Annotated in this window: 48 protein-coding genes, 1 other RNA gene and 1 pseudogene (2 of these 50 cut by a window edge); 27 read left to right on the top strand and 23 right to left on the bottom strand. The window is 61.2% G+C overall.

Features of this window, described 5'->3' with window-relative positions; genetic code table 11:
- Nucleotides 1-1,123 carry the 5' portion of an ATP-binding cassette domain-containing protein gene (locus GV818_RS15675; protein ID WP_161753157.1) on the bottom strand. The gene continues 797 nt to the left of window position 1, outside the view, so 1,123 of the gene's 1,920 nt are visible here — the first part of the coding sequence; the start codon lies at nucleotides 1,121-1,123; the stop codon falls past the left edge of the window.
- A 213-nt stretch (nucleotides 1,124-1,336) separates the two neighbouring features.
- Here GV818_RS15675 and GV818_RS15670 point away from each other — a divergent pair, with 213 nt between their 5' ends.
- Nucleotides 1,337-3,265, top strand: a complete 1,929-nt coding sequence (locus GV818_RS15670) for a transglycosylase SLT domain-containing protein (RefSeq protein ID WP_161776958.1) — start codon at nucleotides 1,337-1,339, stop codon at nucleotides 3,263-3,265.
- A gap of 251 nt (nucleotides 3,266-3,516) precedes the next feature.
- Here GV818_RS15670 and GV818_RS15665 read toward each other — a convergent pair whose 3' ends face one another.
- A complete protein-coding gene (locus tag GV818_RS15665; protein WP_178124931.1) occupies nucleotides 3,517-5,292 on the bottom strand; it encodes an ABC transporter transmembrane domain-containing protein in 1,776 nt (591 codons plus the stop codon).
- 259 nt (nucleotides 5,293-5,551) lie between these two features.
- Here GV818_RS15665 and GV818_RS15660 point away from each other — a divergent pair, with 259 nt between their 5' ends.
- On the top strand, nucleotides 5,552-5,731 hold the full coding sequence (locus GV818_RS15660; RefSeq protein WP_011060254.1) for a PA1571 family protein: 180 nt from the start codon (nucleotides 5,552-5,554) through the stop codon (nucleotides 5,729-5,731).
- 75 nt (nucleotides 5,732-5,806) lie between these two features.
- Here GV818_RS15660 and pdxB read toward each other — a convergent pair whose 3' ends face one another.
- Nucleotides 5,807-6,949 carry a 4-phosphoerythronate dehydrogenase PdxB gene (gene pdxB, locus GV818_RS15655; protein WP_161776956.1) on the bottom strand — a complete coding sequence of 381 codons (1,143 nt, stop codon included), beginning with the start codon at nucleotides 6,947-6,949 and terminating at the stop codon, nucleotides 5,807-5,809.
- Nucleotides 6,950-7,138: 189 nt separating this feature from the next.
- Between pdxB and GV818_RS15650 the strand changes: the two genes are divergently transcribed.
- A complete protein-coding gene (locus GV818_RS15650; protein WP_161776955.1) occupies nucleotides 7,139-8,548 on the top strand; it encodes an MATE family efflux transporter in 1,410 nt (469 codons plus the stop codon).
- On the opposite strand, the gene tusA is transcribed toward GV818_RS15650, so the two are convergent.
- Nucleotides 8,545-8,796 (bottom strand): sulfurtransferase TusA, encoded by a 252-nt coding sequence (gene tusA, locus GV818_RS15645; RefSeq protein ID WP_161753167.1) that lies wholly within the window; start codon nucleotides 8,794-8,796, stop codon nucleotides 8,545-8,547. The genes GV818_RS15650 and tusA overlap by 4 nt on opposite strands.
- Before the next feature lie 194 nt (nucleotides 8,797-8,990).
- Nucleotides 8,991-10,058, bottom strand: a complete 1,068-nt coding sequence (rlmM, locus tag GV818_RS15640) for a 23S rRNA (cytidine(2498)-2'-O)-methyltransferase RlmM (RefSeq protein WP_161776954.1) — start codon at nucleotides 10,056-10,058, stop codon at nucleotides 8,991-8,993.
- A 208-nt stretch (nucleotides 10,059-10,266) separates the two neighbouring features.
- Between rlmM and acnA the strand changes: the two genes are divergently transcribed.
- From acnA to GV818_RS15625, 3 genes are all read left to right on the top strand, one after another.
- The gene (gene acnA, locus GV818_RS15635; protein ID WP_161776953.1) at nucleotides 10,267-13,008 is read left to right on the top strand and encodes an aconitate hydratase AcnA; all 2,742 of its coding nucleotides are present in this window, start codon (nucleotides 10,267-10,269) and stop codon (nucleotides 13,006-13,008) included.
- A gap of 180 nt (nucleotides 13,009-13,188) precedes the next feature.
- Nucleotides 13,189-13,980, top strand: coding sequence for a CPBP family intramembrane glutamic endopeptidase (locus GV818_RS15630; protein ID WP_161776952.1), 792 nt, complete (start codon nucleotides 13,189-13,191; stop codon nucleotides 13,978-13,980).
- 218 nt (nucleotides 13,981-14,198) lie between these two features.
- Nucleotides 14,199-15,764, top strand: coding sequence for a methyl-accepting chemotaxis protein (locus GV818_RS15625; protein ID WP_161753176.1), 1,566 nt, complete (start codon nucleotides 14,199-14,201; stop codon nucleotides 15,762-15,764).
- Between the two features lie 174 nt (nucleotides 15,765-15,938).
- Here GV818_RS15625 and GV818_RS15620 read toward each other — a convergent pair whose 3' ends face one another.
- Nucleotides 15,939-16,634 (bottom strand): alpha/beta family hydrolase, encoded by a 696-nt coding sequence (locus tag GV818_RS15620; protein WP_161776951.1) that lies wholly within the window; start codon nucleotides 16,632-16,634, stop codon nucleotides 15,939-15,941.
- Between the two features lie 99 nt (nucleotides 16,635-16,733).
- Here GV818_RS15620 and ccoN (GV818_RS15615) point away from each other — a divergent pair, with 99 nt between their 5' ends.
- From ccoN (GV818_RS15615) to hemN, 14 genes are all read left to right on the top strand, one after another.
- Nucleotides 16,734-18,158, top strand: a complete 1,425-nt coding sequence (gene ccoN, locus GV818_RS15615) for a cytochrome-c oxidase, cbb3-type subunit I (protein WP_161753181.1) — start codon at nucleotides 16,734-16,736, stop codon at nucleotides 18,156-18,158.
- 10 nt (nucleotides 18,159-18,168) lie between these two features.
- A complete protein-coding gene (ccoO, locus tag GV818_RS15610) occupies nucleotides 18,169-18,777 on the top strand; it encodes a cytochrome-c oxidase, cbb3-type subunit II (protein ID WP_161753183.1) in 609 nt (202 codons plus the stop codon).
- Nucleotides 18,778-18,780: 3 nt separating this feature from the next.
- Complete coding sequence (locus GV818_RS15605; RefSeq protein ID WP_161753185.1) at nucleotides 18,781-19,011, top strand: cbb3-type cytochrome oxidase subunit 3; 231 nt, start codon at nucleotides 18,781-18,783, stop codon at nucleotides 19,009-19,011.
- Nucleotides 19,008-19,955: a cytochrome-c oxidase, cbb3-type subunit III gene (gene ccoP, locus GV818_RS15600; RefSeq protein WP_161776950.1), complete on the top strand. Its 948-nt coding sequence runs from the start codon at nucleotides 19,008-19,010 to the stop codon at nucleotides 19,953-19,955. The genes GV818_RS15605 and ccoP (GV818_RS15600) overlap by 4 nt, the downstream gene beginning before the upstream one ends.
- 499 nt (nucleotides 19,956-20,454) lie before the next feature.
- A complete protein-coding gene (ccoN, locus tag GV818_RS15595) occupies nucleotides 20,455-21,897 on the top strand; it encodes a cytochrome-c oxidase, cbb3-type subunit I (RefSeq protein ID WP_161753189.1) in 1,443 nt (480 codons plus the stop codon).
- Nucleotides 21,897-22,505: a cytochrome-c oxidase, cbb3-type subunit II gene (gene ccoO, locus GV818_RS15590; RefSeq protein WP_161753191.1), complete on the top strand. Its 609-nt coding sequence runs from the start codon at nucleotides 21,897-21,899 to the stop codon at nucleotides 22,503-22,505. The genes ccoN (GV818_RS15595) and ccoO (GV818_RS15590) overlap by 1 nt, the downstream gene beginning before the upstream one ends.
- A gap of 5 nt (nucleotides 22,506-22,510) precedes the next feature.
- Entirely contained in the window at nucleotides 22,511-22,696 is a 186-nt protein-coding gene (locus GV818_RS15585) for a CcoQ/FixQ family Cbb3-type cytochrome c oxidase assembly chaperone (RefSeq protein ID WP_011060239.1), read from the top strand.
- On the top strand, nucleotides 22,693-23,670 hold the full coding sequence (gene ccoP, locus GV818_RS15580) for a cytochrome-c oxidase, cbb3-type subunit III (RefSeq protein ID WP_161753193.1): 978 nt from the start codon (nucleotides 22,693-22,695) through the stop codon (nucleotides 23,668-23,670). Before GV818_RS15585 ends, ccoP (GV818_RS15580) begins: the two co-directional genes overlap by 4 nt.
- 424 nt (nucleotides 23,671-24,094) lie before the next feature.
- Entirely contained in the window at nucleotides 24,095-25,510 is a 1,416-nt protein-coding gene (ccoG, locus tag GV818_RS15575; RefSeq protein WP_161753195.1) for a cytochrome c oxidase accessory protein CcoG, read from the top strand.
- 13 nt (nucleotides 25,511-25,523) lie between these two features.
- On the top strand, nucleotides 25,524-26,060 hold the full coding sequence (locus GV818_RS15570; protein ID WP_161753197.1) for a FixH family protein: 537 nt from the start codon (nucleotides 25,524-25,526) through the stop codon (nucleotides 26,058-26,060).
- A gap of 97 nt (nucleotides 26,061-26,157) precedes the next feature.
- Nucleotides 26,158-28,608, top strand: a complete 2,451-nt coding sequence (locus GV818_RS15565; RefSeq protein ID WP_161753199.1) for a heavy metal translocating P-type ATPase — start codon at nucleotides 26,158-26,160, stop codon at nucleotides 28,606-28,608.
- A 21-nt stretch (nucleotides 28,609-28,629) separates the two neighbouring features.
- Nucleotides 28,630-28,860 (top strand): cbb3-type cytochrome oxidase assembly protein CcoS, encoded by a 231-nt coding sequence (ccoS, locus tag GV818_RS15560; RefSeq protein ID WP_161753201.1) that lies wholly within the window; start codon nucleotides 28,630-28,632, stop codon nucleotides 28,858-28,860.
- Nucleotides 28,853-29,536: a sulfite exporter TauE/SafE family protein gene (locus GV818_RS15555; protein WP_161776949.1), complete on the top strand. Its 684-nt coding sequence runs from the start codon at nucleotides 28,853-28,855 to the stop codon at nucleotides 29,534-29,536. The genes ccoS and GV818_RS15555 overlap by 8 nt, the downstream gene beginning before the upstream one ends.
- A 148-nt stretch (nucleotides 29,537-29,684) precedes the next feature.
- Complete coding sequence (hemN, locus tag GV818_RS15550; RefSeq protein WP_161753205.1) at nucleotides 29,685-31,067, top strand: oxygen-independent coproporphyrinogen III oxidase; 1,383 nt, start codon at nucleotides 29,685-29,687, stop codon at nucleotides 31,065-31,067.
- On the opposite strand, the gene GV818_RS34485 is transcribed toward hemN, so the two are convergent.
- The gene (locus tag GV818_RS34485) at nucleotides 31,064-31,246 is read right to left on the bottom strand and encodes a hypothetical protein (RefSeq protein WP_256679475.1); all 183 of its coding nucleotides are present in this window, start codon (nucleotides 31,244-31,246) and stop codon (nucleotides 31,064-31,066) included. The genes hemN and GV818_RS34485 overlap by 4 nt on opposite strands.
- A gap of 449 nt (nucleotides 31,247-31,695) precedes the next feature.
- Between GV818_RS34485 and fnr the strand changes: the two genes are divergently transcribed.
- Entirely contained in the window at nucleotides 31,696-32,430 is a 735-nt protein-coding gene (fnr, locus tag GV818_RS15540) for a fumarate/nitrate reduction transcriptional regulator Fnr (RefSeq protein WP_161753207.1), read from the top strand.
- 82 nt (nucleotides 32,431-32,512) lie between these two features.
- Nucleotides 32,513-33,061, top strand: a complete 549-nt coding sequence (locus tag GV818_RS15535) for an adenine phosphoribosyltransferase (protein ID WP_161753209.1) — start codon at nucleotides 32,513-32,515, stop codon at nucleotides 33,059-33,061.
- A 417-nt stretch (nucleotides 33,062-33,478) separates the two neighbouring features.
- Here the strand turns inward: GV818_RS15535 and GV818_RS15530 are convergent, their stop codons facing one another.
- The 5 genes from GV818_RS15530 to dnaX form a co-directional block, all read right to left on the bottom strand.
- Nucleotides 33,479-34,627 (bottom strand): acyl-CoA dehydrogenase family protein, encoded by a 1,149-nt coding sequence (locus GV818_RS15530; RefSeq protein ID WP_161753211.1) that lies wholly within the window; start codon nucleotides 34,625-34,627, stop codon nucleotides 33,479-33,481.
- Between the two features lie 105 nt (nucleotides 34,628-34,732).
- A complete protein-coding gene (recR, locus tag GV818_RS15525; RefSeq protein WP_161753213.1) occupies nucleotides 34,733-35,335 on the bottom strand; it encodes a recombination mediator RecR in 603 nt (200 codons plus the stop codon).
- A gap of 57 nt (nucleotides 35,336-35,392) precedes the next feature.
- Complete coding sequence (locus tag GV818_RS15520) at nucleotides 35,393-36,436, bottom strand: NADP-dependent oxidoreductase (protein WP_161753215.1); 1,044 nt, start codon at nucleotides 36,434-36,436, stop codon at nucleotides 35,393-35,395.
- Nucleotides 36,437-36,676: 240 nt separating this feature from the next.
- Nucleotides 36,677-37,015: a YbaB/EbfC family nucleoid-associated protein gene (locus GV818_RS15515; protein WP_161753217.1), complete on the bottom strand. Its 339-nt coding sequence runs from the start codon at nucleotides 37,013-37,015 to the stop codon at nucleotides 36,677-36,679.
- A gap of 67 nt (nucleotides 37,016-37,082) precedes the next feature.
- The gene (gene dnaX, locus GV818_RS15510; protein WP_161776948.1) at nucleotides 37,083-39,161 is read right to left on the bottom strand and encodes a DNA polymerase III subunit gamma/tau; all 2,079 of its coding nucleotides are present in this window, start codon (nucleotides 39,159-39,161) and stop codon (nucleotides 37,083-37,085) included.
- Nucleotides 39,162-39,298: 137 nt separating this feature from the next.
- Between dnaX and GV818_RS15505 the strand changes: the two genes are divergently transcribed.
- Nucleotides 39,299-40,069: a substrate-binding periplasmic protein gene (locus tag GV818_RS15505; protein WP_161753221.1), complete on the top strand. Its 771-nt coding sequence runs from the start codon at nucleotides 39,299-39,301 to the stop codon at nucleotides 40,067-40,069.
- Here GV818_RS15505 and GV818_RS15500 read toward each other — a convergent pair.
- The 3 genes and pseudogenes from GV818_RS15500 to GV818_RS35040 all read right to left on the bottom strand — a co-directional run.
- Nucleotides 40,042-41,760: a putative bifunctional diguanylate cyclase/phosphodiesterase gene (locus tag GV818_RS15500; protein ID WP_161776947.1), complete on the bottom strand. Its 1,719-nt coding sequence runs from the start codon at nucleotides 41,758-41,760 to the stop codon at nucleotides 40,042-40,044. The genes GV818_RS15505 and GV818_RS15500 overlap by 28 nt on opposite strands.
- 18 nt (nucleotides 41,761-41,778) lie before the next feature.
- Nucleotides 41,779-42,888 (bottom strand): methyl-accepting chemotaxis protein, encoded by a 1,110-nt coding sequence (locus GV818_RS15495; RefSeq protein WP_434738395.1) that lies wholly within the window; start codon nucleotides 42,886-42,888, stop codon nucleotides 41,779-41,781.
- Nucleotides 42,889-43,062: 174 nt separating this feature from the next.
- Nucleotides 43,063-43,344, bottom strand: a pseudogene (locus tag GV818_RS35040) (PAS domain-containing protein); the annotation flags it as partial.
- Nucleotides 43,345-43,788: 444 nt separating this feature from the next.
- Between GV818_RS35040 and GV818_RS15490 the strand changes: the two are divergent.
- The 3 genes from GV818_RS15490 to GV818_RS15480 all read left to right on the top strand — a co-directional run bounded on the left by GV818_RS15490 (nucleotide 43,789) and on the right by GV818_RS15480 (nucleotide 45,667).
- Entirely contained in the window at nucleotides 43,789-44,103 is a 315-nt protein-coding gene (locus GV818_RS15490) for a helix-turn-helix domain-containing protein (protein WP_161753227.1), read from the top strand.
- Nucleotides 44,104-44,248: 145 nt separating this feature from the next.
- Nucleotides 44,249-44,620, top strand: coding sequence for a VOC family protein (locus GV818_RS15485; protein WP_161776945.1), 372 nt, complete (start codon nucleotides 44,249-44,251; stop codon nucleotides 44,618-44,620).
- 153 nt (nucleotides 44,621-44,773) lie between these two features.
- Nucleotides 44,774-45,667 (top strand): DUF2167 domain-containing protein, encoded by an 894-nt coding sequence (locus tag GV818_RS15480; protein WP_161753230.1) that lies wholly within the window; start codon nucleotides 44,774-44,776, stop codon nucleotides 45,665-45,667.
- Nucleotides 45,668-45,700: 33 nt separating this feature from the next.
- Here the strand turns inward: GV818_RS15480 and GV818_RS15475 are convergent, their stop codons facing one another.
- Nucleotides 45,701-46,633, bottom strand: a complete 933-nt coding sequence (locus GV818_RS15475) for a DMT family transporter (protein WP_178124936.1) — start codon at nucleotides 46,631-46,633, stop codon at nucleotides 45,701-45,703.
- 112 nt (nucleotides 46,634-46,745) lie between these two features.
- On the opposite strand from GV818_RS15475, the gene GV818_RS15470 reads away from it, so the two are divergent.
- On the top strand, nucleotides 46,746-47,612 hold the full coding sequence (locus tag GV818_RS15470; RefSeq protein WP_161776943.1) for a LysR family transcriptional regulator: 867 nt from the start codon (nucleotides 46,746-46,748) through the stop codon (nucleotides 47,610-47,612).
- 129 nt (nucleotides 47,613-47,741) lie between these two features.
- On the opposite strand, the gene GV818_RS15465 is transcribed toward GV818_RS15470, so the two are convergent.
- The 7 genes from GV818_RS15465 to GV818_RS15435 form a co-directional block, all read right to left on the bottom strand.
- Nucleotides 47,742-48,245 carry a GrpB family protein gene (locus tag GV818_RS15465; RefSeq protein WP_161776942.1) on the bottom strand — a complete coding sequence of 168 codons (504 nt, stop codon included), beginning with the start codon at nucleotides 48,243-48,245 and terminating at the stop codon, nucleotides 47,742-47,744.
- Nucleotides 48,246-48,477: 232 nt separating this feature from the next.
- An RNA gene (gene ffs, locus GV818_RS15460) (signal recognition particle sRNA small type) lies at nucleotides 48,478-48,574 on the bottom strand.
- A 275-nt stretch (nucleotides 48,575-48,849) separates the two neighbouring features.
- On the bottom strand, nucleotides 48,850-50,016 hold the full coding sequence (locus tag GV818_RS15455) for a zinc-binding metallopeptidase family protein (RefSeq protein ID WP_161776941.1): 1,167 nt from the start codon (nucleotides 50,014-50,016) through the stop codon (nucleotides 48,850-48,852).
- Nucleotides 50,017-50,134: 118 nt separating this feature from the next.
- A complete protein-coding gene (gene ligA / locus GV818_RS15450) occupies nucleotides 50,135-52,507 on the bottom strand; it encodes an NAD-dependent DNA ligase LigA (protein WP_161753240.1) in 2,373 nt (790 codons plus the stop codon).
- Nucleotides 52,508-52,617: 110 nt separating this feature from the next.
- Nucleotides 52,618-53,475 carry a cell division protein ZipA gene (zipA, locus tag GV818_RS15445; RefSeq protein WP_161753242.1) on the bottom strand — a complete coding sequence of 286 codons (858 nt, stop codon included), beginning with the start codon at nucleotides 53,473-53,475 and terminating at the stop codon, nucleotides 52,618-52,620.
- A gap of 257 nt (nucleotides 53,476-53,732) precedes the next feature.
- Complete coding sequence (gene smc, locus GV818_RS15440; RefSeq protein WP_161753244.1) at nucleotides 53,733-57,221, bottom strand: chromosome segregation protein SMC; 3,489 nt, start codon at nucleotides 57,219-57,221, stop codon at nucleotides 53,733-53,735.
- Nucleotides 57,222-57,223: 2 nt separating this feature from the next.
- Nucleotides 57,224-57,671, bottom strand: the 3' portion of a protein-coding gene (locus GV818_RS15435; protein WP_161753246.1) for a GntR family transcriptional regulator. Its footprint extends 212 nt past the window's final position; 448 of the gene's 660 nt are visible here — the last part of the coding sequence; its start codon lies off the right edge, out of view; it ends in the stop codon at nucleotides 57,224-57,226.

The following is a 57,671-nucleotide window of genomic DNA, read 5'->3' as shown; positions in this document are numbered from 1 at the left end:
CTACCTTGCCGCTGCTAGGCACCAGGCCACCGAGCATCAACTTGAGCAGGGTGGTCTTGCCGGTGCCGTTGGCGCCCAGCAGGCCAATGCGATCACCGCGCTGCAGGACCATGGAGAAGTCCTTGACCAGGAACGGGCCACCCGGATGAGCGAAGCTGACGTTCTCCAGCACCATCACCTGCTTGCCGGACTTGTCTGCGGTTTCCAGCAGGATATTGGCCTTGCCGGTGCGCTCGCGACGCTCGCTGCGTTCAACCCGCAGTGCCTTGAGGGCACGCACACGGCCTTCGTTACGAGTCCGTCGGGCCTTGATGCCCTGGCGAATCCAGACTTCTTCTTGGGCCAGACGCTTATCGAACAGCGCGTTGGCGGTTTCTTCCGCCGCCAGCATGGCTTCTTTATGCACCAGGAAACTGGCGTAGTCGCCATTCCAGTCGATCAGCCCGCCGCGATCCAGTTCGAGGATGCGAGTGGCCAGGTTCTGCAGGAAGGAACGGTCGTGGGTAATAAAAAGCACCGCACCCTGGAAATCCTTCAGCGCCTCTTCCAGCCAGGCAATCGCGCCGATGTCCAGGTGGTTGGTCGGTTCGTCGAGCAGCAACAGGTCCGGCTCGGAGACCAAGGCCTGGGCCAGCAGTACGCGGCGGCGCCAGCCGCCGGACAGCTCGGCGAGAGTCTTGTCAGCGGGCAGTTGCAGGCGGCTCAGGGTGCTGTCAACCAGTTGCTGCAGACGCCAGCCGTCACGGGCTTCGAGGTCGTGCTGGACATGCATCAGCTTTTCCAGATCAGCGTCAGTGACGATGTTCTGGCTCAAATGGTGGTACTGGGCAAGCAGCTCGCCGACACCGTCCAGGCCCTGGGCGACCACGTCGAACACGGTCCGCTCGTCGGCCACTGGCAATTCCTGGGGCAACTCGCCGATCTTCAGACCGGGTGCACGCCATACGGAGCCGTCATCGGGCTTCTGATCGCCCTTGACCAGCTTCATCATGCTGGATTTGCCAGTACCGTTACGGCCGATGATGCACACCCGCTCACCACGGGCGATCTGCCAGGACACCTTGTCCAACAACGGCATGGCGCCGAAAGCAAGGGACACATCGCTGAATTTGAGCAGGGTCATGTTCTTCTCCAAAAACCGGGCGCGCATTCTACCTGACTTGCGCCCTCAGAAGGCCGGCTATTTCATGCCCGAAGGCCCCGACCACACTTTTGTTGCCAACTGATGCCAGCGGGCCGGCAAAGCTTTCACCGGTTGCTGGCAAAAGGCTAAGCTAGTGAACAATCAGTGCCGGCCCTGTCGGCACTAGTCATGATTTCTCTGCCCGGATGTCTCATGCGCAGTCGCCTTTTCAGCCTTTTATCTTGCCTGCTTCTTTCTGCCACTGCCGTCCAATCCGCCCAGGCGGCGGACCTGCCCCTGCAACGTCAGTACTACGATGAAGCCAAGCGCGCCCTGGCCAAGGGTGATTCCGGGCCCTATTTCCGTTATGCCGATGCGCTGCACGATTACCCCTTAGAGCCGTACCTGGCGTACGACGAACTCACCGCTCGCCTGAAGAGTGCCAGCAATCCCGAGATCGAGAAGTTCCTCGCTGAACATGGCGACCTGCCCCAGGCGAACTGGATGAAGCTGCGCTGGTTGCGCTGGCTGGCGGAGCGTGGCGACTGGGCCACCTTCACCAAGTACTACGATCCGAAACTCAACTTCACCGAACTGGACTGCCTCAACGGCCAGTACCAACTGGGCCACAACCTCAAGGCCGAAGGTTACGCAGCCACTGAGAAACTCTGGTTGACCGGCAAATCCCAGCCGGCTGCCTGCGACGCGCTGTTCGCCCAGTGGGCTGCCGAAGGCCAGCTGACCGAACAGAAGCGCTGGCAACGGGCCAAGCTGGCAGCCGAAGCCCGCAACTACCCCCTGGCCAACAGCCTGGTAAAAAGCATGACCAGTCTGGCGCCTCAAGGCCGCCTGCTGGTGGACGTGGCGCAAAAACCCGAACTGCTGGGCCAGCCCTCACGTTTCCAGCCGGCCGATGAAGCCATGTCCGACGTGGTCGGCCTCGGCTTGCGGCGCCTGGCCCGCCAGGACCCGGACAAGGCCATGGCCCTGCTCGACGGCTATGCCAGCAGCATGCACTTCTCTCGTGACGAAAAAGTGGCCATCGCTCGCGAAATCGGCCTGACCCTGGCTCGCCGCTTCGACAGTCGCGCCTTGGACGTGATGACCAAGTACGACCCTGAACTGCGTGACAATACGGTCTCCGAATGGCGCCTGCGCCTGCTGCTGCGCCTTGCACGCTGGGAAGATGCCTATCAGTTGACCCGCAAATTGCCTCAGGACCTGGCCACCACTAACCGCTGGCGCTACTGGCAGGCTCGCAGCCTGGAACTGGCCGAGCCGAAGAACCCGCAGGCCCTGGTACTGTTCAAGAGCCTGGCCCGAGAGCGGGACTTCTATGGCTTCCTGGCCGCCGATCACGCCAAGGCCCCCTACCAGCTGAACAACCAGCCGCTGGTGCTCAGCCAGACCCTCATCAACAAAGTGCGCAACACCCCAGGCGTACGGCGCGCCCTGGAACTCCATGCTCGCGGGCAGATCGTCGACGGGCGCCGTGAGTGGTACCACGTCAGCCGGCATTTCAACCGTGACGAGATGGTCGCCCAGGCCAAGCTGGCCTACGACCTGAAGTGGTACTTCCCGGCCATTCGCACCATCAGCCAGGCCCAGTACTGGGACGACCTGGATATCCGCTTCCCCATGGCCCACCGCGACACCCTGGTGCGTGAAGCCAAGGTTCGCGGCCTGCATTCCAGCTGGGTATTTGCCATCACCCGCCAGGAAAGCGCCTTCATGGACGACGCCCGCTCCGGCGTGGGCGCCAGCGGCCTGATGCAACTGATGCCCGGCACTGCCAAGGAAACCGCACGCAAATTCAGCATTCCCCTGTCCTCTCCACAGCAAGTGCTGGACCCGGACAAGAATATTCAGCTGGGAGCCGCCTACCTGAGCCAGGTCCACAGCCAGTTCAATGGCAACCGGGTACTGGCCTCTGCCGCCTACAACGCCGGCCCCGGGCGAGTACGTCAGTGGCTCAAGGGCGCAGACCACCTGAGCTTCGACGTGTGGGTGGAAAGCATTCCTTTCGACGAAACCCGCCAGTATGTGCAGAACGTCCTGTCCTACTCGGTAATCTATGGCCAAAAGCTCAATTCGCCACAGCCGCTGGTGGATTGGCATGAGCGTTATTTCGACGATCAGTAATCATTGGCAACCGACAACAATGCCCGCAGCGATGCGGGCATTATTGTTTATGGGCTTGGGCAGAAGCCGATCCGCGCCAACAGACGCACAACCAGCTGCAGTCACTACCGAGTCCGAGGGGCTGTAGCTGTAACCAGGCGCGACGTGACCGCAAACCCAGCAATGGTGCTCCACCAACCCTCACGCATGCGCAGCTTTGGCGGGGACCGCACCCTCGCAAGTTCGGCGCAGCTACAAGGGCTCGAAAAAAGTCATTCAGCCCGAGCGCCGTCACTGAATTGCAGCGCTGCCAGGCGCGCATACAGCGGGTTGCTGGCAATCAGTTGCTGGTGAGTGCCCACCGCCACCAGCGCGCCTTGATCCATGACCGCGATCCGGTCGGCGTTCTTCACCGTGGCCAGGCGATGGGCAATCACTAGGGTGGTGCGGTTTTTCATCAGGCTGGGCAAAGCTTGCTGGATCAGGTGCTCACTCTGCGCATCCAGGGCGCTGGTGGCCTCATCCAGCAGCAGGATCGGTGCATCCACCAACAACGCTCGGGCAATCGCCAGGCGTTGTCGCTGACCGCCGGAAAGCCCCAGCCCCGCATCCCCCAGGTGAGTCTGGTAACCCTCTGGCATCTGCTCGATGAACTCATGGGCATAGGCGATCTTCGCCGCTTCCTGAACCTGCGCCAGGGTCGCATCCGGATTGCCGTAGCGAATGTTCTCTTCGATGCTGCCGTAGAACAGTGCCGGACTCTGCGACACCAGGGCAAAGCAACGCCGCAGGTCCAACGGATCGAGCTGGGTCAGAGGAACGCCATCCAGAAGTATCTGGCCCTGTTGCGGATCATAGAAGCGCAACAGCAGGTCATACAGGGTGGATTTCCCCGCCCCGGACGGCCCAACCAATGCCAGGGTTTCCCCTGCATGGATACTCAGGCTCAGCCCATCGACGGCATAGCGATCCGGACGTGACGGGTAGGAAAAGCGCAGGTTGTCCAGTTCCAGATCGCCGCGCACCCGCGCTGGCAAGCTCACTCGCCCGCTACTGGGTGGCTGGATGATGTTGTCCGCCCGCAGCAGTTCGGCGATCCGTTCCGCCGCCCCGGCAGCACGCTGCAACTCGCCGATCACTTCACTCAAGGTGCCAAAGGCGCTGCCAACGATCAGGCTGTAGAAAACGAATGCCGCCAACTCGCCTCCGGAAATCCTCCCGGCGATCACATCCATGCCACCGACCCAGAGCATCACGCCCACCGCGCCCAGCACCAGAACAATCACTAGCGTAATCAGCCAGGCACGCTGGACAATCCGCTTGCGCGCAGTATCGAAGGCCTCCTCCACCGTCACCGCAAAACGTCGCTCGTCCTGAGCCTGGTGGTTGTAGGCCTGCACCGTCTTGATCTGGCCGAGGGTTTCCGACACGTAGCTACCAACATCGGCGATCCGGTCCTGGCTCAGGCGCGACAGGCTGCGCACCCGACGACCGAAAAACAGGATCGGTACCAGCACCAGCGGCAAGGCGATCACCACAATGCTGGTGAGTTTGGGATTGGTGACGAACAGCAGGACGATGCCCCCCAGCACCATCAGCGTGTTACGCAGGAACAACGACAGCGAAGAACCGATCACCGATTGCAGCAAGGTGGTGTCCGCCGTCAGCCGCGACTGGATTTCCGAACTTCGATTGTTCTCGTAGAACCCGGGATGCAGATAAATCAGGTGATTGAACACCTGGCGCCGGATATCCGCCACGCAACGCTCGCCAATCCACGACACCAGGTAGAAACGCACGAAAGTGCCCACCGCCAGCGCCACGACCAGCAGCAGAAACAAGCCGATGGACTGATTGAGCAAATGAGGAGACTGGGTCATGAATCCCTGGTCCACCAACAAGCGAATGCCCTGCCCCATGGACAGGGTAATCCCCGCAGTGACGATCAGCGCCAGCAAGGCACCCAGCGCCTGCCAACGGTAGGGAGCGATAAAGCGGCTGGCCAGGTGCAGCGCCCGACGGTGACGAGAAGAAAGCATGCAGTTCATCCATTGACGCGCCGACGAGTGCCCCGTTGCAGCGACGGCAACGAGATGAATTCGCAGGAACTTTGGTAAATCACAATGAGTCAGGTTGATTATGACCGCTAACACTAGAGCCTAGAGATTATCGGTCTAATCTGTGGCTGGCACTCCCCGGATATTTCTGTTGGAGTGAAGTCACCGGGCCTGCCCTGGCGGCGATCTGTAACAGCTTGGTCACCCGGCCATTCTAAAGTAAGCACACAACCTGATGAGGAGACAGGCCATGTCCTTGCAACACAGCAGCAATGACAAGATTCAAGTGATCCGTACCCAGCCGAACCAGTCTCTGGGGTGTGCCATCATCGACGCCCAGGGTCGCGAAGTACCGATTACTGAAGACATGATCCAGAACGCCTGCCGCGAACTGGAAAAGCGACTGGTCAAGCCTGCTCGGCAAGATTGACACTCAGCCTCACGTCCTCTTGACCCGGCCTTATGGCCGGGTTTTTTATGCGCGATTTCCAGCCGGCGAACGGATTCAGACGGAGCTGGCGCCCAGGGCGTGGACAATCTGACTCAAGGCCGGCGACGCGCCCTGAATCCGCACTTCCAGGCCATCAATCTCGCGACGCTCCGGGTAATGCTTGCGCAGGCCATCGAACGCACTGCGCTGCTGGGCGACATCGTCGACCAGGCTGCGACGAAAGTCCGCATCGTCACGCCGCGGGTCGTACACCGCCCGACAGATCATCGCCAGCGCCCAGGCCGGATCTGCGTTGGCATTCAGGCTGACCTGCGGCACCCAGGGTGCCGGCAACAAGGTGGCCAGGCTGACTTGCTCGGCCTGGCCGAGGAAACGGCAATACGCCTGGTAGATCTGCGCAGTCCCGCGCTGCTTGCCGTCCAGGCTGTAGCCGGCAATGTGCGGCGTGGCCAACACACACAGATCCGCCAGGGCGCGGTCCACTGCCGGCTCTTCTTCCCAGACATCCAGCACCGCCTGCAGGTCCTCGCGCTGTAGCAGGACTTCACGCAGCGCCTGGTTATCCACCACCGGACCACGGGCCGCGTTGATCAGCCAGGCGCCGTGCTTGAGCCGGTTCAGCCGCTGCCGGTCCAGCAGGTGCCAGGTTGAATGCTCCCCGTGCTTGATCAGTGGCGTATGCAGGCTGATGACGTCGCAACGCTCGAGCAACTGCTCCAGGCTGACATAGTCGCCGCCTTCAGCCGCCTGCCGCTGCGGGTCACAGACCAGGACCTGCCAACCCAGGCCACGCAGCACCTTGATCAACCGCCCTCCAACTTCACCCGCACCAACCACGCCATAACAACGACGGGCCAGGTCCACGCCTTCGATTTCGGCCAGGGTCAGCAAGCTGCCCAGTACATAGTCCACCACGCCGCGGGCATTGCAGCCCGGCGCGCTGGACCAAGTGATACCGGCCTGCTGGAAGTAGTCCAGGTCCAGGTGATCGGTGCCAATGGTGCAGGTGCCGACAAAACGCACCGGGCTGCCTTCCAGCAACTGGCGATCAACCTGGGTTACCGAGCGCACCAGCAACACATCTGCCTGCTCGACACTGGCCCGGTCGATAGCGCGGCCGGGGAAGCGCCGAATCTCGCCGAAGCCGGCAAAAAACTCTTCGATCAGGGGGATATTTTCGTCGGCAACAATCAACATGGCAGGCTCCTCTTGCGGAGCCGCAGTGTAGGCGCAGAAGACTGGGCGGGCCAGCACGGCTTGTGCTTGAGCGGCCATTTCCTCCAGGCCCGAGAATTACAAATCCACAACACTGGAGTTTTTCCTGACCACTGTGTCAACGCGTAGACTGTCGCGTCCCGCGCAACACGCCTATGGACGCTACGCCCCGTGAACTCCGTAACCGCTTCCCCCTCCACCCCATCCATCAGCCGCCCTGCCCGAGTTGGCCGCGAACTGCGCGACCTGCTGGTACTGGCCCTGCCCATCATGATTGCCCAGGTGGCCACCACCGCCATGGGTTTTGTCGACGCCGTGATGGCCGGCCGAGTCAGCCCGAGAGATCTGGCGGCTGTGGCCCTGGGCAACTCGATATGGATTCCGGTGTTCCTGCTGATGACCGGTACCCTGCTGGCCACCACGCCCAAAGTGGCCCAGCGCTTTGGTGCCGGCAACTCGCACGAGATCGGCCCCTTGGTGCGCCAGGCCTTGTGGCTGGCCCTGGTGGTCGGTTTGCTGGCAACCCTGATCCTGATCAGTGCCGAGCCAGTACTGCACCTGATGAAGGTCGATCCGGAGCTGATCGAACCCTGCATGGGTTACCTGCGCGGCATTGCCAGCGGCCTGCCGGCGGTGGCGCTGTACTACGTGCTGCGTTGCTCCAGCGACGGCCTGGGGCGCACGGTGCCGAGCATGATCATTGGCCTGTGCGGCCTGGCCCTGAACATCCCTATCAACTACATCTTCATCTATGGCCACTTCGGTGTGCCGGCCATGGGCGGCGTTGGCTGCGGCTGGGCCACGGCCATCGTGATGTGGGCAATGATGTTCGGCATCGCCGGCTGGACCCACTGGGCACCGGCGTATCGGAAGATTGATCTATTCGGCCGTTTTGATTGGCCGCAATGGGCCGTGATCAAGCGCCTGTTGAGCATCGGCCTGCCCATCGGCATCGCGGTGTTCGCCGAGTCGAGCATCTTTGCGGTGATTGCCCTGTTGATCGGTAGCCTGGGCGCCACGGTGGTCGCCGGGCATCAGATCGCCCTCAACGTCAGCTCCCTGATGTTCATGATCCCCTACTCCCTGGCCATGGCGGTGACCGTGCGCGTCGGCCAGGCCCTGGGGCGCGAGCAACCGCGCAATGCGCGCTTCAGTGCCGGGGTCGGCATGGGCACTGCACTGGCTTACGCCTGCCTCTCCGCAAGCCTGATGTTCTTGCTGCGCGAGCCCATCGCGTCGATCTATACCACCGACCCGATGGTGGTCCAGGTGGCATCGATGCTCCTCGTGTATGCGGCGCTGTTCCAGTTCTCCGACGGCATCCAGGTGACTGCAGCGGGCGCACTGCGAGGCTATCAGGACACTCGCGTAACCATGATCCTGACCCTGTTCGCTTATTGGGGGATCGGTTTGCCAGTGGGTTACGCCTTGGGCCTGACCGACTGGTTCGGTCCCGCGCGGGGCCCGAGTGGCCTGTGGGAAGGCCTGATCGTCGGTTTGAGTTGCGCGGCGCTGATGCTGTCGATCCGCCTGACCCGCAGTGCGCGCAGGCAGATCCGGATCAGCCGCTCGGCAGACTAATCGAGCTTCTTGCGAATCCAGTAGAGGTAGGTACCGGCCTCTTCCTGCTGCGCCACCAGTTCATGCTCGAGAAATACGCAGAACTTGGGAATGTCGCGGCGGGTAGAAGGGTCGGTGGCGATCACTTTCAACAGCCCGCCTGCTGGCAGGTCACGGATATGCTGATGCAGCATCATCACTGGCTCAGGGCAATTGAGGCCGGTGGCGTCGAGGGTGCCGTCAACCGGCGTATCAATGATTTGACTCATGGTTCACTCCTGAAACTGGCCGGCATTGTCGCGCAATGGCGTCATCCGGTCATCTGTTGCCACTCACCTATCGGCTGGCGCGAGTGTTGGCGCACGCCGCTCCCGCCCTGCAGGAGCTGGCTTGCCAGCGAAAGCCCCCCTCAAGACCAACACCAGGCTCAAGGAACGCTTCGCCAGCAAGCCGGCGCCTACCACTATTTGGACTTTTTCAGGTCCAGGCGTCGCAGGTGGCAGGTCACCTCTTCACGATCGTGATACAGCTGCTTGCAGCCAACAGCGACACGAATCCCCCTAGCCTTGAAGCCCTCCTCGATCCGCTCCAGCAAGCGCTTCACTTCGGCATAGCGCTGCTTCATCGGCAACTTCAGGTTGACCACCGCTTCACGGCAATGGCCCTCGCCGATCCAGGTTTCCAGTAACGCCGCATTGCGCGCCGGCTTCTCGACGATGTCGCAGACCATCCAGTCCACTGGCTGCCGTGGCTTGTAGGTAAAGCCGTCCGCCATCAGGTGCTGCACCAGGCCGGTGTCCATCAGGCTCTCGGCCATCGGCCCATTGTCGATGGCGGTCACCAGCATCCCACGGTTGACCAGTTGCCAGGTCCAGCCACCCGGCGCAGCGCCCAGGTCAACCCCGGTCATGTCGCTATGCAGGCGCTCGTCCCACTGATCCCGGGGGATGAAGTGGTGCCAGGCCTCTTCCAGTTTCAGGGTCGAGCGGCTTGGCGCTTCTCGGGGGAACTTCAGCCGTGGAATACCCATCGGCCACATCGCCGAGTTACCGGCATCAGCCAGTCCGACGAAGACCTCCCGCCCACTCTTGAAGGTCAGCAGCAAGCGCGGCTTGGCAGCGTCCTCCACCAGCTTGCCGGCAGCGGTCAGGGCCTTGCGCAGCGGTCCCTCGAACTTCTTGCAGAAGTTCGACAGTTCCTTGCCATCGTTGGTATCCACCACCTCCAGCCACAGGCTGCCGCACTGGGGGAAACTCGCCAGGTAGGCCAGGATCACGCTGATGCGATCGGTTTCCGGCAGGTCGATGAAACCGCCTCGCGCCCACTGCCGGGGAAAGATCAGGTCGGCAAAACGCAGCCCTTGCATCAGGCGTTGGGCGCCGTCGTCCTCGGTGCAGATGAACTCGGCGCAGGCGGTGCTGGGCTTGGCCTTGGCGTAGCCGGCGACATTCAGTCGGGCCGCGTGGTCGGCGATCTCGGAGCAGACTTCGCCCTCGAAACCGGGCCGGCAATGGGTAAACAGGGTGTTCATGGAATCTCCTGGGCAACTGGCGATGAATCGATGCGCAAACTTGCCCTGTAGCAAAGCCTGTCACGAAAACCGGCGCATGATAACCGAGTTCGGAACCTTGGACTGAGCCCAGGAGTCCAGTGATTAGCTATAAGCCCCAAACAGAGCTAGGTTAACTCTCTGTCCGTATCACAGGCCCGTAGCCGTGCGGGCCAAAAGGAGTCATTCAATGCCATCCCTTGATAGCCTGAAAACCCTTAAAACCCTAAAAGTCGACGACAAGACTTATCACTACTTCAGCCTGCCGGATGCCGCCAAGAGCCTGGGAGATATCGACGCCCTGCCCATGTCGCTGAAGGTCCTGCTGGAAAACCTGCTGCGCTGGGAAGACGGCAAGACTGTCACCGGCGCCGACCTCAAGGCCCTCGCGGCCTGGCTCAAGGAGCGCCGCTCCGATCGCGAAATCCAGTACCGCCCGGCAAGAGTCCTGATGCAGGATTTTACCGGCGTGCCCGCCGTGGTCGACCTGGCGGCCATGCGCGCAGCCATGGCCAAGGCCGGTGGTGACCCGCAGCGGATCAACCCACTGTCGCCGGTGGACCTGGTGATCGACCACTCGGTGATGGTGGACAAGTTCGCCAGCAGCAGCGCCTTCGAACAAAACGTCGACATCGAGATGCAGCGCAACGGCGAACGCTACGCCTTCCTGCGCTGGGGCCAGAGTGCCTTCGATAACTTTAGCGTGGTACCGCCGGGCACCGGCATCTGCCATCAGGTCAACCTGGAATACCTGGGGCGCACCGTCTGGACCAAGGAGGAGGATGGCCGCACCTATGCCTTCCCCGACACCCTGGTGGGCACCGACTCCCACACCACCATGATCAACGGCCTTGGCGTTCTGGGCTGGGGCGTGGGCGGGATCGAGGCCGAGGCGGCGATGCTTGGCCAACCGGTGTCGATGCTGATTCCGGAAGTCATCGGCTTCAAGCTCACCGGCAAGCTGAGAGAAGGCATCACCGCCACCGACCTGGTGCTGACGGTGACCCAGATGCTGCGCAAGAAAGGCGTGGTGGGCAAGTTCGTCGAGTTCTATGGCGACGGCCTGGCCGACCTGCCACTGGCGGACCGCGCCACCATCGCCAACATGGCCCCGGAGTACGGCGCCACCTGCGGCTTCTTCCCGGTGGATGACATCACCCTCGACTACCTGCGCCTGTCCGGACGCCCGAGCGAGTTGGTGAAACTGGTGGAGGCCTACAGCAAGACCCAGGGCCTGTGGCGCAAGCCTGGCAAGGAGCCGTTGTTCACCGACAGCCTGGCACTGGACATGAGCACCGTGGAGGCCAGCCTCGCCGGCCCCAAACGGCCACAGGATCGAGTTGCACTGCCCAATGTGGCCCAGGCTTTCACTGACTTTATCGACCTGCAGTTCAAGCCCACCAGCAAGGAAGAAGGCCGCCTGGAAAGCGAGGGCGGTGGCGGTGTCGCCGTGGGCAATGCGGACCTGGTAGGCGAAACCGACTACCAGTACGACAACCAGACCTACCGCCTGAAAAACGGCGCGGTGGTGATTGCCGCCATCACCTCTTGCACCAACACCTCCAACCCCAGCGTGATGATGGCAGCCGGACTGGTAGCAAAAAAAGCGGTGGAAAAAGGCCTGCAACGCAAACCCTGGGTCAAGAGTTCACTGGCGCCCGGCTCCAAGGTAGTGACCGACTACTACAAGGCGGCAGGCCTGACACCCTATCTGGACCAGCTGGGTTTCGACCTGGTGGGCTACGGCTGCACCACCTGCATCGGCAACTCCGGCCCGTTGCTGGAGCCGATCGAGAAAGCCATCCAGCAAGCCGACCTGACGGTAGCGTCGGTCCTGTCCGGCAACCGCAACTTCGAAGGCCGGGTGCATCCACTGGTGAAAACCAACTGGCTGGCCTCACCGCCCCTGGTGGTGGCCTATGCCCTGGCCGGCACGGTGCGTATCGACATCAGCAGCGAACCCCTCGGTGAAGGCAAGGATGGCAAGCCGGTGTACCTGCGAGACATCTGGCCCAGCAGCAAGGAAATCGCTGACGCCGTGGCCCAGGTCAACACCCGGATGTTCCACAAGGAATACGCCGAGGTATTTGCCGGTGACGCCCAGTGGCAAGCCATCGAAGTACCGCAAGCCGCCACTTATGTCTGGCAGGACGATTCCACCTACATCCAGCATCCACCGTTCTTCGACGACATCGCCGGCCCCCTGCCGCAAATCAAGGATGTCAGCGGTGCACGGATATTGGCACTGCTAGGGGACTCGGTGACCACCGACCACATTTCCCCCGCCGGCAACATCAAGACCGACAGTCCCGCCGGACGGTATCTGCGTGACAAAGGCGTGGAACCACGGGATTTCAACTCCTATGGCTCACGGCGTGGCAACCACGAAGTAATGATGCGCGGCACTTTCGCCAACATCCGCATTCGCAACGAAATGCTCGGCGGCGAGGAAGGCGGCAACACCCTGTACATTCCCACCGGCGAGAAACTGGCGATCTATGACGCCGCCATGCGGTACCAGGCAGCAGGCACACCATTGGTGGTGATCGCCGGCCAGGAATACGGCACCGGGTCCAGCCGCGACTGGGCCGCCAAAGGCACCAACCTGCTAGGGGTCAAGGCAGTAATCGCCGAGAGCTTCGAGCGCATCCACCGCTCCAACCTGGTGGGCATGGGCGTCCTGCCCTTGCAGTTCAAACTCGACCAGAACCGCAAGAGCCTGAAGCTCACCGGCAGGGAAACCCTGGACATCCTCGGCCTCAGCGACGCGCAATTGACGCCGCGGATGAACCTGACCCTGGTGATCACCCGGGAGGACGGCAGCCAGGAGCGGATCGAAGTGCTGTGCCGCATCGACACCTTGAACGAAGTCGAATACTTCAAGTCCGGAGGGATACTGCATTACGTATTGCGGCAACTGATCGCGTCCTGATCCCGCGCAAAACCAGACACCGCCTTCGGGCGGTGTTTTTGTTGGGCTGTCGTGTGCAACTCAGCTGGTTATACTTGCCGCCGCTCAGAACCTGACTCATCGGTCGCAATAACGACTACAGATTCGGCGCTGAACAACGTTTCAGTAATACCTCTCTTTTTTCCGCAACAAGGATTCCACATGACTGCTCTGCCATGGATGTATCTGGCACTCCTCTCCATTGGCTACGCACTGGCCCTGAGCTACGGGCAACTGGGCCTACTGGCCGCCCTCTCGATCTTCCTGCTGCTGTGTGCCGGGTTCGCCGTGCGCCAGCAACGCAGCCGTATCGGCCAGTACCTGGGCCACGGCCTGTTTGTGGTTGTTGCCCTGGCGCTGGCCATGCACTGGCTGCCCGGCTTCTACAATGGCCGGGGCATTGACCCGCAACGCTTCACGGATGACGCAGTGCCCTTCTCCATGTACCTCAACCAGGACAAGCCGCTGATTGGCTTCTGGCTGCTGCTGGTCTGCCCGTGGATCGTCGGACGCCGCTCGCTGCGTCTGTCGGTATACGCAACGGTCCTGGCCCTGACCCTGTGCGCTGTCGCGGCATTGGGTGGTGCACTGCTGCTGGGGATCATCAGTTGGGCGCCGAAGTGGCCGGATCAGGCCTGGCTATGGGTACTGAACAACCTGCTGCTGGTGACCCTGGTGGAAGAGGCCCTGTTCCGTGGCTATATCCAGGGCGGCCTGAGTCGACGCTTCAAGGCCCTGCCCTACGGCGAGAATCTGGCCCTGCTGTGTGCAGCCCTGTTGTTTGGCCTGGTGCACCTGGGGGCCGGTTGGCAATGGACGCTGCTGGCGGCCATCGCCGGAGTCGGCTACGGTCTGGCCTATCGATTTGGCGGCCTGGGCGCTGCGGTGGCCACTCACTTCGGCCTCAACCTTTTGCACTTTGGCCTGTTCACCTACCCGATGCTCGCCGGATAGGCCCCCGGAAATTTGCCCAAACCAGTACTTCAGAACTATTGACTGCCAAGGAAGAAAGTCAATGATTAGCCTCTCGCCAACGCCGGCAAAATCCTGGCGCCGCATTTTGCAAGCGGCCCCTTCCGCTAATGGGATCCAGTGCCGATTATTGAAAAATAATTTCAATAATCGGCTGAAGCGGCCGACAAACCCTCAAAGCCTTGCGGATTGAAAAAGTCATGCGTAATAACCAGCCTGTCACTCAGCGCGAACGTACCTTCCCGGCTCAACAGCGGTTGATTTCCACCACCGACGCCAAAGGCGTGATCACCTACTGCAACGACGCCTTTGTCGAAATCAGTGGGTTTTCCCGTGAAGAACTGGTTCGCGCACCGCACAACCTGGTCCGCCATCCTGATGTGCCAGCGGCCGTGTTCGCGCACATGTGGGGCACGTTGAAACAAGGCTTGCCATGGATGGGCATCGTCAAGAACCGCTGCAAGACCGGTGACCATTACTGGGTCAATGCCTACGTGACACCCGTGTTCGAAGGCAGCCAGGTGGTGGGTTACGAATCGGTTCGGGTCAAACCCACGGCCGAACAGGTGCGTCGCGCAGAAGCCCTCTACCAGCGCATCAACCAGGGCAAGTCGGCCATTCCGAAACGCGACAAGTGGCTGCCGGTGCTGCAGGACTGGCTGCCATTCATTCTGGTCAGCCAACTGAGCTTCATGATCGGTGCCTGGCTCAACTCCCATTGGGGCTTCGCCCTGGCTGCAGCGCTCTCGGTACCGCTGGGCCTGATGGGGCTGAGCTGGCAACAGCGGGGCCTGAAACGCCTGCTGCGCCTGGCCGAACAGACCACCTCCGATCCGCTGATCGCACAAATGTACACCGACAGCCGTGGTGCCCAGGCACGCCTGGAAATGTCGATCCTGAGCCAGGAAGCCCGTCTGAAAACCTGCCTGACCCGCTTGCAGGACACCGCCGAGCACCTCAACGAACAGGCTCGACAGTCCGACGTCCTGGCCCACAACAGCTCCAGCGGCCTGGAGCGTCAGCGGGTCGAGACTGAACAAGTGGCCACTGCGGTCAACCAGATGGCCGCCACCACCCAGGAAGTGGCCAGCCACGTACAACGCACCGCCGATGCCACCCAGGAAGCCAATCGCCTGACCGGTCGTGGCCGGGACATTGCCGGGGAAACCCGCGAAGCCATCCAGCGTCTGTCGGTGGTGGTCGGTGAAACCGGCGTGACCGTGACCCAACTGGCCAAGGACAGCGACGAAATCGGTGGCGTGGTGGATGTGATCAAAGGCATCGCCGACCAGACCAACCTGCTGGCCCTGAACGCTGCCATCGAAGCGGCCCGTGCCGGGGAAATGGGCCGCGGCTTTGCCGTGGTAGCCGATGAAGTTCGCCAACTGGCACAGCGCACCAGTGAATCCACCGGACAGATCCACACCCTGATCGCCAAGCTGCAGCAGACCGCTGCCAGCGCCGTGCAGACCATGGACGCCGGCCATCGCCAAGCGGAGGAAGGTGTAGCTCGGGTGCTGGAAGCCGACCAGGCACTGGTAGGCATCAGCGAAGCGGTGGCCAACATCACCGACATGACCACCCAGATCGCCGCCGCGACCGAAGAGCAAAGCTCGGTGGCCGAAGAGATCAGCCGCAACATCAGCACCATCGCGCAACTGGCGGACCAGACTTCGGAGCAGGCCCAGCACTCGGCCGAACTCAGCGAAGCCCTGACCCGCACCGCGCACACCCAGTACTCGCTGGTGGAGCGTTTCAATCGCTGAGCCATTGGCCCGGCGACAAAAAACCGCAAGCAGTTGCTTGCGGTTTTTTTATGCCTGGGCCTGAACCCCAGCCATCACTGCAGGAGCGAGCTTGCCGGGCAAGAATCTCGACGCCCGCCCCTGCACTTCAAGCCTGAGCACAGCGATATCGAGCCAGCTCGCGCCTCCAGCGTCTTAGCGCAATGCTTGCAGGAACCCGACAACCTTGCCCACAGCGGAGTCAAGATGCTGCTCGTGGGTGAACCCGGAGGCCTTCAGCGGCTTGAGGTCGTGATCAGCAGCCGTCAGCCAATACAGCTCGATACTCGGTGCCAGTGAATAGGCCTCGACCGCCTGGCGATTACCCAAGGCGTCACGCTCACCCTGCACGATCAGCGTCGGGGTAGCCAGTTCTGCCAAGTGCACCACCCGCGGCTTCTCCGGCTTGCCCGCGGCATAGAAGGGATAACCCAGACACACCAGCGCATCGGCCTGCAGCTCATCCGCCAGCAGACTGGCCATGCGCCCGCCCATGGACTTGCCCCCCACCGCCAACACCCCAGTGACATAAGGTCGCACCCTGGCATACACCTCGCGCCAGCATTCCAGCAGCCTGGGCGTCGGATTGGGGGGGCGCTTGCCACCCTCCAGACGCCGCTGCGCCATGTACGGAAACTCGAAGCGCAAAACGTTCACGCCCTGCCCGGCAAGGCGTACAGCCATGTCACTCATAAACCCACTGTCCATTGGCGCGCCAGCACCGTGAGCCAGGATCAAGGTCGGTGCCTGCAGTGGATCGGCAACCCGGGCGACCTCCCACAACCAGCCCTGTTCCTGCACGCACTGCGCCCATTGATCCCCGTCAATACTGGCCTTGTGCTCATTGCTCATGCTTGCCTCGCTTTTAGTCTGCCTATAACTCCAGACGAAGTGAGCGCGCCTTGCCGTGCGCAGTCGCTTTCACTTCAGCTGAACCGTGGATGGGGAACCATGAACACTTCTATTAGTACCGCCTACAACTACAAGGTGGTCCGCCAATTCGCCATTATGACGGTGGTGTGGGGCATCGTCGGCATGGGGCTCGGGGTTTTTCTCGCTGCCCAGTTGGTCTGGCCCGAACTCAACTTCGATTTACCGTGGACCAGCTTCGGCCGTCTGCGTCCGTTGCATACCAACGCAGTGATCTTCGCCTTTGGCGGTTGCGCACTGTTTGCCAGCTCGTTCTACTCGGTGCAACGCACCTGTCAGACCCAATTGTTCGCGCCGAAAATCGCCGCGTTCTGCTTCTGGGGCTGGCAGTTGGTGATTGTGCTGGCCGCGATCAGTTTGCCGTTGGGCTACACCACTTCCAAGGAATACGCCGAGCTGGAATGGCCAATCGCGATTCTTATCGCCATTGTCTGGGTGGCCTACGGCATCGTGTTCTTCGGCACGCTGATGAAGCGCAAGACCAAGCACATCTACGTCGGTAACTGGTTCTTTGGTGCGTTCATCATCACCGTGGCCATCCTGCACATCGTCAACCACGCGTCCCTGCCGGTGAGCCTGGTCAAGTCCTACTCGGCGTACGCTGGTGCGACAGATGCCATGGTGCAGTGGTGGTATGGCCATAACGCGGTAGGTTTTTTCCTCACCGCAGGCTTCCTCGGGATGATGTACTACTTCGTGCCGAAACAGGCCGAGCGTCCGGTGTACTCCTATCGCTTGTCCATCGTGCACTTCTGGGCGCTGATCACCCTGTACATCTGGGCCGGCCCGCACCACCTGCACTACACCGCGCTGCCGGACTGGGCTCAGTCCCTGGGCATGGTGATGTCGCTGGTACTGCTGGCTCCGAGCTGGGGCGGCATGATCAACGGCATGATGACCCTCTCGGGCGCCTGGCATAAGCTGCGCAGCGATCCGATCCTGCGCTTCCTGGTGGTGTCCCTGGCGTTCTACGGCATGTCGACCTTCGAAGGTCCGATGATGGCGATCAAGACTGTCAACGCCCTGTCTCACTACACCGACTGGACCATCGGCCACGTACACGCCGGCGCTCTGGGCTGGGTAGCGATGATCTCTATCGGTGCGCTGTATCACCTGATTCCAAAAGTCTTCGGCCGCGAGCAGATGTACAGCGTCGGCTTGATCAACACGCACTTCTGGCTCGCCACCATCGGCACCGTGCTCTACATCGCTTCGATGTGGGTCAACGGCATCGCCCAGGGCCTGATGTGGCGCGCAATCAACGATGACGGCACCCTCACCTACTCCTTCGTCGAAACCCTGGTGGCCAGCCACCCAGGCTTCATCGTGCGACTGGTCGGTGGTGCGATCTTCCTCAGCGGCATGTTCCTGATGGCTTACAACACCTGGCGCACCGTGCGTGCCGCGGTGCCAGCCGAAGTCACCGCCGCTGCGCAGATGGCCTGAGGAGTCCGCCATGAAACACGAAACGATTGAAAAAAACGTCGGCCTGCTGATGCTGCTGATGGTCTTCGCGGTGAGCATCGGCGGTCTGACTCAGATCGTCCCGCTGTTCTTCCAAGACGTCACCAACAAGCCGGTGGAAGGCATGAAGCCCTACACCGCCCTGCAGCTGGAAGGTCGCGACATCTACATCCGCGAAGGCTGCGTACAGTGCCACTCGCAGATGATCCGTCCGTTCCGCGCGGAAACCGAACGCTATGGCCACTACTCGGTAGCCGGTGAAAGCGTCTGGGATCACCCGTTCCTGTGGGGTTCCAAGCGTACCGGTCCGGATCTGGCCCGAGTCGGCGCCCGCTACTCCGATGACTGGCATCGTGCGCACTTGTACAACCCGCGCAACGTCGTGCCTGAATCGAAAATGCCGGCCTACCCATGGCTGGTGACCGCACCGGTGGACAGCAGCCATACCGAAACCAAGCTCAAGGTCATGCGCACTCTTGGTGTGCCTTACACCGACGACGACATTGCCGGTGCTACCGCCTCACTCAAGGGCAAGACCGAGATGGACGCCCTGGTGGCCTACCTGCAAGTGCTCGGCACTTCGATCAAGAGCAAGAGGTGAACCATGGGTTTTGAACTCGATAGCGGCATGATCCGCGGCCTCGGGACCCTGGTGGTGATGATCGCCTTCATCGGCTTGTCGATCTGGGTGTTCAACTCAAAACGCAATCCCGAGTTTGCTCAGGCACGCCTGCTGCCCTTCGCCGATGACCCGCAAGCGGGCTCGGCACCGGCCGGCAACACAACAGATGACGCTCAACCTCAAGAGCCTGCAACAAGGAGCATTCGGCCATGACCACCTTCTGGAGTACGTGGATCTGCGTACTGACCATTGGCAGCCTGATCGGCCTGACCTGGCTATTGGTCGGCACCCGCAAGGGTGAAACCAAGGGCAGTGTCGACCAGACCATGGGCCACGCCTTCGATGGTATCGAGGAGTACGACAACCCCCTGCCGCAATGGTGGTTCCTGCTGTTCGCCGGGACCCTGGTGTTCTCGGTGGGTTACCTGATCCTTTATCCGGGCCTGGGTAACTGGAAAGGCATCCTGCCGGGCTATGAAGACGGCTGGACCCAGAACAAGGAATGGGAAAAGGAAATGGCCAAGGCCGACGTCAAATTTGGGCCGATCTTCGCCAAATTTGCAGCCATGCCCGTGGAAGAAGTGGCCAAGGACCCACAAGCGCTGAAGATGGGTGGACGCCTGTTCGCCTCCAACTGTTCGGTCTGCCACGGTTCCGACGCCAAGGGTGCCTATGGCTTCCCTAACCTGGCCGATAACATCTGGCGCTGGGGTGGCAGTGCCGAAACCATCAAGGCCAGCATCATGGGTGGTCGTCACGCAGCCATGCCAGCCTGGGGCGAAGTGCTCAAGGAAGACGGGGTGAAAAACGTAGCCGCTTATGTACGTCACGAACTGGCCGGCCTGCCCCTGCCTGCGGACAGCGATGCTGACCTGCAAGCAGGACAGCAAGCCTTCAGCACCACCTGTGTCGCCTGCCACGGCGCCAACGGCAAGGGCACCGAGATCATGGGGGCACCTGACCTGACCCAACCGGCCGGCTTCATCTACGGCACCAGCCTGGCCCAACTGCAACAGACTATTCGCCATGGTCGCCAGGGCCAGATGCCAGCGCAGAGCGAATTGCTCGGCAACGACAAAGTGCAACTGCTGGCCGCCTACGTGTACAGCCTGTCGCACAACAACAGCGATAAGCCGCAAGCAGCAAGCGAGAAGTAAAAAGAGTAACGGCAAGCTGTGAGTTTGAAACTTGCAGCTTGCCGCTTTGAAGCATCCCCCTCCGCTCCTTTGCGACCAAGTGTCGCACCCTCTCTGCTCCTTCGTTTGCACTGATCTGAATCAGGTCTAAGCTTGCCCGGAAGTGGGCTGGCAACAGTCAGTCACAGGCCAACGGTATCCGTAACGCTCGAAGCTTCTGCTCGATGACAGGCCGCAAGAGCTGGTTTCTACCGGCTGTCGACTCGCTTACCGCCTGTCAGCTGATCCATCAGCTTCCACACGCCCGGTTACAACTAACCTGAAACCCTGACTTTCTTGTCCACTGCGACAGTTTGTCCGAGGGCATTTTTTTGTCCCTACTCGGCATAGGGAAAGGCCGCAGAATCAGGCATGGAACGCATTGACCCAGGTCATAGCGCGTTGCAATGACCCCCTGCTTTCTCCATACTTGCGGCCGATTTTCATCCCTAATAAAACACCCAAACCGTGGAACCTTAGAATGAGCACAGCAATCAGTCCGACTGCTTATAACTATAAGGTAGTCCGCCAGTTCGCCATCATGACGGTGGTCTGGGGGATCCTTGGCATGGGGCTCGGTGTCTTCATCGCCTCACAATTGGTCTGGCCGGAGTTGAACTTCGGTCTGCCGTGGACGACGTTTGGACGCTTGCGCCCGCTGCACACTAACCTGGTGATCTTCGCCTTCGGTGGATGTGCATTGTTTGCCACTTCTTACTATGTCGTGCAGCGAACCTGCCAGACGCGACTGATTTCCGACAGCCTTGCGGCCTTCACCTTCTGGGGTTGGCAAGCAGTGATCGTCGGCGCAATCGTGACCCTGCCCCTGGGTTACACCACTACCAAGGAATACGCCGAACTGGAATGGCCACTAGCCATCCTCCTGGCGATCGTCTGGGTCGTCTACGGCCTGGTGTTCTTTGGCACCATCACCAAGCGCAAGACCAAGCACATCTACGTGGGCAACTGGTTCTACGGTGCCTTCATCGTGGTTACCGCGATGCTGCACATCGTCAACCACGCCTCCCTGCCGGTCAGCCTCTTCAAGTCCTATTCGGCCTACGCCGGTGCGACTGACGCGATGATCCAGTGGTGGTACGGTCACAACGCTGTGGGCTTCTTCCTGACCACCGGCTTCCTCGGGATGATGTACTACTTCGTACCCAAGCAGGCCGAGCGCCCGATCTACTCCTATCGCCTGTCCATCGTGCACTTTTGGGCGCTGATCACCCTGTACATCTGGGCCGGCCCGCACCACCTGCACTACACCGCGCTGCCGGACTGGGCCCAGTCCCTGGGCATGGCCATGTCGATTATCCTGCTGGCTCCAAGCTGGGGCGGCATGATCAACGGCATGATGACCCTGTCGGGCGCCTGGCATAAGCTGCGCACCGACCCGATCCTGCGCTTCCTGGTGGTATCCCTGGCGTTCTACGGCATGTCGACCTTCGAAGGTCCGATGATGGCGATCAAGACCGTCAACTCGCTCTCGCACTACACCGACTGGACCATCGGCCACGTACACGCCGGCGCTCTGGGCTGGGTAGCGATGATCTCCATCGGCGCGCTGTACCACCTGATCCCGAAAGTCTTCGGTCGTCAGCAAATGCACAGCGTCGGCCTGATCAACACGCACTTCTGGCTCGCCACCATCGGCACCGTGCTCTACATCGCCTCGATGTGGGTCAACGGCATTACCCAGGGCTTGATGTGGCGCGCAATCAACGATGACGGCACCCTCACCTACTCCTTCGTCGAAGCGCTGCAAGCCAGCCATCCAGGCTTCATCGTCCGCGCCGTGGGCGGTGCGTTCTTTGCTGCCGGCATGCTGTTCATGGCCTACAACGTGTTCCGTACCGTTCGCGCCTCGAACCCGGCTGAAGCTGAAGCCGCCGCTCAGATCGCTGTAGTTGGAGCTCACTGATGAAGCACGAAGTAGTCGAGAAGAACATTGGCCTGCTGGCCTTCTTCATGGTCATTGCCGTGAGCATCGGCGGCCTGACCCAGATCGTCCCGCTGTTCTTCCAGGACGTCACCAACAAGCCGGTCGAAGGCATGAAGCCTCGCCCGGCACTGGAACTGGAAGGCCGCGACATCTACATCGCCAACGGTTGCGTACAGTGCCACTCGCAGATGATCCGCCCGTTCCGTGCGGAAACCGAACGCTATGGCCACTACTCGGTCGCGGGTGAAAGCGTTTGGGACCACCCGTTCCTGTGGGGTTCCAAGCGGACCGGACCGGACCTGGCCCGAGTCGGTGGCCGTTACTCCGATGACTGGCAGCGTGCGCATTTGTACAACCCGCGCAACGTGGTCCCCGAGTCGAAAATGCCGGCTTACCCGTTCCTCGTAGAAAACAAGCTCGACGGCAAAGACACCGCGAAGAAAATGGAAGTCTTGCGCACGCTCGGCGTCCCTTACACCGACGAAGACATCGCCGGTGCCAAGGATGCGGTAAAGGGCAAAACCGAAATGGACGCGCTGGTGGCCTATCTGCAAGGCCTGGGCACCATCATCAAAAGCAAACGGTGATCTAGATGGATATCGGGATGATTCGTGGCCTGGGCACCCTTGTTGTGATGGTGGCCTTTATCGGTTTGGCGCTCTGGGTGTTCAGCCCCAAGCGCAAGTCCGAGTTTGAAGACGCGACCTTGTTGCCGTTCGCGGATGATCCCGACGCCATCAAGCACGTCGAGCAAGCTTCTAGGAGTAACAAAGAATGACTACGTTCTGGAGTCTGTACGTTACAGTCCTCAGTCTGGGTACCATCTTCGCCCTGACCTGGCTGCTGCTGTCGACCCGCAAGGGCCAGCGCACCGAGCAGACCGACGAGACGGTCGGCCACTCCTTCGACGGGATCGAGGAGTACGACAACCCACTGCCGAAATGGTGGTTCATGCTGTTCGTCGGCACCATCGTCTTCGCCCTGGGTTACCTGGTGCTGTACCCGGGCCTGGGCAACTGGAAAGGCGTCCTGCCTGGCTACGCCTACCTCGATAACGAGAAGCAGACCCCATTCGCCAACGGCCAGTCCGGCTGGACCGGCGTGCACGAATGGGAAAAAGAAATGGCCAAGTCGGACGCCAAGTTCGGTCCGATCTTCGCCAAGTACGCCGCCATGCCGATCGAAGAAGTGGCCAAGGACCCGCAAGCCCTGAAAATGGGCGGTCGCCTGTTCGCCTCCAACTGCTCGGTCTGCCACGGTTCCGACGCCAAGGGCGCTTATGGCTTCCCCAACCTGACCGACGCCGACTGGCGCTGGGGCGGTGAGCCGGAAACCATCAAGACCACCATCATGGGCGGTCGCCACGCGATCATGCCAGGTTGGCTGGATAGCCTGAAAGAGCAAGGCGTGAGTGACGTAGCCGCTTACGTACTGACCAACCTCGATGGACGCAAGCTGCCGGAAGGCATCAAGGCCGATCCGGTCAACGGCCAGAAGATCTTCGCCACCACTTGTGCGGTCTGCCATGGTCCAGAAGGCAAGGGTACCCCAGCCATGGGCGCGCCCAACCTGACTCACCCGGCAGCGTTCATCTACGGTTCGAGCTTCGCTCAACTGCAGCAGACTATTCGTTACGGCCGTCAGGGCGTGATGCCTGCTCAGGATCATCTGCAAGGCAACGACAAGGTTCACCTGCTGGCGGCTTATGTCTACAGCCTGTCCCACGGTGACAAGCAGGCCGACGCCGAGTAACACCGACGCCTGAAAGCAAAACCCAACGGCCCCGCCAACTCTCATTGGCGGGGCCGTTTTATTTGCGCCACTGCCTTGCGCCCGACTCCATTCACCGAAGCCCGACAATAAACGCGCTACTTACCACAAACACCCTGGCCCATGAGCCAAAGGTGGCATCCCCCGCAAGACAGAGGCACGGTCCTTTAGCAGACGTCTGCTCAACCTGCTGAAAATTTGAACGGTGGGAAGCGCAAAACGGTCCATAATTCACAAGTCAATTGATTCAAGTCATTACACCATCAGTTGATTTCCCCCAACGCGACCAAAGGTCGCACCCTTGCGCTAGAGCTACAGGCGTATCATTGCGCCACCGCAATACCCCTTTTGACCCCGGTCGGCACGTACTGACCGAGGCATTTTTCCACTGCCGTGGGATGCAATGATGAGCAACCAGATTCCCGTACAAAACGTTACCCCGCCTGCAAAAAACACGACTAACAGCGTCGACCTCTACGCCTCCAGGGAAAAAATCTACACCCGCGCCTTTACCGGCTTGTTCCGCAACCTGCGCATGGTTGGCGGCGCCGGATTGTTCCTCCTGTACTTCGGTACCGTCTGGCTCAACTGGGGCGGCCACCAGGCGGTCTGGTGGAACCTGCCGGAACGTAAATTCTTTATTTTTGGCGCCACCTTCTGGCCCCAGGACTTCATCCTGCTCTCCGGCCTGCTGATCATTGCCGCCTTCGGCCTGTTCTTCATCACCGTCTACGCCGGACGTGTCTGGTGCGGCTACACCTGCCCGCAGAGTGTCTGGACGTGGATTTACATGTGGTGCGAAAAGGTCACCGAAGGCGACCGCAACCAGCGTATCAAGCTGGACAAGGCGCCCATGAGCGCCAACAAATTCCTGCGCAAGCTCAGCAAGCACAGCCTCTGGCTGCTGATCGGCTTCCTCACCGGCATGACCTTCGTCGGCTACTTCTCACCGATCCGCGAACTGGTCATCGACTTCTTCACCGGACAGGCTGATGGCTGGTCGTATTTCTGGGTCGGTTTCTTCACCCTGGCGACCTACGGCAACGCCGGCTGGCTGCGGGAGCAGGTGTGCATCTACATGTGTCCTTATGCACGCTTCCAGAGCGTGATGTTCGACAAGGACACTCTGATCGTTTCCTACGACCCGCGCCGCGGTGAAACCCGTGGCCCGCGCAAGAAAGGCGCCGATTACAAGGCCATGGGCCTGGGCGACTGCATCGACTGCACCATGTGTGTTCAGGTCTGCCCCACCGGCATCGACATCCGCGACGGCCTGCAGATCGAATGTATTGGCTGCGCCGCCTGCATCGACGCCTGCGACAACATCATGGACAAGATGGAGTACCCTCGCGGGCTCATCAGCTACACCACCGAACACAACCTCTCCGGGCAGAAAACCCATAAACTGCGTCCGCGCCTGATCGGTTACGCCCTGGTGCTGCTGGCGATGATCAGCCTGCTGGTCACCGCGTTCGTCATGCGTCCACTGGTGGGCTTCGACGTCAGCAAGGACCGCGTGCTGTACCGCGAGAATGCCGAAGGCCGGATCGAAAACGTCTACAGCCTGAAGATCATGAACAAGGACCAGCACGATCACACCTATCTGCTGGACGCCGCCGGCCTGCCGGACCTGAAACTGCAGGGCAAACGCGAGATCCACGTGGTAGCCGGCGACATCGTCAGCATGCCAGTGGAGCTTTCGGTGGCCCCGGAACAACTGCCGTCGACCACCAACGAGGTGAAGTTCATCCTCAAGGATGCCGACGATGACAGTGTCCACGTTGAAGCCAAGAGCCGGTTCATCGGCCCACAAAATCGTTAACAGAGAAGTGACCATGCCCACAGCCACAGCCACTAGCCCTTGGTACAAGCACCTCTGGCCCTGGATCATCATCGGTATCCTCGCCTGCTCGGTTACCCTGACCCTGTCCATGGTGACCATTGCCGTGAACAACCCGGACAACCTGGTCAACGACAACTACTACGAGGCCGGCAAGGGCATCAACCGCTCCCTGGACCGCGAACTGCTGGCCCAGACCTTGAAGATGCGCGCCAACGTGCACCTTGATGAAGTCACCGGCGAAGTCGATCTGCGCCTGAGCGGCGACAGCCAGCCCAAGACCCTTGAGCTGAACCTGATCTCGCCGACCCAGCCGGAGAAGGATCGCAAGATCAGCCTGACCCGCAGTGAGAGCGAACACGGTCGCTACATCGGCCAATTGACCGACAAGGTCGAAGGCCGCCGCTTTGTCGAACTGCTGGGGATCGAAGGCGACAAGACCTGGCGCATGTTCGAAGAAGAACAGGTCAGCCACGACAAAGACCTGCTGCTGGGTGACGAACCGCTGCAAGGCGCGGAAGATCTGAACTGATCAACACCTGTCATACATCGCCGGCCCGCCGCCCACCCTGTCAGGGTGGAAGTCGACGGGTCGGCGATGAGTTTTTCCCCGACCACAAAGACCGCCGATGACCACGCCACTGCCTTGCTACCACTGCGCCCTGCCGGTTCCCGCCGGCAGCCGGTTCACCGCCGTCGTGCTCGGCGAATCCCGAGAGCTCTGCTGCCCGGGATGCCAGGCGGTGGCCGAGGCCATCGTCGCGGGCGGCCTGGAGCATTACTACAGCCACCGCAGTGAAGCATCGGCCAACCCGCAAGCGCTCCCCGTCCAGTTGCTAGACGAGCTGGCGCTGTATGACCGCGCCGACGTGCAGCAACCCTTCGTTCGCCACGAAGGCGAATTGGCGGAAACCACCCTGCTCATGGAAGGCATCAGTTGCGCCGCCTGCGGCTGGCTGATCGAAAAACACCTGCGCAGCGTGCCGGCGGTGGCCGAGGTCCGGCTGAATCTGTCCAACCATCGCCTGTATGTGCGCTGGGCAGACGCTCAGCTGCCCCTGAGCCAGGTCCTCAGCGAACTGCGGCACATCGGTTACGCCGCCCACCCCTATCAACCGGACCGCGCCTCGGAACAACTGGCCAGCGAGAACCGCCTGGCCTTGCGCCAGCTGGGAGTCGCCGGACTGCTGTGGATCCAGGCCATGATGGCAACCATGGCCACTTGGCCGGAATTCAACATCGACCTGAGCCCGGAGCTGCACACCATCCTGCGCTGGGTCGCGCTGTTCCTTACCACACCTATCGTCTTCTACAGTTGCGCGCCCTTCTTCAAAGGCGCCATGCGTGATTTGCGCACCCGACACCTGACCATGGATGTCTCGGTGTCCCTGGCCATCGGTGGAGCCTATCTGGCGGGCATCTGGACCGCCATCAGCGGGGTCGGCGAGTTGTATTTCGACGCGGTCGGCATGTTCGCCCTGTTCCTCCTCGCCGGACGCTACCTGGAGCGACGCGCCCGAGAGCGTACCGCCGCGGCCACCGCGCAACTGGTCAACCTGTTGCCAGCCTCCTGCCTGCGCCTGAGTGATGACGGCCAGAGCGAACGCATCCTGCTCACCGAGCTGCGCCTGGGCGACCGGGTGCTGGTGCACCCCGGAGCAGTGCTGCCGGCGGACGGCAAGATCCTCGACGGCCAGTCGAGCGTTGACGAATCCCTGCTCACTGGCGAGTACCTGCCACAACCCCGCAGCCAGGGTGATACGGTCACTGCCGGCACCCTGAACGTCGAAGGCGCACTGACCGTGGAAGTCCAGGCCCTGGGCCAGAACACTCGGCTATCAGCCATCGTGCGCCTGCTGGACCGGGCCCAGGCGGAAAAACCGCGACTGGCGGAAGTCGCCGACCGCGCCGCGCAATGGTTCCTGCTGTTTTCGTTGATTGCCGCGGCTGCCATTGGCCTGCTGTGGTGGCAGCTGGACGCATCACGGGCCTTCTGGATCGTCCTGGCGATGCTGGTTGCCACCTGCCCCTGCGCGCTGTCCCTGGCCACCCCCACTGCCCTGACCGCCGCCACCGGCACCCTGCATAAACTCGGCCTGCTGTTGACCCGCGGCCATGTGCTGGAAGGCCTGAATCAGATCGACACGGTGATTTTCGACAAGACCGGCACCCTCACCGAAGGGCGCTTGGCATTGCGCTCCATCCGGCCACTGGGCGGCTTATCCAGCGCTGATTGCCTGAGCCTCGCTGCCGCCCTAGAGAACCGCTCGGAACACCCCATCGCCCGGGCTTTCGGCCGCGCGCCGGTGGCCGCCGAAGAAGTCACCAGCAGCCCAGGGCTGGGGTTGGAGGGTTTGGTCGGTACACAACGCCTGCGCATCGGCCAACCGGCATTCGTCTGTGAACTCAGTGGCTGCGCGGTTCCGCCAATGCCCGACGAACCCGGCCAGTGGCTATTGCTTGGCGACAGCCAGGGCGCCCTTGCCTGGCTGGTGCTCGATGATCGCTTGCGCAGCGACGCCCCAGCCCTGCTAGCGGCCTGTAAGGCCCGCGGCTGGCGCACCCTGCTGCTTTCCGGGGACAGCTCGCCGATGGTTGCCAGCGTCGCCGCCGAGCTGCAGATCGATGAAGCCCACGGCGGCCTGCGCCCGGATGACAAACTGCAGATACTGCAACAACTGCATCAGCAGGGTCGCAAGGTGCTGATGCTGGGTGACGGCGTCAACGACGTACCGGTGCTGGCTGCAGCCGACATCAGCGTCGCCATGGGTTCGGCCACCGACTTGGCTAAGACCAGTGCCGATGCCGTGCTGCTGTCCAACCGCCTGGATGCCCTGGTACAGGCCTTCAGCCTGGCCCGTCGGACCCGTCGGGTAATCATCGAGAACCTGCTCTGGGCCGGGCTGTACAATGGCCTGATGCTGCCGTTCGCCGCCCTCGGCTGGATCACCCCCATATGGGCCGCGATCGGCATGTCCATCAGTTCCCTGACCGTGGTGCTCAACGCCCTGCGCCTGACCCGCATGCCGCGGTCGGCCGACAGCGCCAGTACCCCCGAAACCCGCCCGCTGCCGGCCTGAGCCGCCGGGCCTGGAGTCCAGATGCCAGCTCTTTATGTGATGATCCCGGCCGCCCTGTTGATCGTGGCCATCGCTATCTACATCTTCTTCTGGGCCGTCGACAGCGGTCAGTACGACGACCTCGACGGCCCGGCCCACAGCATCCTGTTTGACGATCAGGACCCAAGCCACACCGCAGCGGTGGACGAAGTCAAACGGCCGCCGGCAAACGACGCCGAACCCGTGAAAAAACCGGAACCGCCCCATGCTTGAGCTAGCTCCCCTGCTGGTTTCAGCGCTGATCCTCGGCCTGCTGGGCGGCGGCCATTGCCTGGGCATGTGCGGCGGCCTGATGGGGGCGCTGACCCTGGCGATTCCCCCGGAGCAACGCAGCCGACGCTTTCGCCTGCTGCTGGCGTACAACCTGGGCCGCATTCTCAGCTACGCCCTGGCCGGCCTACTGCTCGGCCTGGCGGGCTGGGCGGTAGCCAGCAGCCCGGTAGCGCTGTTCATGCGGGTCCTGGCCGGCTTGCTACTGATCGCCATGGGTCTGTACCTGGCTGGCTGGTGGAGCGGCCTGACCCGCATCGAAGGCCTGGGCAAGGGCCTGTGGCGGCATATCCAACCCGTGGCCAACCGCCTTTTGCCAGTCTCCAGCCTGCCCCGCGCGCTGCTGCTGGGTGCGCTCTGGGGCTGGCTGCCTTGCGGCCTGGTGTACAGCACCCTGCTGTGGTCTGCGAGTCAGGGCAATGCCCTGGACAGTGCCCTGCTGATGCTGGCTTTCGGTCTTGGTACCTGGCCAGTGCTGCTGGCTACCGGCCTTGCGGCGGAGCGGGTTACCGCCCTGCTGCGCCGTCGCAGCGTGCGCCTGGCCGGCGGCCTGCTGGTGATGCTCTTCGGCATCTGGACCCTGCCAGGCCCTCACCAGCACTGGCTGATGGGGCACTGATCCCGGGAAAGTACTCGCCTAAAAGGCCTGTACAGCCCGCCGGTGCTACTCCAGCGGCTCCCGAACACCCTTGATACAAGTCAAGATGGCCAAGGCCTGAACCTCCTAGACTCGCGAACACTGCCAGCCTATCCGGGGGAATTCCCGCATGCTCGACGCCATTCGTTGGGACACAGATCTGATCCGCCGTTACGACCTGGCGGGACCACGCTACACCTCATACCCGACCGCCGTGCAATTCAACAGCCAAGTCGGCGCCTTCGACCTGTTGCACGCCCTGCGTGACAGCCGCAAGGCCCAGCGCCCATTGTCGCTGTACGTTCATATCCCGTTCTGCGCCAACATTTGCTACTACTGCGCGTGCAACAAGGTCATCACCAAAGATCGCAGCCGTGCCCTGCCCTACCTGCAGCGCCTGGAACAGGAGATGCAATTGATCGCCTGTCACCTGGCCCCCAACCAAAAGGTCGAGCAACTGCACTTCGGCGGTGGCACCCCGACCTTTCTCAACCACGACGAACTGCGCCAGCTGATGGCCCTGCTGCGCAAGCATTTCAATCTGCTCGACGACGACTCCGGCGACTACGGCATCGAGATCGACCCGCGAGAGGCCGATTGGTCGACCATGGGCCTGCTGAGGGAACTGGGATTCAACCGGGTCAGCATCGGCCTGCAGGACCTCGACCCGGCGGTGCAACGCGCGGTCAACCGCCTGCAGAGCCTGGAAGAAACCCGGGCCGTGATCGAGGCGGCACGCACCCTGCAATTTCGCTCGATCAACATCGACCTGATCTACGGCCTGCCCAAGCAGACTCCAGACAACTTCGCCCGAACCGTGGAAGAAGTCATCAGCCTGCAGCCGGATCGGCTCTCGGTGTTCAACTATGCCCACTTGCCCGAGCGCTTCATGCCGCAACGGCGAATCAACGGCACTGAGCTGCCAGCGCCTGCGGAAAAGCTGCAGATGCTGCAACGTACCATCGAGCAACTGACAGCGGCCGGCTATCGCTATATCGGCATGGACCACTTCGCCCTGCCCGATGACGAATTGGCCATCGCCCAGGAGGAGTCGACCCTGCAACGCAACTTCCAGGGCTATACCACTCACGGTCATTGCGACTTGATTGGTCTGGGGGTGTCCGCCATCAGTCAGATCGGTGATCTCTACTGCCAGAACAGCAGTGACCTGACGCATTATCAAAACGCCTTGGCCGGCGCGCAACTGGCCACTAGTCGTGGACTGGTATGTAATGCCGACGATCGTCTGCGCCGTGAAGTTATTCAACAACTGATCTGCAACTTTAGTCTTAAGTTTGAAGAGATCGAGCAAGCATTCAATATCGACTTTCGCGGCTACTTCAATGAACTTTGGCCGGAACTGGAAGAGATGGCCGACGATGGCCTGATCGAACTCAGCAGCGAAACGATCACCGTGCTGCCCGCCGGGCGTTTGCTGGTGCGCTCGGTGTGCATGGTCTTCGATGCGTACCTGGGCCAGCAGAATCGTCAGCGCTTTTCCCGGGTGATCTAGGACTTCATGGGCAGCGAGGCCGCTTTCATCATCTGCTCAGGACTCAAGCCCGCCCCTTTCATCGCCTTGGCCAGGGAGGCATTGGCGGTCAGTAAACCGCCGTTGAGCGTTGCCAGTGCTGATTGCAGGCTACCGATCCGGACTTTGGCCTCTTCAGGGCTCAAGTGTTTGTCGGCCATGACGGCCTGAAGCTGGACCAGGGTTTCGGCAATCTATTGTTGCAATTTTCTGATCATTTTGAGGAGCTGTTGAATATTCCGGGCAGAGCACTTTCCTCGCTATCGCGGTCGCGCCCTTTGGCTACGGCGGATTTCTTCAGGCCTTGCCCTGACAGCGACACTTTGACGCCCTCCTCGAGCGTAGGTTCTGCAACTAATGAGGACACCCTTAGTTGATTGCCATCAATATTTTTCGAAGGCTCAGGAAGTGACTGCAAGTTATTGCTGCCATTAGCAATACTGCCACCCGACGGTATGTTTTCAGCTCCCCTAGTTACTTTCGTTAACAGGTTATCGACCTACAAAAGGATTGCTTTACGACTAACAGTCAACACGGCACGGACTGGCCGGAACCTCCTCCCGTGAGTTACCCTTACGGCTTATGTGTGTTTTCCCACAAGGATTCTAGAATGTCCGAGCCAGTTAAACTGCGCGCTCATAACCAGGCCCATTGCAAGGATTGCAGCCTGGCTCCTCTGTGCCTACCACTTTCCTTGAATTTGGAAGACATGGACGCGCTGGACGAAATCGTCAAACGTGGCCGCCCATTGAAAAAAGGCGAGTTCCTGTTCCGTCAGGGTGACGGCTTCGACTCGGTCTATGCCGTACGTTCAGGTGCCCTGAAAACCTTCAGCCTCAGCGACGGTGGCGAAGAACAGATCACCGGCTTCCACCTGCCCAGCGAATTGGTAGGCCTGTCCGGCATGGACACCGAAAGCCACCCGGTTTCGGCGCAAGCGCTGGAAACCACCTCGGTATGCGAAATCCCCTTTGAACGTCTCGACGAACTGGCCCTGCAATTGCCGCAGTTGCGCCGTCAGTTGATGCGAGTCATGAGCCGCGAGATCCGCGACGATCAGCAAATGATGCTGCTGCTGTCGAAAAAAACTGCCGACGAGCGTATTGCCACTTTTCTGGTCAACCTGTCAGCACGTTTTCGCGCCCGTGGCTTCTCGGCCAACCAGTTCCGCCTAAGCATGTCGCGCAACGAAATCGGCAACTACCTGGGCCTGGCGGTGGAAACCGTATCCCGGGTGTTCACCCGCTTCCAGCAGAACGAACTGATTGCCGCTGAAGGCAAAGAGGTGCACATCCTCAATCCGATCCAGCTCTGCGCCTTGGCCGGCGGCTCGGTAGAAGGCTGATCCACACCTCATGCGACTGAGCCAAGCCGCTCGGTCGCAGGTATACTGGCGCGGCCTATTTTGCCCGCCAGGACACCTGAAGATGGCCTTCGACTCCTTCGACATCAAATCCCTGATTCGCCCTGTCATCGACTTCCCGAAAGCGGGCGTAATCTTCCGTGACATCACCCCTCTGTTCCAGTCTCCCCGAGCCCTGCGCCTGGTGGCCGACAGTTTCGCCCAGCGTTATGTCGAAGCAGACTTCAGCCACATCGGAGCCATGGACGCCCGGGGCTTCCTGATCGGCTCGATCATCGCCTACCAACTGAATAAGCCGCTGATCCTGTTTCGCAAGCAGGGCAAACTGCCGGCGGATGTGCTCGCTGAGGGCTACCAGACCGAGTACGGCGAAGCCTTCCTCGAAGTGCACGCCGACAGCCTGTGCGAAGGTGATTCAGTGCTGATGTTCGATGATCTGATCGCTACCGGCGGCACGCTGATCGCCGCGGCCAATCTGGTCCGGCGCATGGGTGCGAAGATCTATGAAGCCGCCGCCATCATCGACCTGCCGGAACTGGGCGGCTCGCAGAAACTGGAAGACATGGGCATCCCGACCTTCTGCCTGACTCAGTTCTCACTGTCCGAACGCTGAGTCGACTGCTGCCGGCCATCCCCAGTCCCTTCCAGGGGCCGGCAGCCCCACCTGCCTCATCACCCACGGTCAACGCACGGGTGATCAGCCGTCCACTGCGTCGCCGTCCTGGAGCGCCAGCTACTGCGGGCTCCCGGCATCAAAGAATGGGCGCTGCCTTATGACTGACTGCTTGGCAGCGATACGGCAATAAAGCGCGCTGAATCGCGCCAGGGAAGGTATGTAGCAACCGCCGACCACGAGGCCGTGTCGACCATCGATCGCGGCGTGGCGGACTCGCCACAGCCCCAGAACGAACCCTTACTCTGTGGCCGCTGAGCGGCACTCCTGACAAAGTCATCAGCACCATGCTCAGGGACTTTCCGCCTTGGGCCCCATACCCTGCGGCACAAAGAACCGCAGACCGCAGGTGACTGCCTAAAGCCCCATCTGCTTGCTGATGATTTCGTTCATCACCTCACGGGTGCCGCCGCCGATGGAGAGAATGCGGTTATCGCGGTACAGGCGTTCCACCAGGCTTTCGCGCATGTAGCCCATGCCGCCAAGGATCTGCACCGCATCGTTGGTAATGCGATCGGCGGTATCAGTGGCGAAGTTCTTGGCCATGGAGATTTCCTTGATCACACTTTTGCCAGCGGCCATCTTCGCCGCCTGGCGGTAGGTGAACTCCCGAGAGACTTCCAGGGCTGTCGCCATCTCTGCCAGACGATGCTTAAGCACCTGGAACTTGGCAATCGGCTTGCCGAAGGCCTCACGCTCTCGGGCCCATTTCAGGCTTTCCTCCAGGGCCATCTGAGCGGTCATGTTGGCCATCAGCGCCAGGGCCAGGCGCTCGCTCTGGAAGTTGCCCATGATGCAGGCAAACCCCAGGTTCTCGGCACCGATCAGGTTACCCACTGGCACTCGGCAATCGTCGAAGAACAACTCGGCGGTGTCCGAAGCCCACCACCCCATCTTCTTCAACTGCCGACCCACGGTGAAGCCAGGGGTACCTTTCTCGATCAACAGCAGACTGATACCGCCATAACCGGGTTCGCCCGTGCGCACCGCGACAGTATAGAAATCGGCGCGTACGCCGCTGGTAATAAAGGTCTTGCTACCACTGACCCGGTAGTGATCGCCGTCGCGTATCGCACGGGTCTGCAGATTGGCCACGTCCGAGCCACCGCCAGGCTCGGTCACCGCCAGGGCACAGATTTTCTCCCCGGACAGCACCAGCGGCGCGACCCGCTCAGACACCTCGGCACGCGCCCATTTGACGATAGGCGGCAGACCGATATCCAGCGAGCCCAGCCCTGCAACCAAACCACCGGAACCACTGCGCATCAGCTCTTCGCTGGCGGCGATCTTGGCGAACAGGTCACCTTCATGGCTGCCGCCCAGGACTTCGGGATAACCGATACCAAGAATCCCGGCAGCGCCGGCCTTGAGATACAACTCGCGGGGAAAACTCGCGGCCTCCTCCCACTGATCGATCTCGGGGAGGATTTCACGCTCGACGAAACGTCGCACGCTGTCGCGGACCAACTGGTGGCTGGGTTCGAAGTATTCCTGGCAGGCAGACATCGGCAAGCTCCTCTGAAGGGTCGAGGAAACTTACCAAGCGCTTGCTTGGTTTTCAACAAAATCCATCTAGCGTTCGCCTGCAGGAGCCGGCGAACGGAGCGTGAACTACAACGCGATGGGTTTACGCCCCGCAAATGAATGCGCCAGGGTGCCGCCATCCACCAGCTCCAGCTCACCTCCCAGCGGCACGCCGTGGGCAATGCGCGAAGTGATCAGACCTTTGTTGGCCAAGAGCTGGGCGATGTAATGGGCCGTCGCTTCACCTTCCACCGTGGGGTTGGTGGCCAGGATCACTTCGCTGAAGCTGTCCTGCTCTGCGATCCGCGCCAGCAACTGGGGAATGCCGATAGCTTCCGGACCCAGGCCGTCCAGGGGCGACAAGTGCCCTTTGAGGACGAAGTAGCGACCGCGATAACCGGTCTGCTCCACTGCGTACACATCCATCGGCCCCTCCACCACACACAGCAAGCTGTCGTCACGACGCGGATCGGCACACTGCGGGCACAGCTCGTCTTCAGTCAGGGTTCGGCATTGGCGGCAATGCCCCACGCCTTCCATGGCCAGGCTCAGGGCCTGGGCCAGGCGCAAGCCGCCGCTGCGATCACGCTCGAGCAACTGCAAGGCCATGCGCTGGGCGGTTTTCTGACCCACGCCTGGCAAAGTACGCAGGGCATCGATCAGTTGGCGAATCAGGGGGCTGAAGCTCATGGGCAAAGGTCCGACAAAACAACGAGACGCGGTTTATACCCGCGCCTCGGGGTAGCGTCAAATGCTCGCGTCCGAGGCGACCTTGATCACCAGCTTGCCGAAGTTGCGCCCTTCCAACAGGCCGATAAAGGCTTGCGGCGCCTGCTCCAGGCCCTCGACCACGTCCTCCTTGAACTTGACCTTGCCTTCGCGCACCCAGGGCGCCATGGCCTTGATGAACTCCGAGTGCCGGTCGCCGTAGTCGTCAAAGACGATAAAGCCCTGGATACGCACCCGCTTGGTCAGCAGCGAGCGCTGCAACAGCGGCAGGCGGTCCGGGCCCGGAGGCAACTCCTGGGCGTTGTATTGGGCGATCAATCCACACAGGGGAATACGCGCCTTGGGATTGAGCAAGGGCAGTACCGCATCGAACACCTTGCCACCGACATTCTCGAAGTAGATGTCCACGCCCTTGAAGCAGGCCTGCGCCAGCTCATCGGCGAAGTCGGCGCTCTTGTGGTCGATGCACGCATCGAACCCCAGCGCCTCAACCACGTAGCGGCATTTCTCGGCACCGCCGGCTACGCCCACCACCCGCAGCCCCTTGAGCTTCGCTACCTGCCCGACCACGGAGCCAACCGCGCCGGACGCAGCGCCCACCACCAGGGTTTCCCCGGCCTTGGGCTGGCCAATGTCCATCAGCCCCATATAAGCCGTCATCCCGGGCATGCCCAGCACACCCAGGGCCATGGACGGGCTAGGCAGGCCCGACGGCACCGGGATCAGGCTACGGCCATCGCAAATGCAGTGGCTTTGCCAACCGGTGGCGCCCACCACCAGATCGCCCTCCTGGAACTTCGGGTTCAGCGAACGCTCGACCCGACTGACAGCTCCACCGGTCATGACCTCGCCTATCTCCACCGGGGCGGCATAGGACGGCGCGTCACTCATGCGCCCGCGCATGTAGGGATCCAGGGACAAGTAGAGGGTCTTCAATAACACCTGGCCATCCGCCAGTTCCGCCAAGGCCACGCGCTCCAGGCGGAAGTTTTCCGGAACCGGCGCGCCCTGGGGACGGGACACCAGCACCACACGCTGATTGAGGGTCAATGTCTGCGGCATCCTGGACACTCCTTTAAGCAAGCTTGAATGAAACTGCATAGGGTGCAGACCCTGGGCGGGCCCTGGCGTTCGATGTTTCTAGCAAAGGGCGTGATCCAGCCTTCACCGAACAATCAGCGCCTACAACAGCTCAAGCCCAGGCAAGAGCTGTCTTGCCTGGGACGATGCGCTTATCGACAGCACAAAAAAAGCCAGGCTCGAGGCCTGGCTTGTTTAATCCATCCAATGCACCTGGACGAATCAGAATGGCAGCTTCATGCCGGGTGGCAGTTGCATGCCAGCGGTCATGCCGGACATTTTGTCCTGGCTGTTGGACTCGATCTTGCGGACCGCGTCGTTCACTGCAGCGGCGAACAGGTCTTCCAGTACTTCGCGGTCGTCTTCGCTGACACCTTCCAGCAGGCTCGGATCGATGCTCACACGCTTGATGTCGTGACGACCGGTCATGACCACAGTGACCATGTCGCCGCCGGCCTTGCCGGTGACTTCAGCGTTGGCCAGTTCTTCCTGCATCTTGGCCATTTTTTCCTGCATCTGCTGTGCCTGCTTCATCAGGCCGGCCATGCCACCTTTCATCATGGGAATTACCTCAAATTACGCGGGATAGAAACAGCGCCCGACCCGTGGCCCGGCGCCCTTTAAGTGATCAGCCCTGGGCGGCCAGGGCCTCGACAGGTTCAATAGTATCGTGACGCACCACCGCACCGAACTCCTTGACCATCTGCTGGATGAACGGATCCGCGTGGATCGATTCCTCCGCCTCGCGCTGGCGGTTGGCACGGCGTCGTGAGGCTGCCTGGGCCGGGGTTTCCTGCTCGGGCTTGATCAGCTCGATCGCGAGGTTCAGGGTGCGCCCGTGGTGCTGGTTCAACGCATCGTTGAGCCGGCGCTGCTGGGTGGCGTTGAACAGTGCGCTGTGGGCCGGGTCCAGGTGCAGCAACCAATTGTCACCGTCCACAGCCATCAGTGTGCAGTTGGCGGCGATGCTCCCGGTCATGCCGGAGATCGGCAATTTCGGAAACAGTTGCAACCACTCCAGGGCCAGGCCGGTGGCCGGCTGGGCAGCAGGTTCCGGTTCGGGTTCAGGAGCTGGCTCGGCGGCGTGCTCACTGGCCAGCTCATCGAGGTAGCTGTAGGCCGAATCCATATCCGGCTCGATGTAGTCCTCGTCCAGCGGCGGCTCATCGTCCAGGTCGATCCCCGGAGTGGCGGTATCGACATCGGCAACGCTTGGCTCGGGCACCGGTGCATTGACCCATTCCGGCGCATCCGGCACCACGCTGTCCGGGGTAGGCGTCGGCATCGGCGTCAGTTCGGGCTGTTCGGCGGCCACCTCCAACACCGGTTCCACAGCCGGTTGCTGGTCGATCGGCGGCTCCGCCGGGTCGTTCCAAGGCAGGTCGATCACCGGTTCAGCGACCACCGGTTCAGGCGCGACTGCAACCACCTCGGCAACAGGCTGCGCGACGGTTTCAGGCGCGACCGCCGGAGCAACCGCCGGAGCAACCGGGGCACTGGCAACAGGAGCAACAGCAGTTACAGGCACAGCAGGTGCTGGTACCGCCACGGCTTGGGCGGAATCAACTGTGGCCTGGCTGATCCCCACTGGCTTTAGTAGCTGTCTCGGTGCATCTGCGGTATCCGCCGGGCGGAACGCCAGCATCCGCAGCAGGACCATTTCGAAGCCTCCTCGCGGATCCGGCGCCAATGGCAGGTCGCGACGGCCGATCAGGCCCATCTGGTAATAGAACTGCACGTCTTCGGCTGGCAGCGCCTGGGCCAGGGCCAGCACCCGGTCACGGTCGCCCTGTCCGTTGTCGACCCCTTCCGGCAGCGCCTGGGCAATCGCTACCCGGTGCAAGACGTTGAGAATTTCCGAAAGCACGCCGTTCCAGTCCGGGCCCTGCTCCGCCAGATGACGCACCGCTTCCAGCAATGCCTTGGCGTCGCCGTTGATCAGCGCATGCAGGACGTCGTAGACCTGACCGTGATCAAGGGTGCCGAGCATCGCCCGTACATCGGCGGCCATGACCTTGCCTTCACCAAAGGCGATGGCCTGGTCGGTGAGACTCATGGCATCACGCATCGAGCCGTCGGCAGCGCGACCCAGCAGCCACAGCGCGTCGTCTTCGAACGGCACATTCTCCACGCCGAGGACGTGGCTCAAGTGCTCGACCACGCGCTCGGGGGTCATGTTCTTCAGGGAGAACTGCAAGCAGCGGGACAGGATGGTCGCCGGCAGCTTCTGTGGATCAGTGGTCGCCAGGATGAACTTGACGTAGGGTGGCGGCTCTTCGAGAGTCTTGAGCAAGGCGTTGAACGAGTGGCTGGAGAGCATGTGCACTTCGTCGATCAGGTAGACCTTGAAGCGCCCGCGGCTCGGTGCGTACTGCACGTTATCCAGCAGTTCACGAGTGTCCTCGACCTTGGTCCGGCTCGCGGCGTCGATCTCGATCAGGTCGACAAAACGCCCCTCATCGATCTCGCGGCACACCGAACAGGTGCCACACGGCGTGGAAGTGATGCCAGTTTCACAATTCAGGCATTTGGCAATGATTCGCGCGATGGTGGTCTTGCCCACCCCGCGAGTGCCGGTAAACAGATAGGCGTGGTGCAGCCGTTGGCTGTCCAAGGCATTGATCAGAGCCTTGAGCACATGGGTCTGGCCGACCATTTCGCGGAACGAGCGCGGACGCCATTTACGTGCAAGAACCTGATAACTCATCGAAAACCGTCGCAACTGGAAAGCGGAAGCCGGTAATGCTAGCGGAGCAAGGGCGAAATTGCATCCGGCGCGCTCGTCTAATCTGTCTAAGCTGCATTTTGCAAAGGATTGCCCGCCCGTTGAGCCGTGGAGATCATATGCGTTTGACTTGGGGCGCCCTGCTTCTCCTCAGTACCGGCCTGGAGGCCGCAGAGCCGCCTTTGCGCTTTGTCATCGCCGACAGCTGGGCCATGCCGACCATCCAGGTCGAGGGTGATCAACCCACCGCCGGTATCCTCTACGACACCATGAACAGCCTGGCCCGGCACTTGGGCACCCACGCCGAGTTCCACGTCCTGGCCCGGGCCCGGGTGCAAAACGCCATGGCCCAGGGTGAAGTCGATATACGCTGCTACGCGGCCCAGGCCTGGTTGCCGAACCTGTCCGGGGATTATCTATGGAGCGTGCCACTGTTCGAGCAACGCAACCTGCTGGTGAGCAGCAGCCAGATTCCCGCCGTGGTCAATCTGCAGGAGTTGTCCCGCCAGCACATCGGCACCGTCCTCAGCTACACCTACACCCCCTTGCAGCCGTTGTTCGACGCCAACCAGCTGATTCGCGATGACGCCCGCAACGAGGAACAGGTATTACGCAAGCTAGTGGTCGGGCGTTACCGCTACGCCATCGCCAGCCAATGGACCTTGGACTGGTTCAACAAGACCCAGGCATCAGGCAACCCGCTGTACAGCGTCGCCATGCTCCAGGAGCAAGCCGTCAGCTGCTATGTGCGCAACGACCCGGCGGTGCCTGCACAGCGGATTCTGCGGACCCTGCAGAAAATGAAGGTGTCCGGCGAGATCGATGCCATCGTCCAGCGCTACGTCGACCTGCAGCCCCACGCTCAAGCCTCTGGCACTGCCTCACCCTGAACTGCGCCGCAGCGCCATGGCCGTGGTGGCTCGAAGCTCAGCACCCAGGTCAAAACCGCATCGGCCGGCATCGGCGCGGCAATAAAGTCTCCCTGAGCCACCTCACAGCCCAGAGCCATCAGTTGCTCGCCATGCGCCAGGCTCTCCAGCCCCTCGGCGACCACCTGCCGGCCAAATGCCCGGGCCAGGCCCACCAAAGCCTGGATCAGCGCCTGATCGTCCCTGTCGTGAAGTATGTCGCGGACAAACAGCCGGTCGATCTTGATGGTCTGGGTGCGCAGTCGCTTGAGGTAGCTGAGGGATGAATTGCCGGTGCCGAAATCCCCCAGGGAAAACTGCACGCCAAGGCCCTGGCACGCATCGAGGCAATCGCTGACCCGCTGGATATTGTCGACCGCCACTGACTCGACGATCTCCAGGTCCAGCAATTGCGGCGAGACATCCGGGTAATGATCGAGCATGCCCTTGAGCCGCTCGACAAAATCCGTGCGCTGAAAATGCCGCGCCGCGATATTCAGGCTTACCGGCCAGGCATGCCCCGCCGCTTGCCAGCATTGCACCTGGGTCATTACCTGGTCCATGACCCACTCGCCGATGTCGACGATCAGGTCGGTCTCCTCCACCGGTGGCAGAAACTCCTGGGAGGCGAGCATGCCGCGCTGCGGGTGCTGCCAGCGCAGCATTGCCTCGAACCCCACCACCGCACCGCTACGCATATTGACCTTGGGCTGGAAATACAGGTGCAGCTCGCCAGTATTCAACGCTTGGCGCACCTGTTCGACGGTCTGGTAGGTGACCATCACCTCGCGATCACGCAGGACATCGAACAAATGGAAGCGATTGCGCCCGCTTTGCTTGGCTACGTACATGGCCTGGTCGGCGTGGCGCAACAAGGTGTCGGCGTCATGGTTATCGGTGGGGAACAGGGTCACGCCAATGCTGGCAAAGACGTTGATGTCCTTGCCCTGGATCGTATACGGCTGGGAAATGGTGGTCAGCACCCGCTGCAACGCTGCGCGCAACTCAAGCATGTCGCGCACATAACGCAGGATCAGCACAAACTCGTCACCGGCCAGCCGCGCCACCACATCCTCACCACGGATGATCGAGCGCAGGCGCGCAGCCACTTCCACCAGCAGCAGGTCACCGCAGGCGTGTCCGTAGCCATCGTTGACTGCCTTGAAGCCGTCGAGATCAAGCATGCACACCGCCAGGGGAATATCCTCCTGGCGGGAGAATTCTAGGGCCTGATGCAGCAAGTCCGACAGAAAGGCCCGGTTGGGCAAGCCGGTAAGTACGTCATGTCCGACCCGCCATTGCAGCGAGTGCAGCAACTGGCGCTTCTCGCTGACATCGAAACGGATCGATACGTAACGCACCACCTTGCCGGAGCGCTGATCCACCAGCGGCACCATGGTGCTGTCGACCCAGTACAGGCTGCCGTCCTTGGCGCGATTACAGATCTCGCCCTTCCACACCTGTCCCTGGGTGATGGTCTGCCACAGCCCGGTAAAGAACTCTTGCGGGTGCAGCCCGGAACTGAGCATCCGGTGGTTGGCACCGATCAGCTCTTCGCGGCTATAGCCCGACACCTGGCAGAACAGGTCATTGACATAGGTGATGCTGCCGCCGAGATCAGTCTCGGAGAAGATGGCGGCGGCATCGACGGCCCTGCGGTATTTCTCATCCATGAGTCAAACTCACTGTCGCTAGCGGTTGAACCGCTCGACCAGGGCACGCAACCCGGAAGAGATGTTTTCCAGCTCAGCGCCGCGAACCACTCCGGCGCTGGCATTCTCGGCAGTGCGCTGCACCGTGGCAGCGACACTGTTGATCTGTTCGGAAACCGATTCGGCTACATGTGACTGCTCCTGGGATGCCGCGGCCATTTGCTGGCTCATGTCAGTAATGCGCTCAACCGCCGCGCCGATCCCCTGCAAGGCCTGCTGCGCCTGCAACACCTGTTGCACGCCCTGTTCGGCTTCCTCTATGCCCAGGCTGGCAATTTGCACCGCTTCATCGGCACCGGCCCGCAGGCTCTGGATGATCCCCTGAATCTGCTGGGTCGATTCGCGAGTCTTGCCGGCCAGGGCCCGCACCTCGTCGGCGACCACGGCAAATCCGCGGCCTTGCTCACCGGCCCTGGCGGCCTCGATCGCGGCATTCAGGGCCAGCAGGTTGGTCTGGTCGGCAATCGCCTGGATCATGCTCGCCGCCACCATGATGTCCTGGGTCTGTCCGGCCAGGTCGCCCACCGCCTGGTTGATCTGGGTGACGGTGCGGGCCAGCAGCTGGATGGCATCGCGCGAAGTGCCCGCCACCTGGCTGCCCTGCTGGGCCAGGAGGTTGGCGGTATGGGCCTCGCTGGCAGTGTGCTGCACATGTTCGGCCACCTCGGTGATCGAGGCGGCCATCTGGGTCATGGCGGCAGCGGTCATGTCGGTCTCGGCCCGCTGCTCCAGCAGGGCCGACTCGGTGCGACTGGACAGCAGGCTGGAGTCGGCCGCCGCCGTAGCCATCTGCCGCGCCAGATCGCTGAGACGGGTCAAGGCGGTTTTCAGCCGCGCCTCTTCGCTGACCAGGACCATCTGCAACTGCGCCGCCGGCCCCAGCGCTTCGCTGTAGGCCAGGGCACAGATCGGATCGGCAAAGGTGTTCGGGGTGCTGCTGACAATCTGCTTGAGCTGCTGCCCCAAGCGCCGCTGGGCCAGCAGCCCGACAGCGACGAACCCCGCAACCGTCACCCCTTGCGCCGCCGCCGTTGGCAGCCAGTTGAACGCCGCCAGGCAACCCACCGCCACTGCCACCGGCAGCAGCAGCGGACGGGCTGCGGCTTCCATGCGCCGCCAGACCGAGACCGGTGACTTGTTAGCCCGCAACCGCGCATAAAGGACCTCGGCGCGACTCACCTGTTCCCGGGTCGGCTTGACCCGGACCGACTCGTAACCCACCAGCCGTCCATCCTCGAGAATCGGCGTGACATAAGCACTGACCCAATAGAAATTGCCGTTCTTGCAGCGGTTCTTCACCACGCCCATCCAGCTCTGGCCGGCCTTCAAGTAGCCCCACATCGACTCGAATACCGCCGCCGGCATATCCGGGTGGCGCACCAGGTTATGGGGGCTGCCAACCAGCTCGGCCTGGCTGAAACCACTCATGGCAGCGAACTCGGCATTGCAATAGGTAATCTGACTATTGGTATCGGTGGCGGATATGAGCCGCTGCTGGTCGGGAAAGGTCTGCTCAATAGAGGTGACCGGCAAATTGAGACGCACTTTAGAACTCCATAGACAGCCTGCGATCAATAGTTACCGGAGCCCGGCAATAGATTGATTCGCGATGTACTTTCCAGGCAGTACGACTCAATCGAAAGGGTCGCCCTGATTGCAGCCGTACAGCGGTTTGCGCGGCAGTTGACCGTCGATTCGACGGAGATCAACTAGGATCAGATAAGGCGTCAGGCAGGGACGACAGACGGACTGTTGGCGGGATTAACGAGACGTTCTAGCCTCTACCAAGTCCTCGGTTTAGGTGAACAAGGGAAATGCAATGATTTCTTGTTTCATAAACCTGCCTTCTGAAACTAGATCACCAAATACCTGTTCGAAGCGCCGATTCTACGAAATACATCACATTTTGCAAAGCAAGGTGATGAATCATGGTGTTGTCTAATGCAAAGATTTATCGTTAAGTTCTTGATTCTAAATGGGAATTGAGCGATGCAAATTTCAAGTTTGGGTGCAGCCATCAGGCGCTATCGAAAGTTAGCGGGGCTTACTCAGGCTGAACTAGGTGAAAAAACCGGTTTTGACCCAAAAACCATCAGCCGCTTCGAAACCGGCACCTACACCCCCAGCGTTGAAGCTCTATTTCTGCTAGCCGAAGTACTGGGAGTGAAGCTGAAAGCCTTCTTTGCCGATCTGGGTGACGAAGAGGAACAGCGGGCTTATTTGTTCGGTGTCATTCATAAAGCCACCCCGAAGGATCTGGGAAAGCTGATAGCAGCGGTAGACCAGGCCTTGTCCAAGCCTTGAGCCCCGCAACAAATCAACAAGAAGAGGCACACTTATCAACCCTGATAAGTTGGCCTCTTTTTTAATCCATGACTCCTGACAGGAACTGACAGCCTCCGCGCATAAGCTCGTGCCTGCAGCACAGCCCAAGGACCCTGGAGTCGTCATGATCAGCAACACCTATTTCCTGCTCTATGTGGACAGCCCCGCCGTCAGTGCGGAGTTCTACCGCCGCCTGCTGGATAAACCGCCGGTGGAGTCATCGCCGACCTTTGCCCTGTTCATTCTCGACTCGGGGATCAAGCTCGGCCTGTGGTCCCGCCATACCGTGGAACCGAGCGCCCAGGCTGCCGGGGGTGGCGGCGAACTGGGCTGGGCAGTGGACAGTCGCGAAGCGGTGGATGAACTTCATCGGCACTGGCAAGCCCTGGGAATGACCATTGCCCAAGCGCCGAGCATGATGGATTTCGGCTACACTCTGGTCGCCCTCGATCCGGACGGGCATCGCTTGCGCGTGCTGCACCTGACTGCCGACTAGGCCGATGACAATCAGCCGGCGCGAGCCCCAGCACCGCCCTTCTACTGCCAGCTCTTCGCCGGCTGACAGAAATAAATAGAAACGTCTCATTGAGCCGACCGGTACTCATCGTTATCCTCCCCGCCGACTTGTCACCGTTTGTAAGGGAATACGATGAAGTACCTGCACCTCCTCATGGCGGCGGCCATCCTCTGCGCCACACCATTCTTTGCTTGTGCCGCCACCTCGAATGAGGGCAAGGACGCCGAGCCACAGACCGCCGAGCAATTTCTCGCCTCGCTCTCCCAGCGCCACGGCAACATCAAGCTGCCCGGGGATATTGCCAGCCTCGACCTGAGCAACGAGTTTTACTACCTCTCTCCCAAGGACACCGAGAAGCTGCTCACTGAAGGCTGGGGCAACCCGCCAGGCTTCAGCACCCTGGGCATGATCGTGCCCAGCGCGGTCAGCCCGCTGTCCGCCGAAGGCTGGGGCGTGATCATCAGCTACAAGGATGACGGCCACATCTCCGACGCCGACGCAGAGAAGATCAACTATCAGGACCTGCTCAAAGAGATGCAGGAAGCGGACAAGGAAGACAATCAGCAGCGCAAGGAACAGGGCTACAGCGCCATCCACCTGCTGGGCTGGGCCGAACAGCCGAGCTACGACGCGCAGTCCCACAAGATGTACTGGGCCCGCGAGCTCAAGGCCGAAGGGGCAGAGAGCAACACCCTGAACTACAGCATCCGCGTGCTGGGGCGCGAAGGCGTGCTGGAACTCAATGCAGTCGCCTCCATGGACGACCTGGCCACCATCAAGCGCGAAATACCCAAAGTGCTGGCCTTCACCAACTTCACCGACGGCAACCGTTACGCCGACTACAACCCAAGCACCGACAAGCTGGCCTCCTACGGCCTGGCCGCACTGGTAGCCGGCGGTATCGCCAGCAAGGCCGGGCTGTTCGCCAAACTCGGGGTATTGCTCCTGGCCGGCAAGAAATTCATCGTCCTGGGCGTACTTGCCATCGCCGCGTTCGCCGGCAGGCTGTTCAAGAAAAAGAGCTGATCTACCGAGCATGACGCCCCGCTCCCAGGGGCGTTATGGCTTATCAATCACCCCGCGCGCCTCCTGACGCTCCCTTGGCAAGATCGTCGATCGGCCGAGGCGCCGCTGCCGCCAACGCCCCTCCAACTGCATGGCCATCACACTGCCCAGCACCACCGCCGCCCCCAGCACCACGCCAGATTGCACTGATTCACCCAGTACCGTTGCGGCCAACAGCATCGCCACCGGCGGGATCAGGTACATGGCGATTGACGCCCGACTGACCTCAACCCGCGCCAACACATAAGCCCAGGCCAGATACGCCAACGCACTGGGAAACACCCCCAGCAACAACACCGCCACATTCACCCGCCACGACGCCTGGAGCACCGCCTGCGCCAACCCCGGCGTATACACCGACAATAACAACGTACCGCACCAAACCATGTAGCAGACCGTGGTCAAGACCCCGTAGCGTCCGGAAAAGCGCCGCTGCAAGACGAAGTACAGCCCCCAGGAGAACGCCGCCAACAACACCAGCAAGCCGCGAGGCTCGATCGCCCCTAGCCCCTTGTCACCCACAACCACCAACACCGCCCCCGCCAGCCCCATAACCACACATCCCCAGCGCCAACCGCTGACCGGTTCCTTGAGCCAGAAAAAGGCAATCAGCGAACTGAAGATCGGCGCCGATTGCGCCAGCACGCTGGACGCCCCGGCACTCAACCCTTGTTGCCCATAGTTGAGGCTGACGTGATGCAGAGCGATGGCAAAGAACCCCAGCACCAGCAACCAGGGCAGATCGCGCCAGTGCGGCCGGGATATTTTCATCAGCAGTGCGATCCCTACCATGAACAGCGAAGCAATCAAAAAGCGCAGCAGTGCCAAATGCCCAGGGCTGTAGCCCTCAAGGCCGATATGAATGCCCACCGGCGAATAGCCCCAACAGAGAATGACCGCAGCAGTAGCCAGCACCAGCTTGAACATCGGCGAAATCGTCACAAGGAAGACACCCTGATAGAAAGAACAGCAGTGTCCCGCCCTCTACAGCTCACCACAATTAACCGATACTGAGCTCATTCCTCACTGGAAATGAGCAATGGAACTGACCCAACTGAAGATGGTGAAGGCCGTAGCCCGCACCGGCAGCATCGCCCGCGCGGCCGAGCAACTGCATTGCGTGCCGTCCAACATCAGCAATCGCCTCAAGCAACTGGAAAGCGAACTCGGCACCCCGCTGTTCACCCGCGCCGGGCGTGGCCTGAAAATCAGCCCTGCCGGGGAAATCTTCCTTGGCTACAGCGAGCGCATCCTGGCCCTGGTGGACGAAGCCAAGCGCGCGCTGGACAGCCAGGCCGAACCCTGCGGCCTGCTGCGCCTGGGCTCGATCGAATCCTGCGCAGGCGGACGCCTGCCGCCACTGCTGGCGGAATACCATCGGCGTTACCCACAAGTCAGTGTGGAATTGGTGACGGGCACCTGGTCGCAACTCTTTGATGAACTGCAACACCAGCGCATCGACGGCGCGCTGGTGGCCATCGACAGCCTGCCGGCGAAACTGCAGCAGACGGTGCTTTACCGCGAACCCCTGGTGCTGATTTCCAGCGCCGCCAGCGCGCCGATCCGCAGTGCCAATGACCTGCAGGGGCAAACCCTGTTCATGTGGCCACCAGGCTGCCCCTATCGTCGCGCCCTGGAAACCTGGCTGGGTAAACATGGGCTGGACCTGCCGATTACCGGCTATGCCAGTTGGGGCACCATCATCGGCTGCGTCAGCGTGGGCGCGGGTGTCTCGCTGATTCCGCAAGGCGTGCTGGAGCGCTACTCGCAATCGGCGACGCTGACCGTGCAGCACTTCAGCGACCTACTGCCAGTGGACAACCGCTTTGTCTGGCACAAGGATGTGCAACGGCATCCCGCTAGGGATGCGTTTGCCCAATTGTTGCGGGAAAAACTGGGGGCATGACAGGGGCCGTTTCACCCCGCAAACGAACCAAGCGATTCGACGTCGCATATTGCGGTGCGATTTCACAAGCACTACGGGCTATCACCCAGAGAGTTGCGAGCGCTGATTTAACCAGGAGTCAGACACTCGTCATTGCGGATGCCGCTCCAACACAGCAGCGATGAAGGGTGCCTTTTGTGCGAGATATTCGCCAATACCCTGCCGATTGCTTGCTTCGAGCCGAAGCTTCAGGTCCTGGTATTGCTGGCGGAGGTCGCCGTCCTGTCGCAACAAATCGCGAAAACGCAGCATGCGCCCAATCTGCTCATGGCCGCCGGTGCAGACATGCACCTTGTGGGTTCGCACACCGTCGACATCTCGCCGATAAAAGTGATGCCCCACTGAAAGATCGCTGCCCCGGACATAACCCAACGTGCTCATGAAAGCATTGCGCGCCGCTTCCCCCCGGTGCTCCGAGACCACAACCAAGAGATCGATCTCCGGCTTGGCCGCCAGCCCAGAGACCGCGGTGCTACCGACATGATGAATAGCCACCAGCTCGCCGCCAAATCCCTTGATTATGCGGTCTTTCTCGGCGAGGAATCCAAGTGGCCACTGACAGTCGTAAAGGGAAATTTTACTGGTTAACGCCATTACCACTCCTTTCTCCGCAGAAGCATCTCGAGAGATCAATCTCGGCTAGCAATCCCTGGCACCTCGCCTGAGGCCGGTGTCCAGCGTTTTCGAACAGCCCGGAGTTGAAAATATGGCGGCGATTAAATCACAGGCACGAAAAAATCCACGCAGCCAGGACGCTGTGCAGAGACGAAATTTTATGGGTTCTGATCAAACTCGTTGAGGACCAACGAGAGCGTTATGGAGGCAACCCCACCAGCCACACCCCGGCACACAATGTTCCCGCTGTGGCTGCTGCCTTCCGGCTCTGACCAGGTTCACGGGTAATCGTTGCGGGGGGACCGATGGGGTCACCATAACGACGCTTGCCTGTCGGCGAGCCGCGCCATTGTACCTATCTGAGTTGAACTTACAACCGCTCGTTGCAGATTAAAAAATCTGATGAGCTTCAAGCACTTGGATGCCGCACCGAGTAAAACCCCACTGCCCTCCCCCGACACACGCCTGCCACACCTGCAGAGCCCCCTCCGTAGTGCAGGAACAATCCTGCTCGCGATACAGGGGCTGCGGAATAACGTTGATACCTTCGCGAGCAAGCTCGCCCCTCTACCACAGCCAGCGGTCAATCCAGGGACAGTACCTCGTCAGCACAGCCGCCTTTCTGCTGGATCACCAAGTGGATGAAATGCAGTTTGGCGATCACCGCAGGGGGCAGGATGAAAGGGTAGAAGTCCGGCTGCCCCATGCTGCGTGACAACTCGTTGAGCATTCCCGCCAGTTCGATCCAGGCATTGACGAAGGCCAGGAACGCCGGACCACCGGGATGCTGCGGATCGTACAGGGTGGCCAGGAGAAATGGCTGGTAGTCGAGATCCATGTCGCGAGCGCTCATGCCGAAACCAAGGGCGGTGTCCACCGCGTCCATCATGTGCAGGTAGTGGGCCCAGGTTTCTGCCCAGTCTTCCCAGGGGTGCATCGTGGCATAGGCGCTGACATGGCTCTGTTGCCAGCCAATCGGTGCGCCTTCCTGGTAGTGCCGGTCCAGGGCTTCGGCGTAGCTGTAGCGCTCGTCACCAAACAGGCTGCGAAAGGGTTCCAGCCACTCGCTATTGGCAATCAAGCGGTCCCAGTAGTAGTGCCCCACCTCATGGCGAAAATGCCCAAGCAGGGTGCGATAAGGCTCGTGCATCTGCGCCCGAACCTGTTCGCGATGGGCGTCGTCAGCTTCCTTGATATCCAGGGTGATCAGGCCATTGGCATGCCCGGTAATAGGCGCCCTGCCCTCCAGGTCGATACCGATGAAGTCGAAGGCCAGCCCAGCATCTTCGTCTTCGCTCTTGGGGATGACCTGCAGCCCCAGGTCAACCAATTGCGCCACTAGCCGGCGCTTGGCGATTTCCACCTTGCGCCAACGCTCAGGATTCTCAGGCACCGAAAGATCGGGAATAGTGCGATTCAGACTACAGGCCACACACAGGCTGCCGGTCAGGTGGGCAGGCAGCAACCAGTTGCAGGCTGCAGGGGTATCGAGATTGGCGCAGCGTTTGAACGCACCCGCTTCGGGCTTGGCATCGAACACCCAGGTTTCAGCCGCAGGCCCTGGCTGCAGAGAGGATAAACAACTCAATGGCGCGGCATAGCCAAGCATGGCCGAACAGGCCAGGCACTGGCTGTTGCGAAAGAACAGCGACTGCCCGCAGCGGCACGACCAGAGCTTGCCATTGCGTGAACGATCACCCACAAAGGGCGCGGCGATTCGGGAACTGAGCTGCTCGAAGAAACGGTACATGACGAATCCTCCCTGAGGCTGCCAAGACTAGATCATCCTGGCTGCGTCATCGTTCCCTCAGCCTTGTAGGAGACGGCTTACCGGCGAAAGGCTTCACCGGCAAGCCGTCCCTTGCCACTCAGGCCGGAATGGAGATGCCGTGCTGCGCAAGGAACGCAACGAAAGCCTCTTCGTCCAGCACCTTGAGGCCCAGCTCGCTGGCCTTGGCCAGCTTGGAACCCGCGCCAGGACCGGCCACCACACAGTGGGTTTTCGCCGAGACGGAACCTGCCACCTTGGCACCCAGGCTTTCCAATTTGTCCTTGGCCACATCACGGCTCATCAGCTCCAGGGAGCCGGTGAGCACCCAGGTCTGCCCTGCCAAAGGCAAGCCCTCAACGACCTTCTTCTCGCTTTGCCAGTGCATGCCGAACGCCTTGAGTTGATCCTCAATGGCCTGGGCCAGCTGGGCGTTGCTCGGGTTGTCGAAAAACTCGCGTACCGACTTGGCCTGTTTCTCTGGCAGAGCCTGGCGCATATCCAGCCAGTCAGCAGCAATCACCCCCTGCAGGGAGCCGAACTTGTCCGCCAGTTTCTGCGCGGCGCCCGGGCCCACCGAGGGGATATTGAGCTTGTCGAGCATGCCGCCCAGGGTGGTACTGGCGGCGAACTCCGCGCCCAGATCGCCCTGATCCTGCAACACCAGGCCGCACTGGTCCTCGGCCAGCAAGGCACCGATCACTTGCTGGTTATGGCTGTCTTCAAAGAAGCTATGAATCTCGTGAGCCACTTCCAAGCCCACGTCCGGCAGATAGGTCAGCACCTGGGGCAGTGCCTGCTGGACCCGCTCCAAAGCTCCCAGGGAACGTGCCAGCACCTTGGCGGTTTCTTCACCGACATCCGGGATACCCAAGGCATAGATGAACCGCGCCAGCGCCGGGCGCTTGCTGTCCTCAATAGCCTTGAGCAGCTTGTTGCTGGAAACCTCGGCAAAGCCTTCCAGGTCGATGATCTGTTCGTACTTGAGCTGGTAGAGATCTGCCGGCGAGGCAATGAGCTTTTCATCCACCAATTGCTCGATGGTCTTGTCCCCCAGGCCTTCAATGTCCATGGCGCGGCGGGAGACGAAGTGGATGATCGCCTGCTTGAGCTGGGCAGCACAGGCCAGGCGGCCGACGCAGCGATACACCGCACCTTCGCTGACGGTTTCCCGGCCTTTGCTGCGCTTGACCAACTGCGTGCGCTCAACGTGGGAACCACAGACCGGACAGCTCTCGGGAATCTGCACCGGCCGGGCATTCTCGGGACGCCGCTCGGCGACCACCTGCACCACTTGCGGAATCACGTCGCCGGCGCGACGGATGATCACCGTGTCACCAATCATCAGACCCAGGCGCGCCACTTCGTCCATGTTGTGCAAGGTGGCATTGGATACGGTGACCCCAGCCACCTTGACCGGTTTCAAGCGCGCGACAGGAGTTACCGCGCCAGTGCGGCCGACCTGGAACTCCACGTCCAGCAGCTCAGTAAGCTCCTCCATCGCCGGGAATTTATGGGCAATGGCCCAGCGCGGCTCCCGGGCACGGAAGCCCAGCTCACGCTGGGAGGCAATGCTGTTGACCTTGAACACCACGCCGTCGATTTCATACGGCAGCGCATTACGTCGCTCACCGATCTCACGGTAATAATCCAGACACTCATCGATACCCTTGGCCAGCCGCAACTCATGACTGATGGGCATGCCCCAGCGCTTGAGCTGCTCCAGGTTGCCGATATGGGTGTCGGCGATATCGGCGCTCACCTGGCCCAGCCCGTAGCAGCAGAATTCCAGGGGCCGGCTGGCGGTGATCTTCGAATCCAGCTGGCGCAGGCTGCCTGCGGCGGCATTGCGCGGGTTGGCGAAGGTCTTGCCGCCCGACTCCAGCTGCGCGGCGTTCAGGCGCTCGAAACCGGCCTTGGACATGAACACTTCACCGCGCACCTCCAGAGTTGCCGGCCAGCCGCTGCCTTGCAGCTTGAGCGGAATGTTGCGCACGGTGCGCACGTTGACGCTGATGTCTTCACCGGTGGTGCCGTCGCCACGGGTAGCGCCACGCACCAGCACACCGTCCTGGTACAGCAAGCTGACCGCCAGGCCATCGAGCTTGGGCTCGCAACTGTACTCCACCGCCGCACCACCACCGAACAGGTCGCCCGCCGGCAGATCCAGGCCTTCGGTGACCCGTCGATCGAACTCGCGCATGTCGACTTCTTCGAAGGCGTTGCCCAGGCTGAGCATAGGGACTTCATGACGCACTTGAGTGAAGGCCGAGAGCGCTGCACTGCCGACGCGCTGAGTAGGCGAATCGCTGGTTACCAGTTGCGGATGCTCGGCTTCCAGGGCCTTGAGCTCGTGGTACAGCCGGTCGTACTCCACGTCCGGGATGCTCGGCTCGTCGAGCACGTGGTAGCGGTAATTGTGCTGGTCCAGCTCAGCGCGCAGCTCAAGAATGCGGGTTTCGGCGGCGGTCATGGGAGGTTCTCTCAAAAAGCAAAAGAGCAGCCTAGGCTGCTCGATCTGAAGATAGGGGCACAGGCGTCGCTGGCAAGCCAGCACCTACAAGAGGAGCTGGCTGCGAGAGCTTAGCGCTTTTGGGTCAGGGCACGGCGCTCGAATTCGACGATACGCTGACGGTAGTGCTCGATGGTCTGGGCGGTCAGGACGCTGCGCTGATCATCCTTGAGCTCGCCGTTGAGTTCCTGGGACAGCTTGCGGGCCGCCGCAACCATCACGTCGAAGGCTTGCTTCGGGTGACGCGGGCCAGGCAAGCCAAGGAAGAAGCTCACTGCCGGAGTACTGAAGTGGTCGATGTCGTCCAGGTCAAACACCCCGGGCTTGACTGCGTTAGCCATGGAGAACAGCACCTCGCCATTACCGGCCATGCTTTCGTGGCGATGGAAAATATCCATCTCGCCAAAGCGCAGGCCGCTTTCAAGGATGTTCTGCAGCAGTGCCGGGCCTTTGAAGCCCGCGGTGTCACGGCAAATAACGCTGATCACCAGCACTTCTTCGGCTTGCGGTTGTTCCTTGTCGATATGACTGGCGGACTTGCCTTCATCGGCCGGGAAGTCGTCGTCGCGGCTGCTGAAGCTCGGGCCGTTGTCCAGGTCCAGATCCAGGTTGAGGTCGCCCTGATGAGGCTCACCACCACGCTTGCTGCGCTTGGACGAAGAGTTTTCCCGTGGCTCGCGGGCAGACATGCTCACCGACGGCAGATCATGCTCGTCCAGTTGTGGCTCTTTATGGTTGTCCAGCACCCGAGGCGGACCCAGCAACTCGGCACCGCCGCCTTCCTCATCCGGCAAATTGGAAAGACTTCGATCAAGACGGAATTTCAACTTCCCCTTGCCGCCGCGCATACGCCGCCAGCCATCAAAAAGAATACCGGCGATAACAATAATGCCGATGACGATCAGCCACTCGCGCAGACCGATTTCCATGTAATCCCGTGCCTCTATAAAAAATGCTGAAAAATAAGGGGTTTACAATCTGCAAACCGCTTTAAAACGTGGCGCCAACTCTATGTTCTGAATGGCGTTTTGCCCACGCATAGGAAAAATTGACATTAAATTAGCACGACCAAAGGCAACTTTACACCGTCTGTCACAACGGTTACGGCCAATATATCGATTGGCCAGCTCGGCAATGGGAAAAATCCTCGATTTATCCCCCCAACAGTCGCCTCAGTCATACAGACTCAAGCGTCCACCATCGCCATCGCCTCCTCGACATCCACGGCTACCAGGCGCGAACAACCGGGTTCGTGCATCGTCACCCCCATCAATTGATCGGCCATTTCCATGGCGATCTTGTTGTGGGTGATATAGATGAACTGCACAGTCTGCGACATCTCTTTAACCAATCTTGCATAACGTCCAACGTTAGCGTCATCCAGCGGCGCGTCAACTTCATCGAGCATGCAAAACGGCGCGGGGTTCAACTTGAAGATAGCGAACACCAACGCCAATGCGGTCAATGCCTTTTCGCCACCGGAGAGCAAATGAATAGTGCTGTTCTTCTTGCCCGGCGGACGCGCCATGATCGTTACCCCTGTATCGAGTAGATCTTCGCCCGTCAGTTCCAAATAAGCGCTGCCACCACCGAAAACTTTTGGAAAGAGTGCCTGCAAACCAGCATTAATCTGATCAAAGGTATCTTTGAAACGATTACGGGTTTCCTTGTCGATCTTGCGAATCACGTTCTCCAGGGTTTCCAGGGCCTCTACCAAATCGGCATTCTGGGCATCCAGGTAGCGCTTGCGCTCGGACTGCTGCTGGTATTCATCGATGGCCGCGAGGTTGATCGCCCCCAGGCGCTGAATCCGTGCCGCAATACGCTCCAACTCTTCTTCGGCGGCCTGTTCGCTGGCATCGCCCGTCAGGGTCGCCAGCACCCCGTCGAGGTCGTAGCCGTCGGCCAGCAACTGCTCCTGCAAGGTCTTGCGGCGCACGCTCAAGGCTTGCCATTCCATGCGCTGCTGTTCGAGCTGGCCACGGATCAGCTGGGATTGCTGCTCGGCCTGGTTGCGGCGCTTCTCGGCATCGCGCAGTTCACGGTCGGCATCTTCCAGGGCGATCTGTGCGGTCTTGAGCTCGACGTCCACGGTCATGCGCTTTTCCAACAGCTCTTCGAGCTTGAGGCGCAATTCCTCCAGGGGAGCCTCACCCTCCTCCAGGTTGAGGCTGAGCTGTTCGCGCTTCTCGGTCAGGCGCTCGGATTGCAACTCCAGGCGCTCCAGGGCCTGACGGGTGGAATCGTGCTGGGCCTTGAGCGAGCCCATGCGCACCGCCAATTGGTGAGCGTGATCCTTATGCTGGCGCGCCTCCTGGCGCACCCGATCGAGGCGCTCGCGCAGGCTGTCGCGCTGGGCCAGGAGCAGTTCTCGCTGCTCGGTGTCCAGGGCCATGCTGTCGAGGGCATCCTGCAACTGCAGGCGTGCCTCGCCGACGTGTTCATGCTCCAGCTCACGCTGCTCACCGAGCTCGACCAACTCTTCATCGAGGCGGGTACGGCGCAAACTCAACTGTTCGGCCTTGGCCTTGCCCGCGGACAACTTGGCTTTCAGTTCCCCTTGTTGCCGAGCTTCATCCTGCAATAGGCGGCGCAGGTGTTCGCGGCCGTTCTCCTGCTGACGCTGCTGCGCCCGCAGATTGAGCAATTGGCTCTCCAGGGTCTCGACACTGGCTTCGCGCTCATCACGCTCCAGCGTCAGTTGCTGGATTTCCTGACCCCGGGCCAGCACGCCACTTTCCGCTTCACTGGCACGCCGGACCCGCAGGAAATGCCGACCAACCCAGTAGCCGTCGCGACTGATCAAGCTTTGCCCAGGGGCCAGCTGCCCGCGCAAGGCCAAGGCCTGTTCGAGGGTTTCCACCGGTTTGATCTGGCCCAGCCAGGGCGACAGATCCACCTGGGATTCAACCTTGTCCAGCAGGCTGCCAGGCACGCGTAACGCATCCCCCTGCAGACTCAGCAAACGCAGATCACCCTGGGCAAAACCTGCCAGATCGATACCGGCAAAGTCGTCCACCAGAACCGCCTGTAGGTCGGCGCCGAGCACGGTTTCTACCGCCAGTTCCCAACCCGCTTCCACGTGCATGCCATCGGCCAGACGCGGACGCTCGGATAACTGCTGTTCACGCAGCCATTGGGCAGTGCCGGTACCTGGGTCGAGCGCCGCTTGCTGCAAAGCCTCCAAGGACGCCAGCCGGCCGTTGAGCCGCTGCAGCTCACCCTGAGCCTGCTGCTGGGCCTGGGTGGCCTGTTGCAATTGCTGGCGCAGTTGCTCCAGGCGCTCGACCTGTGACTCCTCGCTGGCCTGCAAGTCTTCCAGGGTCGCCTCGCTGGCAGCCAGTTGCTCATTGAGTTCAAGGATCGCCGCATCTTCCGGGTCGGCCGAGAGCAACTCGCGCTCCTCGGTCAAGCGCCGTTGCCGTTCGGACAAGCGCTCCATGCTGCTTTCCAGCTGCTGGATACGTGACTGCTGCACTTCCGCCTGGCGCCGCGGCTCGGCGGAACTCAGGTTGAAGGCGTCCCACTGTTCCTGCCAACCGTGCATGGTGGTTTCGGCGTCTTCCAGGGTCGCTGCCGCTTCCTCGGCTGCCGCCGCAGTGACTTCCTGCTCAGGCTCGAGCATGCCCAGCTCTTCCCCCAGGGTCGCCAGTAACGTGCGATCGTGCCCCAGATGCGACTCGGTTTCCAAACGTGCGCGCTCGGCTTCCTTGAAATCCTCCTGCAACTGCCGCAGACGCTGCTGGCCGTGCTGGATGCTCTGCTCGACCCGGGCAATATCACCGCCCACCGAGTAGAAACGGCCCTGCACCAGATTGAAGCGCTCGGACAGCTCATGGTGACCATCACGAAAGCGTTCGATAGCGGCATCGGCATTGCGCTGATCGGCCACCAGCGCCTCGAAACTGACTTCCTGGCTGCCAATCACCGACTCACGCTGGCCCACCTGCTCATTCAACGCCTGCCAGCGCAGGGCCGACAATTGCGCCTTGAGCTGACGCTCCTCGGCCTTGTACTCCTGATACTTCTCGGCGGCCTGGGCCTGGCGATGCAGGCGTTCGAGCTGGCGCTCCAGCTCATCGCGCAAGTCGGTCAGGCGTGCCAGATTCTCGTGAGTGCGGCGGATGCGATTTTCCGTCTCGCGCCGGCGCTCCTTGTACTTGGAGATGCCCGCGGCTTCTTCGATGAAGTTGCGCAGGTCCTCGGGCTTGGCCTCGATCAACTTGGAGATCATGCCCTGCTCGATGATCGAGTAGCTGCGTGGCCCCAGGCCGGTGCCAAGGAAGATATCGGTGATGTCCCGACGGCGGCACTTGGTGCCGTTGAGGAAGTAACTGTTCTGGCTGTCGCGGGTCACCTTGCGGCGGATGGAAATCTCCGCGTAGGCGGCGTATTCGCCCACCAGGGTGCCGTCGGAGTTGTCGAACACCAGTTCGATGCTGGCCTGGCTCACCGGCTTGCGGCTGGTGGAGCCGTTGAAGATGACATCGGTCATCGACTCGCCACGCAGGTTCTTCGCCGAGCTTTCACCCATCACCCAGCGCACCGCGTCGATGATGTTCGATTTGCCGCAGCCATTGGGCCCGACTACCGCCGCCATGTTACTGGGGAAGTTCACCGTGGTGGGGTCGACGAAGGACTTGAACCCCGCCAGCTTGATGCACTTGAGTCGCACGTTTACGCATCCGCCAACGCAGATACCACCAGATCGCTGCTGCGCTGGGCATACGCCGTCAGCACCTGACGGATCTGCTCCAGGTCACGAGCCAGCACCGCGGCCAACAGTTGCTCGAACAGTGCCAGGTACTCGCTCATCGATGCCTTGCGCTGCTCCAGTGCCAGGTAATAGGCACGGCTCATGGCCGGTTGCAGGTTCTCGACGGTTTCCTGCAGGTACGGATTGTTGGCGAAGGGATAGGCCGCGCGCATCACGCTGAAGCTGTCTTCGACAAAGGCGCGGATGTCCTGGCGCTCGTAAGCGCTCACCAGCCGTTGCTGGATCTGCAGGAACGGCGCCATGTCGCTCTGCTGTGCCCAGCCACTGGCCACCGAGTTGCCCAGCAGGATGTACAGCTCGCTCATCAGGGTGCAGAGGCTGCGGACCTTGTGCTCGGTAAGCTCGGTC

Source organism: Pseudomonas sp. Fl4BN1 (assembly GCF_009908285.1).
Classification (GTDB): domain Bacteria; phylum Pseudomonadota; class Gammaproteobacteria; order Pseudomonadales; family Pseudomonadaceae; genus Aquipseudomonas.
This window is presented reverse-complemented; position numbering and strand designations above follow the sequence as displayed.

Excerpts from the sequence above, each read along its gene's own strand:
- GV818_RS15670 (WP_161776958.1), top strand. The coding sequence starts at position 1,337 with ATGCGCAGTCGCCTTTTCAGCCTTTTATCTTGCCTGCTTCTTTCTGCC.
- GV818_RS15665 (WP_178124931.1), bottom strand. The coding sequence starts at position 5,292 with ATGAACTGCATGCTTTCTTCTCGTCACCGTCGGGCGCTGCACCTGGCC.
- GV818_RS15660 (WP_011060254.1), top strand. The coding sequence starts at position 5,552 with ATGTCCTTGCAACACAGCAGCAATGACAAGATTCAAGTGATCCGTACC.
- pdxB (WP_161776956.1), bottom strand. The coding sequence starts at position 6,949 with ATGTTGATTGTTGCCGACGAAAATATCCCCCTGATCGAAGAGTTTTTT.
- tusA (WP_161753167.1), bottom strand. The coding sequence starts at position 8,796 with ATGAGTCAAATCATTGATACGCCGGTTGACGGCACCCTCGACGCCACC.
- rlmM (WP_161776954.1), bottom strand. The coding sequence starts at position 10,058 with ATGAACACCCTGTTTACCCATTGCCGGCCCGGTTTCGAGGGCGAAGTC.
- acnA (WP_161776953.1), top strand. The coding sequence starts at position 10,267 with ATGCCATCCCTTGATAGCCTGAAAACCCTTAAAACCCTAAAAGTCGAC.
- GV818_RS15630 (WP_161776952.1), top strand. The coding sequence starts at position 13,189 with ATGACTGCTCTGCCATGGATGTATCTGGCACTCCTCTCCATTGGCTAC.
- GV818_RS15625 (WP_161753176.1), top strand. The coding sequence starts at position 14,199 with ATGCGTAATAACCAGCCTGTCACTCAGCGCGAACGTACCTTCCCGGCT.
- GV818_RS15620 (WP_161776951.1), bottom strand. The coding sequence starts at position 16,634 with ATGAGCAATGAGCACAAGGCCAGTATTGACGGGGATCAATGGGCGCAG.
- ccoN (WP_161753181.1), top strand. The coding sequence starts at position 16,734 with ATGAACACTTCTATTAGTACCGCCTACAACTACAAGGTGGTCCGCCAA.
- ccoO (WP_161753183.1), top strand. The coding sequence starts at position 18,169 with ATGAAACACGAAACGATTGAAAAAAACGTCGGCCTGCTGATGCTGCTG.
- GV818_RS15605 (WP_161753185.1), top strand. The coding sequence starts at position 18,781 with ATGGGTTTTGAACTCGATAGCGGCATGATCCGCGGCCTCGGGACCCTG.
- ccoP (WP_161776950.1), top strand. The coding sequence starts at position 19,008 with ATGACCACCTTCTGGAGTACGTGGATCTGCGTACTGACCATTGGCAGC.
- ccoN (WP_161753189.1), top strand. The coding sequence starts at position 20,455 with ATGAGCACAGCAATCAGTCCGACTGCTTATAACTATAAGGTAGTCCGC.
- ccoO (WP_161753191.1), top strand. The coding sequence starts at position 21,897 with ATGAAGCACGAAGTAGTCGAGAAGAACATTGGCCTGCTGGCCTTCTTC.
- GV818_RS15585 (WP_011060239.1), top strand. The coding sequence starts at position 22,511 with ATGGATATCGGGATGATTCGTGGCCTGGGCACCCTTGTTGTGATGGTG.
- ccoP (WP_161753193.1), top strand. The coding sequence starts at position 22,693 with ATGACTACGTTCTGGAGTCTGTACGTTACAGTCCTCAGTCTGGGTACC.
- ccoG (WP_161753195.1), top strand. The coding sequence starts at position 24,095 with ATGAGCAACCAGATTCCCGTACAAAACGTTACCCCGCCTGCAAAAAAC.
- GV818_RS15570 (WP_161753197.1), top strand. The coding sequence starts at position 25,524 with ATGCCCACAGCCACAGCCACTAGCCCTTGGTACAAGCACCTCTGGCCC.
- GV818_RS15565 (WP_161753199.1), top strand. The coding sequence starts at position 26,158 with ATGACCACGCCACTGCCTTGCTACCACTGCGCCCTGCCGGTTCCCGCC.
- ccoS (WP_161753201.1), top strand. The coding sequence starts at position 28,630 with ATGCCAGCTCTTTATGTGATGATCCCGGCCGCCCTGTTGATCGTGGCC.
- GV818_RS15555 (WP_161776949.1), top strand. The coding sequence starts at position 28,853 with ATGCTTGAGCTAGCTCCCCTGCTGGTTTCAGCGCTGATCCTCGGCCTG.
- hemN (WP_161753205.1), top strand. The coding sequence starts at position 29,685 with ATGCTCGACGCCATTCGTTGGGACACAGATCTGATCCGCCGTTACGAC.
- GV818_RS34485 (WP_256679475.1), bottom strand. The coding sequence starts at position 31,246 with ATGGCCGACAAACACTTGAGCCCTGAAGAGGCCAAAGTCCGGATCGGT.
- fnr (WP_161753207.1), top strand. The coding sequence starts at position 31,696 with ATGTCCGAGCCAGTTAAACTGCGCGCTCATAACCAGGCCCATTGCAAG.
- GV818_RS15535 (WP_161753209.1), top strand. The coding sequence starts at position 32,513 with ATGGCCTTCGACTCCTTCGACATCAAATCCCTGATTCGCCCTGTCATC.
- GV818_RS15530 (WP_161753211.1), bottom strand. The coding sequence starts at position 34,627 with ATGTCTGCCTGCCAGGAATACTTCGAACCCAGCCACCAGTTGGTCCGC.
- recR (WP_161753213.1), bottom strand. The coding sequence starts at position 35,335 with ATGAGCTTCAGCCCCCTGATTCGCCAACTGATCGATGCCCTGCGTACT.
- GV818_RS15520 (WP_161753215.1), bottom strand. The coding sequence starts at position 36,436 with ATGCCGCAGACATTGACCCTCAATCAGCGTGTGGTGCTGGTGTCCCGT.
- GV818_RS15515 (WP_161753217.1), bottom strand. The coding sequence starts at position 37,015 with ATGATGAAAGGTGGCATGGCCGGCCTGATGAAGCAGGCACAGCAGATG.
- dnaX (WP_161776948.1), bottom strand. The coding sequence starts at position 39,161 with ATGAGTTATCAGGTTCTTGCACGTAAATGGCGTCCGCGCTCGTTCCGC.
- GV818_RS15505 (WP_161753221.1), top strand. The coding sequence starts at position 39,299 with ATGCGTTTGACTTGGGGCGCCCTGCTTCTCCTCAGTACCGGCCTGGAG.
- GV818_RS15500 (WP_161776947.1), bottom strand. The coding sequence starts at position 41,760 with ATGGATGAGAAATACCGCAGGGCCGTCGATGCCGCCGCCATCTTCTCC.
- GV818_RS15490 (WP_161753227.1), top strand. The coding sequence starts at position 43,789 with ATGCAAATTTCAAGTTTGGGTGCAGCCATCAGGCGCTATCGAAAGTTA.
- GV818_RS15485 (WP_161776945.1), top strand. The coding sequence starts at position 44,249 with ATGATCAGCAACACCTATTTCCTGCTCTATGTGGACAGCCCCGCCGTC.
- GV818_RS15480 (WP_161753230.1), top strand. The coding sequence starts at position 44,774 with ATGAAGTACCTGCACCTCCTCATGGCGGCGGCCATCCTCTGCGCCACA.
- GV818_RS15475 (WP_178124936.1), bottom strand. The coding sequence starts at position 46,633 with ATGTTCAAGCTGGTGCTGGCTACTGCTGCGGTCATTCTCTGTTGGGGC.
- GV818_RS15470 (WP_161776943.1), top strand. The coding sequence starts at position 46,746 with ATGGAACTGACCCAACTGAAGATGGTGAAGGCCGTAGCCCGCACCGGC.
- GV818_RS15465 (WP_161776942.1), bottom strand. The coding sequence starts at position 48,245 with ATGGCGTTAACCAGTAAAATTTCCCTTTACGACTGTCAGTGGCCACTT.
- GV818_RS15455 (WP_161776941.1), bottom strand. The coding sequence starts at position 50,016 with ATGTACCGTTTCTTCGAGCAGCTCAGTTCCCGAATCGCCGCGCCCTTT.
- ligA (WP_161753240.1), bottom strand. The coding sequence starts at position 52,507 with ATGACCGCCGCCGAAACCCGCATTCTTGAGCTGCGCGCTGAGCTGGAC.
- zipA (WP_161753242.1), bottom strand. The coding sequence starts at position 53,475 with ATGGAAATCGGTCTGCGCGAGTGGCTGATCGTCATCGGCATTATTGTT.